The following is a 43,953-nucleotide window of genomic DNA, read 5'->3' on the forward strand; positions in this document are numbered from 1 at the left end:
GATGGAGTATTTGAGTTACTTGGTCATCTAAACTCGTTTTGACTTTCTCTAATAGGTTGGCGATTGCTCCTTCTGATATCTTGAGTCCAAAGACAGATGCAAATATCGACGATAGCCGTTCGTAACTGATGGCATGAGTGTAACGGAGATATGTGACTAAGCTTTGAATTGAACTGCCAAACGGTGAGCCTGGTTCCATTCCCAATGGTACAGGTGCAACATATTCGGTGTGACAGCAGGCACACTGACCACCATAACGTTCGATTCGGGTGATGATGGGACGAATTGGTGGTAAGCTGCTACGCAGCTAAATCGGATAAAATAGCATTGCCTTTATTTTTGACTTTTCTATCCCATTTAATAACCATTTCTCCTTCATTTAATAATCTCTGTAGCAATTCCGACAATTCTTCTACTGACTTAAATAGTCGATGTGCTATATATTCTTTCGCTGAATGGCAGACCAATTCAACCAAATTATAATCGGGGCTGTAAGCTGGCAAAAATTCTAAAATAATCTGTGGCATTTCGGCTGATATTTTGCTCAGAATATCTTTCTTTTTGTGAAAACTAGCATTGTCGAGAATAATTACAATCTTAATTCCAGATTTGGCAAAATTTTCTGCTTGATTACCCTGTTGTATCCATTCTTGAACTATCGCATCATTTAAGGCTTTAATTTGCTCATAAAACGTATTCTACTCTCCTCTTTCTATCACAAAACTTAACCTTTTTTTGTCATGATATCTCAACCCACCCATGAGATTTACTCTGCCTCTTCTCCTTTGACCTGTAATTTTTTTCTGTGAACTTTTTTACCCCAAGTTTTTCTTCTTGTCACTCGTAAAATGAATCCGCTCTCATCCCAAAACCATACCTGTAAAAGCTCTGGTGTTTGTTTAGTTATTCTTAAATACTCTGATAGCTTCTGTTTAAATACTTCTCTTTTAATTGGGTTTTGTTTGTGTTCTAAACTATACTTAGCCCAAATGTAAACGTATTTTTTTTATTTAGAATCCGGGATATTTGGGAACTACTCAGTTTAATTCCTGTAACTTTTTCTAAATATGTTGCTAGTCGGGCTGCCGTCCATCTTCCAAATTCATATCCATATTCTTCGGGAGCTTTTTCGATTGTAGCTATCAATATTTGTTCATACTCTGGAGTGACTTTACGAAAATTTCCTGGACTTCTTTTATCTAAAAAACTATCCAAATTATCAGGGTCGCCATGAACTGACCAATAAGCTACTGTTGTGTAAGCAATCTCCATAAATTCACTAACTTCTCGATAATTTTTTCCATCATTTATTAGTAATAAAATTAGATTTTTTCCCTTACATAATTATCGTTAGACTCTTTTAGTAGTTTAATGAGTCTCTGTTTTAGATTTGGAGATAGATGGTTTTTGGCTGGCATATATTATAACTAATGAACACTTATTTGTTATTATATTATACAATCTAGCTGCGTATCAGCTTAGTTCGATTTTTTCGTAGACCGATTGCAATTTTTCGGCAGCAGTGGTGACTTTCTCTCCACACTGGGGACAATTTTTGAGTTGGGCGATGATTGTTTGGTCGGGTTCAGGATGTAGTTCTCTTCCCCGTCCTGCTCTTCCTACGCTCCCGGCTCTTTTTACCCCCTCAATTTTCGATGGCTTAATGTTTGCTTTGAATCCCTTCGACGGCGGAGTGCTAGAATTTTTGCTGGTTTTGGTGGGAACTTTATTTGGTTTTGTTTCCCCTGTAGTGGCTAAAGCGGCGGTGAGTTTTTGGATTTCTTGCCATAGCTCTACTATCAAGGCTTCTTTCGCCTCGTTCGATAGTTGCTTTAAGTCGGGGAGTTTTTCCATTCCTCGAGCTAATGTCTATCTCGTCTTCTTGTCAAGGGGGTTGAGCAATTACAAATTATTTAATATGGTGCCTCATTACACAATCATTCTGCCTATTCAGGACGGCGATGTCTGAGGGGTGAAACCCCTCATAGATTCGCCAACAGTCTCTTCAAATGCCAAACTCAAGCTTTGCTTTATCAGACTGATGCTTAAAAGACTAGCCACCGCGTAAAAAGATCTCAAATGGGTTCTATAAAAGGAAATTTAGTTTTTATGAACAATCTCTACCATAACGTCGCAGTTGCCTCTGTTTGCACGGCTTTAAGTTTTACATTGGGAGCAAGCAAAGAAGCTAAAGCAGCTACATTAACCTTGACTGGCACCACATTTGTCGTTGAAGGTAACTGGTCCAGGTTCAGTGCCGTGGGAGAAAGGATATTTGACAGCGAGGGTTATCCTAGCTCAAACGGTATTACTCTTTTGACAGACGGGAGTTTTTCTAGTCGTAACAGCCCCACAGAAAGAAGAGCTTTCTACGAATTCAATATTGGCAATTTGTCTCTTGCTCCTAATACAATTATTAGCCGTGCTTCTTTGGATGTCGCAGTTGGGGCTATTAAGTACATTACCCCCCGTTATTTTTATGTGCAGATATTCGGCTATGTAGGAAACGGAGAACCTAACCTATCAGATTTTGACGCAGGAATAAAGTTAGGTTTCGCAAATGCTTTAAACCCTTTCACCTTCCCGGAGCCTAGTTCTTTACCTCCTACCCGTTCTAGTATTGACTTTGACGTGACAGAGTTTTTTAAGGCACGAGTTAGCAACAGCGATGCTTTTGCTGGATTTGGTCTTCGTATCGAAGACTTTCCTTCGAACTATGGTACAGCCACCCTGGTTAACCCCCGCCTAACAATTGAAACCGCCGACGTTGCTGAGCCTGTACCTGAACCGACCACAATTTTTGGTTCAGCTATAGGTCTAGGCCTGGGAGGATGGCTGAAGCGAAAGAATTCAAGTCGGCAGAATAAAACAACGCCACAACATTAGGCTAAGTAGGTAGGTGCTGTAAAACGCAATTATGTAAAAAATTGTAAAGTCTCCAACTGCCCTAAGCGTGACTAAGTCAGCCCTGTTTACATACTGTTACATGGCTCTGTTTAATCGCGCCTACCTACTTAAGCCTCAAATCAATTGACAATTTCGCTGCGAGATACCTTACTATTTCTAGCAGGATTTGGCGTTAATTCGGGTGGCGAAACTTGAACACTTCCCCACTCATTCAAAAAGCTTTTCAGCAAAACCTCTTGCTGAGTGCGTAATGTCTCGACATTTTCCCCGCGATTCATAATCACAAACCACACTGTTTCTTGTTTTTGAGTTGGCAGCGCTCCGCCCAAAGCGCTAACATTATCCAATGTGCCAGATTTGATCACTGCTAATTTTGGAAGCGGCCGTTCTGACAGTATTCCTTTATCTTTCCCAACTACAGTTAAGACATCAGCAACTGTCATGTTGTAAGGTTGAAGATAGCGTTCTAAAGCTATAAATAACGCGCAAGCAGCCCGGGGAGAAATGAGATTCTCTTCGCTCAATCCCGAACCGTTGACGAGTTTAATTTCTGCGGGAGGAACTCCGGTTGCTGCTGCTGCTTTTTGCGCGACTGTTTTAGCACCGCCGACTGTATCAGCTAGCATATCTGCCATGAGATTGTTGCTGTACTGATTCATTTTTTTGATCAGTTCGGCGAGGGGTAAAGAATAATGTTTTACTAAAGGCTGGACGCCGTTGGGAGGTGCTGGTAAAACTTTTACAGTACCCTCAATTTCTATTTGGGGTTTCGGCGTATTTGGAGGTAGTGTTTGATACTGGGCGGCGGCTTCGCTGGGCCAGATTTGACTGTTCAATCCTTGTTTGAGCAATTCTCCCGATTTGAGGGAATCAAGTTCAAAATTCATGTAAAACTTATCGACAATTATCAAACTGCCAGTGACTCGCTTGATGCCTTTTTGATTTAAGGCGTTACCGAGGGCGATCGCCTCTTCCCAAACAAACAACGGATCGGCGCTTCCCTGAACAATTAAATCGCCTTTTAATACGCCGTTTTCAATTTTTCCTGTTGTACCAATTAAGGTAATAAATTGATGTTCCGGCCCGAATTCTTGCAGCGCTACCAGAGATGTTGCTACTTTGGTAATAGAAGCGGCTGACAGAGGAACTGTACCTTGATGATTGGCTAACAAAGTATTGCCAGATTGCATCCAGATACCTTGGTCTTCTTTGGCAAAACCTTGTGCTGTCAACCCGTTGAGATATTGCTTGATTTTGCTATTTGTGGGGGTTTCGGGATTGTTAACAGAGATTATTAAGGGCTGAGGCTGACTTGGTTTAACCGGCGGCGGGGAAGATTCAGCTACAGGAGAGGGAGATGCAAGTTGGGGCGATTCAGTAGCTGCGCAGCCGGCAATAATTGTGAGAAGGGCGATCGAACTCGCAGCAGTCAAGTAGCGGTTTTTCAGCATTACTTTAATTTTTTTCATCAAATGTACGATCGTCTGTTCGGCACGCCCGATGGAAAGTTTAGCATTAGCCCGCGCGTTTTGGAGCATCCGCATCTGCGTTACCAGAATTGCGAACCGCTGACAGTAGCTATCTTCTTCTCCATCTTTCTTCGCGCTCTACCCTACGGGAACGGCTGCGCCGAACGCGTCTTCGTGGTTGGTTAAATAGAAATTGTTTAAATACTGCGGGATTTTATAACAATACTCCGGACTGTTTTTAGTTCGTAGTCTTAAACCCAGGATTTGCCGTTGGTAGCGAACTTGCCGAATCGCCTTGAAACCCTTATTCTACCGTTGGCAATCACAAACTGTCCGAAGTATTTTTATACCATTTCCCAAAAACAATGCAACTCTAGGCAAGCTCCCAACCCTTATCTTATAAGCCATTCCCAATCTAAAATCTAAAATCTAAAATCGTACGATCTTCAGCGCCTGGGGTGAAGGCCCCAGGCCGATCGCTCTGACAAATTTTCGATAAACTGGTTTATCCAGCCATACTCCCTATACTCAGCGGCACCATTTCCCCGTGCATCGTCAGGCCTAATAACATCGGCCCGCCCGGTCGGATCAACTCTCCTGTAAGCGCGCAGCGTTCCTCCTGCTGCGCTGTGGCATTAATGCTGGCTCGAATATCCGATCGAGAAAACATCTGGCGATACTCTCCAGACTTCTGCTGCACGTAATTCCAGAGCAAATCTCGAATCAAAGCTTGATAGCCTTGATTACCCGCGAGCTCTTTGAGTCTCTCCTTGAGCTCTCTTTCTAGTCGAATGCTGGTGACTTCCATTTCGGTGGTTGAGGTTCTAGGTAGGGTATGCATAATTTTTTCTCCGTGACGGGTGGACATATGTGTAATATCAGTGTAGTATGTTTACAGCTAGATTGAAAGCCTCTTAACCACCTTCTGCCGACTTTGAAATTTCTCCCCACCTACTCCACCTATCAACTGAAGTGCGATCGCCCTTGGGGTCGCTCCGAGTCGTTACAGCACGTCTTTAGGACGGGTTTTGCGATCGTCGCAGCGACCTCGTGGGCGGGCTGGGGCCCAATTAAACCCGGTTATAGTGGATTAGGACAAATTGCAGAAATTAATTACAACGAGGTAGACCGGGACGGTCTGCGAGTGGCACAGCCACATCGAGATACGCGAAGCGGGAGGTACAGCTAAACGACTGTACCAACACAGGATGAAAATTTGCCTTTAGCAGTTTTTCTAGCCCCCGCTTCTAAGTAAGAGAAGCGGGGGCATTTGATTTGATATTTGAAAAATTCGATCGGCTTGGGGAACTGGCAAAAAACCAGATGTAGCCAATGCTGATGAAGCACCCAAAATTCAAAATCTAAAATCCCAAATCTAAAATCCCAAATCCAAAATTGATGAGGAGGAGCAAGCCGTGACCGTAGTAACTGATGTATTGAGGCAATCTGTGGTGGTATTTTCTCAGAATTACCTACCGATGAGCCGTGTCAACATCAAACGGGCGATCGTACTTTTGGTAACAGGCAAGGCTGAACCTCTGGATTTTAGCATTGGCAACGGCTGGCTGGTACGATCGCCCAGCAGCAGCATCCACGTACCCGAACAAATCCGCTTGACTTTTGGCAACAGGGAACGCCTGTGGAAAGTGCCCCCGGTCAATCGCCGGGAAGTTCTGCGCCGCGACGCTCATTCTTGCCAATACTGCGGTAGCAACCGGCATTTGACGCTGGATCACGTGATGCCTCGATCGAAGGGCGGCCCGCATACTTGGGACAACGTGGTGACTGCTTGCGAACGGTGCAACTCCCGTAAGGGCGATCGAACTCCCGTAGAAGCTGGAATGTCTCTGCGAACTAAGCCGAAAGCCCCCATACACCCCACTGTTGCTTTTGCCGAACTGTTTTGGCACGAATACCAAATTGGGGAATAGGGAATGGGAAGAATTTTAGATTTTAGATTTTAGATTTTAGATTTTAAATTGATGCGTAATTCTCATCTAAAATCTGCCCTAACTCCCAATTCCAAATTCCCGATTACCAATTTTCAATTACCAATTTTCAACTTTCAATTTCAAATTTAGGGCTGTCAATATGCTGAAGTTGACTTACACTGAAACGGGCTTTAACCTCGAGCGTTTGGCTCAATCTCCCGAACAGTTAGTGGCGCTGCGAGTTGTGCTGGCTATGCGAGTTGGTCAAAACATCAGCGTCGAACCGAGCACTGCGGCATTTTTGCTGCCGGCGAATTTGCCGGTGCTGTCTCTGTTGGAATCTGAGGCCCGCCGAGACGACAACGATGCGATCGCCCTTTGTGTTGCTGATGCTGACTTTGTAGAAGTGACTCTGCGCGGTACGTGGATTTCTGACGCGTCTGAGGGGGCTGACGGCGTGTTTGCGACTGTGTTGGGCGATCGGGCGGAGTTCTTGCTGCTCAAACTCTGGCTCGAAACTCAGGCTGCTGCGGAGGTTGTCGGGGAAGTCGGTGATTAATATCGGATGTGGAAGGAAGAGGGAACAAGCAAGAGGGAAGAAGCAAGAAGGAAATATTTTCGGGGTTGCATAATGGTGCTATAAATGGAGGTCAAACCTGATGCAATGTCCTGAATGCTGTTCCCAAGACTTCCGTAATAACGGTAAGATCCGAGGTAAACACTCATCACATTTGTGTAGATTGCGGTCCCCAGTTTATTGATGTTGAAACAACATCTTAAGTTTAATAGTGTTCCCGTTCCCTATTCAATTAATCATTACGATCGAGTGAGATGAAGCTCTATCGCGCTTATCATACCTTAATCCAGCAACGCCAAAAAACGTTGTATGTGACGGTGGCGACTATTTTGTAAGATGGTTAATGGCAGGGTTGCAGCTAATCATTCTCTTTTAACTTGTTGCTGTGATTGTAACAACTTGTGCGAGCATCTGAAGCGTAAATAGCTGTTGTGGGTAGAGATATTTTTCGAGGATGTTGTGATAGAATGAGGGTAACATATTATCACTTGGGGTCTTGTGGTATTAACGAGACCTTTCGTTTTTATCACATTTTTATCACAACTAAGCGCTTTTTACTCTATTGAGATTGTTTAGTCGGTCAGCCCAACTTTATGAAGTGATCCCAAGCGCGTAAACATTAGCCTGTAATGGTTTGGCGCGATTGTCGCCCCCTGAACAGGATTTTACGCCCGACGATGCTACCGGATTTGATATGAGCTGGTTTTCACTTCCTACTCCAGCAATTTTTCCTTTTTTGATACTTGTACTGCCCGATTTAGAGTGAGCGATAGCTTCTGCCAAAGTCTTGATACTTCCGTCGGACTAATTCATAAAGGAATCTCGATCGCAAATTCCGTACCTTCTCCTAGGGCGGAACGGCAGCTAAGGGCTCCGGCGTGTTTTTCCACGACAATTCGGTAACTGATGGCTAACCCCAAACCAGTGCCTTTTCCCATCGGTTTTGTCGTGAAAAACGGGTCAAACAATCGGCTCCGCACGTCTTCTGTCATGCCTATGGCATTATCGGCAATGCGGATGCAAATACTATTTTCGTTCAGGGCTTCTGTGCGAATGCTAATAGTTGGTTCCCAATCGTCGCCGACAGCCACTCGCCTTTTTTGGTGGCAAGCATCTTCCAAGGCGTCAATACTGTTGCTAAGCAGATTCATAAATACCTGATTTAGCTGACCTGCATAACATTCTATTAATGGCAGTTTACCGTAATCTTTGATTACTTTTATTTCGGGAGAGTCGCCTCTGGCTCGCAGTTTGTTGTGCAAAATTATGAGCGTATTGTCTATGCCTTCGTGAAGGTTAATAGGCTTTTTTACCGAGCCGTCTAAACGCGAAAAGTTTCGCAAGCTCAGAACTATTTCGCGAATGCGATCGGCTCCCATTTTCATCGAAGATAATATTTTTAGCAAATCTTCTCTCAGAAATCCCAAATCGATATTATCAATACATTGTTGAATTTCTACCGCTGGCTGAGGATAGTGTTTTTGGTAAAGTTCTACAAGCTGCAACAAGTCTCTGATATATTGGCTGGCATAGGAAATATTGCCGTAGATAAAACTGACAGGGTTATTAATTTCGTGAGCTACTCCAGCTACCATTTGACCGAGACTTGACATTTTTTCGGTATGAATTAGGTGAGCTTGAGTTTCTCGGAGTTCTTTAAGAGCGATTTCTAGCTGCTGGGCTCTGTTGTTGGCGATCGCCTCGGAGAGCCGCAAAGCATCCTCCGCTGCTTTGCGCTCTGTCATGTCAAAAATGGCACCGTTGAGGGATAAGACTTGACCTGCTGCGGTGAAAATGGCTTGACCTTTCTCTGCAACCCACCGCACATTTCCGTCGCAGTGAATCAGGCGATATTCGAGCGTGTAAGGTTGTTTTGTTTTAATAGCGCGATCGATAGTTGTCTCGATATGCTGCACGTCATTGGGATGAACTATACTCGGAAAAGCCTGCACCGGTTGAAGCATAAAGTTAGCTGCGGGATAGCCAGAAATAACTTCTATGCCGCTGCTGATAAAAGTTAAGCTCGATCGCCCAGCAGCACTGCACCGGTAAACCGCACCGGGAATGCTAGAAACTAATGACCTAAATTCTTCTTCCCTTTCTCGCAAAGCTGCCTCAATCCGCTTGCGCTCGCTAATGTCGCGAGCAAACGCACACTGATATTCTTTGCCGTTAAATTCCAAATGGTCGATCGTAATTTCTACTGGAAAAATACGACCGTACTTAGTGAGGTGGTGAACTTCAATATTAACCGAACCGCAGCGTTTTAAGACTTTCCAGTGCAAACTCCAAGCAGTTTGGGGAAAATCTGGATTGATGTCGTGCACGGTCATCGAGAGCAATTCTGCGGCAGAATATGCCAATGAAGAGCAAGCAGCGTCGTTGACATACAAAAATTTACCGTCCGGCCCGATCCAGAATACCGCATCTGCAGATCGGTCGATCGCACATTGAGTCAGTTGCAACTGTTCCTCAACCCGCTGGCGGTCGGCAATTTCTTTTTCTAACTGTTCGTTAAGCGAATTGAGAGCTAAAGCGCGATCGACAATAGTATCTGAAGAATAAAAATTGAGCGATTGTTGTGACAATTCTCCTTTCTCAATATCATGCTGGTGCTGATTTTCTTCTACCTGTTTGAACGGCTGTTGTTGAAACTTTTCTTTTTGATTTAAACCATACTCGGCAAGTGCTTTCGGCATGACGGCGAGGGCGACTGCGGCTAAAAGCAAAGAAATCAAAGCACTTGCAGCTTTGAGAGTTACCGACAGCCAATATATGGAATGCCAAAGCGTCCAAACTTCCGTCAATTTAGCAGCGCCGCAGGCAAAAAAACCAACGGTAAACATCCTGAAAATCTTGCTGTGAGAACCTTGGCGGGTAAAATAAACTAAAGATAGGGCGATCGAGCAATAAACCAGTGCCGTCAGCGAGTCAAAAACAGCGTACAGTCGCAACTCCGGCAGCGCGTCGCAGCCGAGTGGGGAAGATACAGCAAGTGTTGAAAAAAAAATTGTTAATTGTTCTTGCATAAAGTTCAAGAAAAAAGTTATCTGTACCAATGCAAACCCGATCAAATATAATTATTTGATTTCTGCTAGTGAAATGTTTACATAATTATATACTTTTTTCATTTTTTATGAAACAGCTATTTTTTCAGGGAATGTCAAAACAGTCTAGGTTGGGCCCGGGGAGCAAAGCTTTCGGCAAGTATGAGAGATTGCGATCGTCGCGGCTCGCAAAGCTTACGTTCCTCGCAGTGACGGAATACATAAATTTGCCTACTTATGGCTTCTGAAACATTTAAATTTTTAATGACCGTTATTAAGTTTACTTTTAGATGACTTAAGCTGTAAGCCAGGGGTCTTAAACCCCTGGCTCACTCATGGACTAACGGGCTTTTAAGGCAGACAACATCTCAATGTTTGTGCTGGAAATCCACAATTAAGCGCCGCCCAGCACCCAATGCACCAAAGTCCGAACTCCAAAACCGGTAGCCCCAGGGCCATTGTAGCCATTTTCTTTGTCACTCCAAACCGTGCCGGCAATATCTAAATGCGCCCAAGCAGTATCCTTCACAAACTGCTTCAAAAATAGCGCCGCCGTAATGGAACCGCCGGGACGTGGACCCGTGTTTTTCATGTCGGCGTGCAATGCTTTCAATCCATCAAAATATTTCTCTTCCATCGGCATTCGCCAAAATTTTTCGCCTGCCAATTCTGAGGCGGCGACTATTTCGGCTGCGACGCTATCTTGAGGACTCCACAAACCTGCGATATCTTCGCCTAAAGCAATTACGCAGGCCCCGGTTAGAGTTGCTAAATCGACAATTGCGTCAACTCCCAATTTATCAGCAAATACCAAAGCATCAGCCAGGGTTAAACGGCCTTCTGCGTCGGTATTGTTGACTTCAATTGTTTTGCCGTTGGAAGCTGTAAGGATGTCTCCAGGGCGCATGGCGCGGCCGCTGATCATGTTTTCAGTGACGGCGCTGATAAAGTGAACTTCCACATCGGGTTTGATGTGCCCGATCGCCTTTGCCGCTCCCAAAGTAGCCGCAGCGCCCCCCATATCTACTTTCATCATTTCAATGCCGCTGCCGGCTCCTTTGATGTTCAAACCGCCGGAATCAAAGGTCAATCCTTTGCCCACAATTGCTATTTTGCGGCGCGGTGTGCCTTCTGGTTTGTAAGTGAGGTGGATGAATTTGGGCGGTAAATCAGATGCTAGGGCAACGCCGAGAAAAGCTCCCATGCCTAGTTTTTCGCAGTCTTCCCGCTCCAATATTTCTAATTCTAAACCGCATTCGGCAGCTAGACTTTGAGCGGTTTCGGCCATTGTAATCGGGGTGACAAAGTTTGCCGGCGCTGCGACTAATTCCCGTGCTAAAATGACTCCGGCAGTGATTTGGCGGGCGCGGGCGATCGCACTTTCGGTACCGGCAAAACCGAGCAAATGAATTTGTTCGATTTGCGGGCTTTTGTCGTCAGGTTCCGATTTGAAACGGTTGTCTTGATTTAGGGAGAGTTCTACACCTTCGGCGATCGCGCTTGCTGTAGAATCCGGCGCATTTTTCCATACAGGAAAGCTAATTCCGAGGGTTTTGCATTTTTCCTTTTTGGCCAACTTGGCGCAAATACCCGCAGCTTGCCGCACCGTGTCTAATTTTAAGTCCTCTGTTTTGCCCAAACCGACGATCGCAATTTTGCGAATGGGATTATTGCCACCGACGCGGGTGATGGCGCTCGTGCCAGCTTTGGCCTTAAAATCTACTTCCAGTAGCAGCTCTTTCAATGTGCCTGCAAGCTTTTCATCTAATTGTGCCAGCTCGCCGGTGAGTTCCAGGGCGTCCTCAAACAAACCAATTGCCAGGGCGTCTCCCGTCCAAACAGAGCCGGGTTTATCGGTGACTAGAAATTCCATGTTTTGATTTACAGTTTAGATTTTAGATTTTAGATTGTACTTTGTAGTTGGTGCTTTGTCGTTTTTCCTTTGTGCGGGTAAATAGATCGATCGTACAAATTCTCCGCTCCGCATCGAAATAAATTCTGCTACTATATCAGCCAAGTCCGCCTGCGATCGGATCTGGCACCAATCTCAATAATCTGTTTTGGGGTCTGCTGAAAGGGCCCGCCCCACTCTTAACATTTATTTCTCGTTAAACAGGTATCCGGCCTGTGATGGCGTTGAACACCCATCCGGTCTGTGATGCCTTTTGACAAACGATCGGTTCTTTATTCTTATTCTCTTAAATTTTCCCATGCTAAAACGACGCCGGGCCCGATTTTCTGTTTTAATCAGCGTTTCAGTTTGCGTTATTGCGATCGGCTCTTTGGTTGCTGCGATGAAATGGATGGGCTTTGGCTCGGTCCAGAAGGCTCAGCAGCCCCTGAATGCCGCGAATTCCGAATCGCAAGTCAAGATGCTGGTATCGCTGTCACCGAGCGAGCGATCGGCGAAATTAGTTGAACTCGCAACCAGTCAGCCTGCAAGTACGAACCCGCAGCAGGAAATCTCCCCTCAAAGCCGCGCCCGCTACCTGCTTGCCAGCGATTTAATCCAGCAAGGAAATGCCGCCAAAGCATTAAAATTATTGGACAAATTAGAGCAAGAATATCCGGTTTTAGCTGCTCACATTGCCCTTAAAAGGGCGGAAGCTTACCAATTGAGCGGCGACAAAGGCAAAGCCCAAAAAGCTTGGCAGGAACTGCTCAAAAACTATCCGAGCGACCCGGTAGCAGCGGAAGCTTTATATGTTTTAGGCAAGTCAAAACCGGAATATTGGCAACAGGCAATTACTGAATTTCCCGCTCATCCCCGCAGCGTAGAAATTGCCCTCGCTAAGTTAAAAGAAAATCCCAATCAGCCGGAGTTGATGCTGCTAGTAGCAAAATACGGTCATTATGTCAACGATTACGGTACAATTTTGGAACAACTTGTGCAGCGAAACAGCGCCGCTTTGAAACCGGAAGATTGGGAAGAAATTGCCTTCGGCTATTGGGAAAAACAGGATTACGGCAAAGGAGCTATTGCTTACGGGAAAGCTCCCCGCAATCCCAAAAATCTTTACCGAAAAGCTCGCGGTTTGTGGCTCGAAGGAAAAATTCCGGAATCGAGAATTGCCTATCAAGAATTAGTGCGCGAGTTTCCCGATGCCGAAGATACTGGTTTGGGTTTAATTCGGCTGTCGCGGCTGAGCGAACCGAAAGAAGCGATCGTTTGGCTCGATCGAGTTATTAGCAAATTCCCCAATTATGCCCCCGAAGCTTTGTTAGATAAATCCCAACTTCTCGACAAAGCACGCAGCGGTCAATCCGCCTCAGATACCCGCAAGTTGCTATTGACAAAATACAACAATTCTGATAAAGCAGGCGAATTGCGGTGGACGATCGCCCAGCAGTATGCCAAAGGCGGAGATTTAAAATCAGCTTGGCAGTGGGCGAGAGAATTAACCACGCACAATCCCGACAGCGAACAAGCTCCAGAAGCAGCATTTTGGGTCGGAAAATGGGCACAGCAACTCGGTCGCGAACAAGACGCCAAGACTGCATTTGAGTATACTCTCTTACGCTATCCAGAATCATATTTTGCGTGGCGATCGGCTGTACTTCTCGGTTGGCCCGTAGGCGACTTTACCACAGTCCGAGATTTGTCTCCGAATGTAGTGCGGCCCCCTCAGCGCCCCGAACCAACCGCCGGTTCTCCTGCGTTGAAAGAACTCTATCAATTAGGTCAAGATAGAGATGCCTGGAATCTGTGGCAAATAGAATTTATCAACCGCGTAGAACCAAGTATTGCGGAACAGTTTACCGACGGTTTAATGCGAGTAGCAGTTGGAGACAATTTAGACGGTTTGTGGATGGTTGGGAGTTTGCGGCAGCGCGAAAAACCAGATGATAGAACCGAATACCTCGCTCTGAGACAGCAACCGATTTATTGGCAAGCACTTTATCCTTTTCCTTACTTAGAAACCATTGTCAAGTGGTCAAAAGAACGCACAATAAATCCAGTATTAGTAACCGCATTAATCCGGCAAGAATCGCGGTTTATGCCCGCTATCAAATCATCAGTTGGTGCTACCGGGTTAATGCAAGTAATGCCGGAAACAGCAGCTTGGGTTGCTGAGAAAATCAGCCTCAAAAAGTATTCATTGGAGAATGTGGACGACAACGTTAAACTCGGTACGTGGTATTTGGATCACACTCACGACGAGTACAAGAATAACTCGATGTTAGCTGTGGCGAGTTACAATGCCGGGCCGAATGCAGTATCAGATTGGTTGAAGAGGTTTAATTTTAGTGACCCGGATGCTTTTGCGGAAAAGATTCCGTTTCCAGAAACGAAAGGATACGTAAAATCGGTGTTTGAGAATTACTGGAATTATCTGCGGATTTACAATCCAGAAGTTAATCAGTTAATGAGTGAGAATTATGAGGCTTCTCTCAAAAAAGCAAAGCCTCAGTAATTATGGTTTAGGCTGTCAGAAGCAGGAGAACCCGTTCCACAAACAAGTTTATTTGGTGTATTTATTGATTTAGGAGTGGGCTTCGGCGCCGCCCATACCAATATTCCATAAATTGAAATTATGGGATTATAAAATAAATCAGCGGCATCCCAAAGAATCGCGAGTAGAAATCCCTGTTTGGGAATTAATACCGCTTGCCTTTATGCACAATTCTTTAACTTGTGCGCCATCCATAATTGCGTCGGTAAAGTCAGCCCCGGTGATATCAGCTTCCTCAAAAGTAGAACGCAGCAAAATTGTTTCCACTAAAATTGCATCGCTTAAATCGGCCTTAGTAAATTTAACTTGATCTATCATTGCATTAGTTAAATTTGCTCCGTGCAAATTCGCCTCAGTCATCACCGAAGCGCTCATAATTGCTCCCCGCAAATCGGCATTAGAAAAATTAGTCAAGTCCATATTAGCGTTAGAAAATTCAGCAGTCCGCAGCATTTGACCCGAAAAATCGCGTCTTGTCAGTTCGGCATTGCTAAAGGACAGCGGAGGTGGGTAATATTTAGATTGAGCTTGGGCTGACCGCGGCAGGATGAAGATAGTTAGGGCTAAGAGGAATGCTGCTAGTTGCCGGAGTTTCATAAGTCTGATATTCTCGCAAGGTGGGTATTTCGTAGTGTATCCCGAACTTTGGTCGATCGACTAAACAGGTACAATCTTAATTAATAGTGATGGAGATGAAAAAAAACATATGCTAAGTTTTTTCTTGACTTGGATAGTCGCAGCGGTTTCGCTGGTCATTACCGCTAACATTGTACCAGGTATTGCGGTGGTGAGCTTTCCGGCGGCGATGCTGGCTGCTGTTGTTATCGGATTGGTCAACGCGGTTGTCAGACCGATTATTACTTTGCTGACGCTGCCTTTGACTATTATTACTTTAGGTTTGTTTTTATTCGTTGTGAATGCAATTTCGCTTTCCCTGGCTTCATGGTTGGCGGGTGCGTTCAATATCGGCTTTGCGGTTAACGGTTTTTGGCCGGCTTTGTTGGGTTCAATTGTGTTGTCATTCGTTTCTGGGTTGATTGGTCGATTTGTGAATGCCAATACTTTGTCTCAGTAATACATTACCCCACATACTCGATCGGGCAAACTGCAACTGCTACTGTTACAGATCCTGTTTTTTTGCCCGAGCGAAATATTTTTTTAGGGACTAAAAGCCTTTCACGGGCGGGCAGGATGCCCACCTCACAAGCAGATTCACTCTTCGCTTCACAGGCATCTTGCCTGTTCTTGAGAATGGTACAAGATATCAGTTCGATCGCACAAAGTGCCGCAGCTTCTGCTACGCTGGGCGTCCCGACTTGTTTTGCTGCAATATTTGAAGGATTGGGGACTTCTACGGAACTTAAAATGTCAGCAGCAAAGGTTTTTAACGGCCAGTTTCGCGCTTGACAAAGTTCCAGCAAGCCGACTTCACCTGCTTTAGTGTCTATTGTCGCAATACCTGCGATCGCACTTTCCGCTAAATGATAACCGCGACATACATTTTGGATCGCAGTTTCGATTAATTCTCGCGCTGTGTAGCGTTCGCAACCTATCCCTAGCCACAACACTCTCGGATGCCACTGAACTTTGGGAAAAGCAGAGTCCGGCGAAAATCTTCTCTGGGTGAAACTAATCCAAATTCGGGCTTTGATAGTGGATAGATTTTCCCCCTCCCAATACAAACAATGTTTTTCGGGCAGACTGTTTTGCCACAACGTAGAACCAACTTCTTGAATTACTTCGATAGTTTCCCCTCTAGCAAAAGCCGCCGCTACTCCAGTCCAGTCCCCTTCGCCGCGCCTCCAACCGCAGGGAATGTCTAGCATATCTAAAGTTAATTCATCGCTCATCATTCAGTTATCTATTCTGTAGTTTCACTGCGACCGCCATCTGTCAAAAAATTAACACTCTGCTTATTGAAACTTATGGTATAATTGTAGCACAAACTACAACAACTCAAACATTTAAGATGGTAGAACTAAATCAGTTACTGTTAGAGCTTGAAAGCAACCTCAAATCGGAAGGAGTAAAAAAAGAATGGAAAGAGCGCCGGGACAGTTGGGTTAGCGATGTGGCCTCATCAGTTAACCTGACATATCTAGCAAAATTGCTAGTTGAATTGGAATCTAATTTGCAGGGAAAATCGGTTGATGTTCAGTGGCAAGAGCGCCGGGACAGTTGGGTAGCAAAATGTCTGGGAGCATCGATTGTTCAAGAAGTATCAAGTTTATTGCTGGAACTAGAAACCAATATAAATTCGGAAGCTGTGACCGATGAATGGCAGCAGAATCGCGAGACTTGGGTACAGCAAATGCACAAGTTTAAGGAGTAGTTTCGACGAGTCAGAGCCTGTAGATATGCGTTCCCAGGCTCTAAAATTTCCTAATGACTAATGACTAATGACTAATGACTAATTATTCATCTTCCTGCAAAACCCAATTCCGAAAAATATCAGCGAGTCCTTCAGCCATTTCCTGCATTTGCTGCCGAGAAGCATTCGGCTCCATAATCGTATTTTGACTGAAGGGCGCGACTGCAAACATTCCCAAAAATACCTGAGGGACAATCTTCGGATTCATCTTTGGATAAACTTGTTTTTCCATCGCCGTTTCCAAAAAGGCCTCAGCCACATCGCTCATTATAAAAAACCAACAGTCTAAATCAATAAAAATTGTATAATTTTAGCACAAACTCCCAACAATACCAAATTTAATATGGTAGAGCTAAACCAATTACTGTTAGAGTTTCAAGCCCACCTAAACGGGGATGCAGTGACGGAAGAATGGAATGAACGTCGCAACTGTTGGATGAGCGAGGTGTCAGCAGCAATTGACGAAAAACACCTAGCCAAATTGCTAGTTGAATTAGAATCTAATTTTCAGCGGGAAGCGGTACAAAGTCTCTGGAAAATAATCAGGGAAAGTTGGGTACAAGAATGTCATATAGCATCGACGCTGGAAGAAGTATCAAGTCTATTACTGGAACTTGAAAGCAATACAACTTGGGAAGTCGTGACGGATGAATGGCAGGAAAATCGGGAGAATTGGGTACAGGAAATGTACGAATTTATAGAGTAATCATTCACTTAATCCAAATCAACTTTCATCGTGAATGATGTCCCTCCTGTGCGGTTGATTGTCTCGCTTCCCTCAATTACTTTAAATCCCGATCGCTCGTACAAACTCAGGGCTCGATTCGAGCTTCTGACACTCAGGGATACCGATCGATAAGATGCTTTTGCTGCTGAGAGCAAACGAGCCAGCAACTGGGTTCCTACACCCTGATTTGTATATTCTGGAAGAACGGCGATCGCCAATTCCGGGGTAGTATCGTCAACCCACCCAAACCCCTTGTCATCCTCTGCAAACAAACGCAGCCAGGCGGCTCCTACTGGCTGGCTGCCGTTCAATTCGATTGCTGCGAAGCCCAAATCGCTTGCACGTCCCCAATTCTTGACATATTTCGCAATTAAAGGATGATTGACAACCGCTTGCACCGTTGATTCGCCTTCTTCTGCCATGTGCGCGGCTTCATACAGCATTTGCCACAGAAAAGGCTCGTCTTCCTGGGTTAGCGGCCGAATAGAATAGTCCCAAACTTTGCCCATAACAACTTTTCCCTGTTGCCCTAATTATTCATCTTTAATTAAAACCCCATTCAGAAAAATATCGGCTAATCCTTCCGCCATTTCCTGCATTTGCAGCGGAGAAGCATTCGGCTCCATAATCGTATTTTGACTGAAACCCGCGACTGCAAACATACCCAAAAATACCTGAGCGACAATCTTCGGATTCATCTTCCGATAAACTCCTTTTTCCATCGCCGTTTCAAAAAAAGCCTCAGCCACAGCGCTCATTTTTCCGATGACTTCCAACTGAATTCGATCGCGCAAATCCGGGTGAAATTGCGCCTCCAAAAAACACACCCGCATCATGTCGCTATTCTCGCGGATATTCAGCATCCGCCGCCGCATCACCTGAGCCACTGCTTTGTAACTGCCCATCTCGCTTAATTCAGTCAGCAAATCCGTCAGCAACTCCACCCATCCTTCCGTCGCCACCTCAATCAAAATCGCTTTTTTATTATCAAAATGCCTAAATAGGGTACCCTCCGCCACCCCCGCCGCCGCTGCTAAATCGCGAGTTGTAGTGCCGTCGTATCCGCTGCGGGCAAACAACCGCTGAGCGGCTTGTAAAATCCGCTTCTTGGTTTCTGTTTCAGAAGGAGGAGACTGATTAAAAATTCGCATGGCTTTGCAATCGGTAATTGGCGACTTGGAACTACTGGTTCGGGACTGAAGGGCTAAATAATGTTAAGTTTTAAGTTGTGCGCGGCTTTAATCCCCAACTTAAAACTCCTCGCCGGGCCCCAGACCTTTTATGAGATTTGCTGTATCAGCCTAACATCTGCGACGCAACAGATCGCTTATGCTTCAAAAAATCTTTATCCTTAAAAAAGAATCTCTGGCCGCCGAACACAAACATTTTTTGTTTGACAATCCAAAATCCAAAATCTAAAATCTAAAATCGAATGACCCCGCAGTTTCAAAAACCCCGCGAAGCGAAGCTATCCCGTAGGGAATCGCCCGATCGCCAAACTCGATTCATCGCCTCCCTGCTGGCCGCTGTACTGCTGTGGTGGGGCATTTCTCCCGAAATCGCCCTCGCCCGCCCCAACCCCGCTAGCGGCTCCCAAGCAGTCTCTGTTCAACCGTCGCTCGATCGAGTAATCAAGCAAGTCACCGAATTTAAGCTCGACAACGGGATGACATTCATCGTGCTCGAAAGGCCCAGATCGCCCGTAGCATCGTTTCTAATTCACGCTGACGTAGGAGGCGCAAACGAACCCGACGGCCAAACCGGAGTCGCGCACTATCTCGAACATTTAGCCTTCAAAGGCACGCCAAAAATCGGCACTACCGATTACAAAGCCGAAAAGCCGCTGCTAGAAAAACAAGACGAACTCTTCGAGCAAATGCAAGCAGCAAAAGCCAGCGGCAAAACTGAAGAAGTCGCCAAATTCCAAGCAGAATTTGACAAAGTTGAAGCCGAAGCTTCGCAATTTGTCAAGCGCAACGAACTAGGCAAAATAGTCGAACAAGCAGGCGGAGTCGGACTAAATGCCGCTACTTCCACCGACGCCACAATGTATTTTTACAGCCTCCCAGCTAACAAGTTAGAACTGTGGATGTCGCTGGAATCCGAGCGATTTCTAGAACCGGTATTTCGGGAATTTTACAAAGAAAAACAAGTAATTTTAGAAGAGCGCAGGCTGCGAACCGAGAATTCTCCGATCGGACAAATGGTTGAAGTTTTTGCCAACAAAGCTTTCTCTGTTCATCCCTACCGCCGCCCCGTAATTGGCTACACTGAAGACATTAAAAACCTCAGCCGCAGCGACGTGCAGAAGTTTTTCGAGACTCACTACGTCCCCAGCAAGCTGACTGTGGCGGTGGTAGGAGACGTGAAAGCTGCGGAAGTGAAACGACTCGCTCAAATTTATTTCGGCCGCTACAAGGCGAAACCTGCGCCTTCTGAATTGCAAATTGTGGAGCCTCCCCAAACGCAAACTCAGGAAGTAACGCTGAAATTAAAAACTCAACCTTGGTATTTGGAAGGATACCACAGACCGGCGATGAACCATCCCGACAATGCGATTTATGAAATGATTGGTTCTTTGCTCAGCGATGGCCGCACTTCTCGGCTTTATAAATCTTTGGTAGAACAGCAGCAATTGGCGCTGGCGGCTCAAGGTTTCAGCGGTTATCCGGGGGAAAAGTATCCGAATTTGATGTTGTTTTACGCTCAAACTGCTCCGGGCCGCACGGTTGATGAAGTAGCAGTAGCTTTGAGCAAGGAAATCGATCGCCTGAAAACTGAGCCGGTTTCTGATTTGGAATTGGATCGAGTGAAAACTCAGGCGAGAGCCGATTTGTTGCGATCGCTCAATTCTAATATGGGCATGGCATTTTCGCTGCTGGACTATCAAGTAAACACCGGTTCGTGGCGAAATTTGTTCAAGGAATTGGATGCGATCGCGGCTGTTACTCCGGGTGACATTCAGCGTGTCGCTCAGGCAACTTTCCGGCCGGAAAATCGCACGATTGGCAAGCTTTTGCCGCTGTAAGAAGGAAGAAGGAAGAAGGAAGAGGGAAGAAGGAAGAAGGAAGAAAGACTCGTTCTCAGGCTCTGCCTGGGAACGCAGATCCAGAGGCTCTGCCTCGATTTAGAATCGGCGGTTGAAACCGATCCTACACAAACAAAGTCTGCCTTCGCAGACTAAGAGATAGTCTTGCATCTAGGGCGGGCGCGGGGCACGATCCCGACGCTATGTCACAATAGGAAACTTAGGAGAAAGAATGAAAAGGACTAAATTGAGACTAAAAAACGTAAAGTTATTTCTGCTATCGCTTTGCATTTTTACTGTTTCACTGGGCACGTTTAATTTGTTACCTTCGTTAGCGGCTGCACCGAAACACTACGACGAATTAACATTCCCGGCGGTGCCCGAAATTAAACTGCCTAAATATACTCGCTTCGAGCTGACAAATGGCATCCGGGTGTATCTGATGGAAGACCGGGAACTCCCGCTAATTGGGGGAACGGCGCTATTTCGCACGGGCGAGCGTTTTGAACCTGCCGAGAAAATTGGATTGGGAGGTTTGACGGGAGAAGTGATGCGAACTGGCGGCACGAGCAGGCATACGGCTGATGAACTAAATCAGTTGCTAGAACAGCGAGCAGCTTCGGTAGAAACAGGGATTGATGTTACTTCTGGCACTGCTAATTTTAGTGCTTTAGCTGAAGATGTGGAACCCGTGTTTGACTTATTTGCGGAAGTGATTCGGGAGCCAATATTTGCTAAAGAAAAGTTGGATTTAGCCAAGAATCAAACTCAAGGTTCGATCGCCCGCCGCAATGACGATCCTAACGATATTACCGGCCGCGAGTTTGAAAAGTTAATTTACGGCGATCGCAGTCCTTACGCGCGCACGGTAGAATACAAAACCATCGCCAATATTTCCCGCGACGATGTGGTGAGTTTCTACCAGAAATATTTCCACCCCAAAAACATGATTTTGGGTATTTCTGGCGATTTTGATACAGCAAAAATGCGATCGCTCGTCGAGCAAAAATTTGGCAACTGGCAACCGAATCCAATTGCAGAAGTGCCTGCGGTACCAACCGTATCGCCAGCAAAAGGCGGCGGGGTATTTTTTGTAAATCAGCCGCAATTAAGTCAGAGTTACGTGCAGATGGGACATTTGGGCGGAATGCTCAGCAGTCCAGATTACGGTGCTTTGGACGTAATGAATGGGGTTCTCAACGGTTTCGGCGGCCGTTTGTTTAATAATGTGCGATCGCGCCAAGGTTTAGCTTATTCAGTATACGCAGCTTGGAGTCCGAGATATGACTATCCGGGGGTGTTTGTCGCTGGAGGCCAAACGCGATCGGACGCAACAGTACCGTTTATCCAGGCAATTCGGGCAGAGATCGATCGTATCCGCACCGAACCAATTACCCCGGCAGAATTAGCTTTTGCTAAAGATTCCACCCTAAATTCTTTCATCTTCAAATTTGAAAATCCCAGTCAAACTTTGTCGCGATTAATTCGCTACGAATACTACGGTTATCCCGAAGATTTCATTTTTCGCTACCGCCGCAGCATCGAAGCAGCAACAATTGCCGACGTGCAGCGCGTAGCCAAGACTTACTTGAAACCAGAGAATCTGGTAACATTAGTAGTGGGAAATACGGAGGCAATTCAACCGCCGTTATCGAGTTTGGGAACTTCGGTCAAAGTGCAATCTGTTGATATCACAATTCCCTCGGCGACTTAATTTATTTGTGATTGTGAATCGCTGATCCGGGTAAGGACACGGCATTGCCGTGTCCCTACGTTTTCCCGCACAATCCTCAACTAAAAATCAATACTTAAAGGCGCTCTCGGAAATGGAATCACATCCCGAATATTCCCCATTCCCGTCATAAACTGCACCAGCCGTTCAAATCCCAAACCAAACCCAGCGTGAGGCACAGTACCGTAGCGGCGCAAATCCAAATACCACCACAATTCCTCCTTATTCATACCCTGCGCTTCCATGCGCTGCTCCAGCACATCCAGCCTTTCTTCCCGCTGCGAACCGCCGATTATTTCCCCAATATTAGGAGCCAAAACATCCATTGCTCGCACCGTTTTCTCGTCCTCATTTAAACGCATATAAAATGCTTTAATGCCGACCGGATAATCGCTGACAATTGTCGGCTTTTTAAACAAGTCCTCAGCCAAATAACGCTCGTGTTCCGACTGCAAATCCAAGCCCCAACTTACTGGAAAATCAAACTTTTTGTCGGCTTTTTCCAAAAGTGCGATCGCCTCCGTATAAGTAATCCGCTCGAACTGATTATTAATGATATTTTCAGCAGTAGCCAAAACCGTTTTGTCAATGCGCTCGTTAAAAAACTCCATATCTTCCGGGCAATGCTCCAAAACGTATTTAAAAATGTACTTTAAAAACGCCTCAGCCAAATCCATATCTCCCTGCAAATCGCAGAAAGCCATCTCCGGTTCAATCATCCAAAACTCCGCCAAATGGCGCGAAGTATTAGAATTTTCCGCTCTAAAAGTCGGGCCAAAAGTGTAAACATTGCCGAAAGCCATCGCCATAACTTCCGCTTCCAACTGACCGCTAACTGTTAAATACGCACGCTTTCCAAAAAAGTCTTTAGCATAATCAACTTCTTGCGAATCAGTGCGCGGCACGTTCTTTAAATCAAAGTTGGTAACGCCGAACATTTCCCCCGCACCTTCGCAGTCGCTAGCCGCAATAATTGGAGTGTGAACCCACAAAAAACCGCGTTCTTGAAAAAATTGGTGTACCGCCGCCGAACAAGCATTGCGGACTCGAAAGACAGCACCGTGGGTGTTTGTGCGCGGCCGCAAATGGGCGATTGTCCGCAAAAATTCAAAGGAATGCCGCTTTTTTTGCAGCGGATAAGTGTGCGGGTCTGCATCCCCGTAAACTTGTACTTGTGAGGCTTTCAACTCAATTCGCTGTCCTTTTGCGGGAGACGCTACCAGCACTCCCGACACTTCTAAAGATGCACCTGTATTCAGTTGTTTGAGTACATTTTCAAAGTCGGGCAAATCGGAATTTATGACTACTTGCAAGTTAGCCATCGCCGAACCGTCGTTGACTTCGACAAAGGCAAATTCTTTCAATTCGCGCTTAGTGCGAACCCAGCCTTGAACAGTTACAGTTTCGTCGGGTTCACCTGCGCGCAAAATTGCTGCAATTCGTTGATTTGTCATAATATCCACTCCTGTTTATTTAATATTTTGCACCATATTTCTCTCTTTTCTCTTCCTCAGCGCCCTCTGTGGAACAGGCGTCCCGCCTGTGAATTTCTGCGGTTCTTTAAAAAAATCATAAATCTCAACATAATTCAACCTGCGTAGGATTTCAAAATCCAACCGAGCAAAATGCCGAGTCCCCCAAAGCGAACTGCTTGCCAAAAAGGTTGTTTTATGCTTCCCCAAGAAAACAGGCTGCTTTCTAAATTCAACTCGATAGTTTCCAATTCTTGCTCAATTTCCCGCAATTCTTTTTTGAGTTGCGGCAATGGATTTTGGCGTCTAGACTGGCGGATTTCTTCGCGCCGATGGCCGAGTTCGACTTGGCGCTGTCGATCGACCTGAATTTGAGTGTACCGTTCTTTGACTGCCGCGAGCGATCGCTCCACTGCTGCGATCGCTTGAACAAACTCACTTTCATCATCTCCCGGTGTCTCTCGATTTAAATCTGACGGCTGTTGAGGCATTTTGATCTGCAAACCTGACAATAATTTAAAAAAACCAATTGGCTATTAAGTTGTTATTATGTCCAGTATATTATTTGTTAAATTTAGAAACGGCAGCCAAATCGCTATAATTGCCACCTATGCTTGAAACTGCACAAACAACCCAAACTGTCAACCTCAACGAGCTTAGCACGGTAGAACTAGCCCAGGCTCTAGCCGCGCGCCTCGCCATCCACGAAAAAGATTGGCACCGCCTCAAAGCCAACCGTTCCGCGCGAGCCTGCGAGCAAGCGGCGGCCGCTCTGGTCTTTTTGCTCAAAAAACAGCCAGAAGAAGCTCTCCCGCGCTTAAACCAAGCAGCAGGATGGCTGGATCGATCGATATCTGCTCCTCCCTGTCCCACCCACGGCAAATAATTGTGAGTCTTGAGTTTGGACTTGATTAGTAGCTCAAAATTTAGACAATCGCGCCGCTCGATCGAGCAGCGCGATTGTGAGTTCAAAAAATTTATACTTTTTTAACTCAAAACTCACATTTTGCATTACGATCAGCTATCTATACCCAGATCCTCCTAATTTTCATTCCAAGGTTAAGCCCGGGAACGAAAAAATTTCCAGGTCTAGCTGAGGTGAAAACTTCTGCAAAATAGGGGTGCTAGCGCAAGCCCGGCAGACTGTAGCCACCGGTAAGTCCTTTGCACAGCCGTAACTCTGTACCTTGAGAATTCCACTCTACGCGATCGAATATTTGGTAAAGAATAAACAACCCCCTACCACATTCCTGTTCCACATGGGGCAGTGCAGATTCATCTACAACATCCTGTGCTAGGAGACTCTCGCAATCATCGGTATAAAGGTTGCAACTGCAAGGAGCATTAAAGCCAGAACCTTCATCCGATATTACCCACCAATATTGGTTTTGGACGACCGAAAAACGGACTCCAACAGTTTTACCGGGGTCTAACTTGTTTCCATGCTTAGCAGCATTTACCAAAGCTTCTTGAAGCCCCAACCGCAATTCCGCTTGCCAGTAATCTGGCACCTCTGCTAGGAGCAGATCCAAAATAGGACAAAGGTATAGAGTAGAAGCGAAGCTAATCGTAATCCAATTGCGTCCGACCGGACGGGGTGAAATAGCAATCACTCAGAAAACTCCCTAACTTTCAGGTGGATAAAGTTCACACCCTGCATAGTTGGCTCCCTAGTATTCAAAATGCTAATTAATTGAGCGCCGCAGCTCTACTTCTATCTTAGAGTATCAAAGCAGTTAAGAACAGCAACCAACGTCACAAAATATTCAGCGATTCTGAGAAACTTCTGCAGAGAAACATCAGTAATTTTACTTATAACTTCTCCCCGCAGCCAGATTCTCGATCTCGGCTTTTGCCACCTAGCAAAGCTTAGGCTCGCTGCATCCCCCAAGCCGTCAACAGCTCATACCAAACGATCCCCACCTTGAAAAGCTCGGAAATAACTATAAAAAAGTCGATCCCTTCACCATCGCGAATCGGGATCGACCCTCGCGGCCGCTGGGCAAGGGCCGATCGCCAACAACTTGCTAGGCTACCACACAGCAAAATCATCATACCTAGGTGTGTTGCAGCCCGAACCGGATATATTTCCCAAATGCGATCGGGCAAAATATCTCCCATTGTTGCGACCCTCACAAAATCAATATTCGTTACAAAACTTATTCATCCTGAGAGCGGGCGATCGCGAGCTCCCAACTTGCCCAAATTGAATAATTCTTTGCTGGCATAAGCCCGGCGCGTTCGCAAAACTTTATAAATCTGAGCGTCGCGATACAATATTTAAAGTAAATAATTATTTCTTTACATGATGCAAGCAACCCCAGCCATGAATTCCGCCCCCATAGCCGGCACTTACTGGCAGTGGCGCGGGCATTCAGTGTACTACGTTCGATCCAGCGATCGGCATCCAGAACGCCCTCCCCTGCTGTTAATTCACGGTTTTGGAGCCTCCACAGACCACTGGCGCAAAAATATCAGCGGCCTGAGCAAAGACTTTGAAGTGTGGGCGATCGACCTGATCGGATTCGGGCGATCGGCAAAACCCGAATTGCAGTACAGCGGCGACCTCTGGCGCGACCAACTCCACGACTTTATCACCAACATCATCGGCCGGCCCGCCGTACTAGCCGGCAACTCCCTCGGAGGCTACGCCGCCTTGTGTGTAGCCGCCCAGCGCCCCGAATCAGCCGCCGGACTCATATTAATCAACAGCGCCGGCCCCTTCAGCGAACCGCAGCCCGCACCCGAAGCCCCGCCCTTGCAAAAAGCCATATCTGCGGTAGCTAAAACCTTATTTCAGCAAGATTGGGCAAGTTTTCTGCTGTTCCAGTACGTGCGCCAGCGATCGACAATTCGGAAAACCCTAGAAAAAGTTTATCTCGACCAAAGCGCCGTCACAGACCAATTAGTAGAAGAAATTTACCTTCCCTCCTGCGATCCCGGTGCCCCCAAAGTATTCGCTTCCGTATTCCGAACACCCCAAGGCGAAAAAATTGACGTATTGCTGAGTCAATTAAACTGCCGGTTGCTAATGCTGTGGGGAGAAGGCGATCCGTGGATGAATTCCACAGAAAGAAGCGCCAAATTTCGCAACCACTATCCAGAGTTGACAGAACACTTTATCAAAGCCGGTCACTGTCCCCACGACGAAGTACCAGAACAGATCAACGAACTGATTCGGAGATGGATAATTGACGAATAATCGATCGGCACATAAATAATTTTCCCCCAGCTATCTCCTCCGTCGGATAGGGGGAAAATTATCCAATTTGCGGTAAAAATCTATGTATTGTGTTCTCACAAACGCGGTTAATTTCTACTCACATATTCTGAGGAGACCGAAACCATGACCCGCAAAAAGACTCGCCGCAATTTTATATTGAGCAGTATAGCTGTTGCCAGCGGCATTGCAGGCGCTAAGGCGATCGAACAGCAGGATCGGGAAATCGCAGCCGCACCCAATAACCAGGGGGCCGCCACAGTAAAAATGCCAGAACGACTGTTAGGCAACACCGGCGTGAAAGTGCCGATTTTCGGTTTGGGGGGGGCAGGACAAACACCCCTGTCGCAGCCGGGAAGAGAAGCAGAAGCGGTGGCGCAAATTGAACGCGCGATCGAACTAGGCATTCGCTATTTTGACACGGCGGCCGAGTACGGGCCAAGCGAAGAAAACTTAGGCAAAGTTTTGCCAAAATATCGATCGCGCCTATTCCTAGCCACAAAAACTTCCGCCAGAGACAGAGACGGCGCGTGGAAAGACTTAGAGCGATCGCTCAAAAGATTGAAAACCGATCGGCTAGACTTGTGGCAACTCCACCACGTCTCATTCCAAACAGAATTAGACCAAATTTTCAGTACCAAAGGAGCAATAAAGGCGATCGAAGAAGCCAAACAGCAAAAAATAATTCGTTTTTCCGGCATCACCGGACACCACGAACCAGCCATCATTGCCGCAGGCTTGCAGCGCTATCCTTTCGACACAACATTAATTTCCCTCAACGCAGCCGAAAAACATCATCCGCGATCGTTTGTTACCAGCGCTTTACCAGTCGCCCAAGCCAAAAACATCGGTGTCATAGCCATGAAAATACCAGCTTACGGCAAATTATTTCAGAACGGTGTTTTAGATGGAATGCACCAAGCAATGGGCTACACGCTTTCACTTCCCGGCGTGCACTGCTGCGTCATCGCCGCCGACTCAGTAAAGCAATTAGAAGAAAACTTCAAAGTCGCCCAAGCATTCAAACCCCTGAACAAAACAGAAATGGCAGCACTTGAAAAGCGCACCGCCGCCGCTTGGCAAGAAAATACCTTTTTCCGACAGTGGACTTAAGAGATCGACTCCAAAATTCCCTTTTTCATCTGTATTTATTGTAGTGTGTTGATTGTGGCGCGGGCTGAAAGCCTGTGAATCACAGTTTTGTATTATGACTCAAGTCCTCACTACAAACCTATAATGGTTGTGTTACCAAACTTGATATCATCTGCCGTGAAAATACATCTAATCAAAAAACAAGGCGACCAACCATGTCGCCTTGTTTTTTATCATAAAATATGCACTTTGTCAACAGCAAAGAGCTACTCTTTTTTCCGTTTAGCCTTATCTAACCGCCTGCGATCGCGCCACTCAGCCGCGGTCAAATAAGCGACCCCGCCAGTCACCGTCAGCAGCAGTACAAAGGCTACTAAAACGAGAATATTAGCAATCGAAAATTCCACAACCCCTCTTCCTCTGATTTTACATTTTCTACTTTCGATTTTAGATGAAAAATGTTAACAATGAACAGTTGAATGTTGAGGGCTAACTGTTAACTGTTAACACTCCATTTAAACTGCTGGCAACTCTTCCAAAATTGTAAACCTCACATGATTAATTGCCAGACTCCCCACGGAAACATCCTCCTTGTTTAAAGGAAGACCGCCGCTCGTGAGACTTTGAAACCGAATTCCCTTGCCAATCTCTACGTGATACCAAGCCAAACCCATAAAAAATCGCAAAGGATAAGGGCCTCTGTCTTGAATGTCATCAGGATTAGATTCCATGGGCACCCAGCCAAAACCCGGAATGTAAAACTCCAGCCAAACGTGATTGAAATCCGGCTCCAGCGACACCCCTTTTCTGTCAGCAAAAGCCGGGCACTTGTAGCGGCCTATGGTGCGACAAGCAATCCGGTTCAACCTTGCCAAAGCCAACAATACCCCCACGTACTCGCCGCAAGAACCGATGCCGCGGCGCAGTACAAGATCGGGAGTGTCAATGTGAGGCCTAATCCCGTAAGAAAGTTGGTCGTAAACAAAATTGCGGATGCTCAGTAACTGCCTCAAAATATTAGTTTCCGAGCCAATGGCAGCCACAGCAGCCGATCGCACAATCTCTGTATCCATCGCCAAATTGTCATTGTCTACCAAATACTTAGCTGCAAACTCCGGCGACAGCTTCGGAATCTTTTCGACATCCCGAGGCGACAACTGATACTTAATCGATCGAACTTCTAACAAAGCCTTCCAGCCAAAAATTCGGCGTTCCCCAGGGTGCAGCCGATCGAATTTAAACACCGCCACCCGTTCCCCTTCCTGAATTTCCTCAGTAAAAGGCATTCCGATCGGCGTAATTTTCCTGACCTTTTGCCGGTGAGTTTCCGAAGGCAAAGCAATCCGCCACTCCAAATTTTCGATTTCTACCTCATCGAGAGGAGAGAGTTCCTCCACATAAGACATTTCCATCAAAAAACCGTTTGACAGAGCGTAGCGGTCGGCTTCATTGTAGTGAAAATACAAAGGGTGAATAAAAGTGCGATCGCGCTTCGTCAACTGAAAAGGATCTTCCGAATTCGGGTCATCCCGGATGTAAAGTTCATCCCCGGCATAAGCCACGTACAGAACCTCCTCTCCGGTTTCGGAATCCTTGTAAAAAGCCAAACCAGAAGGCGACTCAAAAGGAGTTAAAACGCTAAATTTAATCTCCCCAGTTCCCCGTTCCAAACAGTAAACAGTTTGCTCAGTCTTGTCGCAAACCCAAAGTTCCTCATCCCGGACAGTGATATTTTCTACCCCAATACCGGGAGCGTAAAACCGAGTAATTTCCCGACCGCTTTTCAGGTCAAAAACCAGAATATATCCCAATCTATGGCACGTAACATAAAGCGTAGATTTCCAAACAGCAATCCCGTCAGCAGGATAAGAAAGCGACACAAAATGTTCAGGTTTGAGTTCAGTTATCGCCCCGTCCCGAATTGCGCCCCGACAGCAACAAATATCCTCATCCCGCGCAAACCAGAGAGTATCTTCCGAAATAGCCAGCCCCGTTGCGCCGGCAAACTTAGCCGTTTGATAAGGATTCAAAACAGTAGTGTTGTCACTTTCTCGATCGATCTCCAATAGCAGCCCTTCGGCGCGATCGATAGCGAACAACCTATTTCCTAAAAAAGCAATGCCGTGCAGTGCCAAGACTCCTATGGGTCTTACCATCCGCAGCCCCGAAGGCTGTTTGTCCGAGAGAACAGGTGAATCGAGATTCATGCTAAATTTCTTGCCGGTATTGTACAGAAAACCTGATTTGTAACTTGTAGCCGAGCGCTTGAGGTTCACCAGCAAAATTGCCGAGTTTCCTGATATCCAGGACTGACGCATCAACCGGGTGTTTTTACGAAAAGAGGCGTTGTAGCCTCTTGTCAGAGTTAAAAGAGCCCGAATATTAGTCTTTGTCAAAGTTGGGTTTAACAAGCTCAACCCAACCTGCTGCCGTGAATAAAAGTAAGTATAACTACTAAGCTACCACTGACAAACGCGACCCAGAATTCTATGTTGATCGGAGCGACCCAAATAATCGTATCTGCCTGAAGATATAAATTAAGTACAACAGATTACTATATCCGTCAAAACCTTGGATACAATAAAACCGTGCGATAAAGTTCCTAGGTTCATCAGAAGGCAGGTTCGTCATGGCTTGGAAGTCTGCTCTAAATATCGGTGCTTTTTCCTTAATTCTGTCTTTAGAGGCAGTTGCCGCCGGTAGTTTTTTAATACCAGCAGAGGCTCTCAACAGCCCCGCAAACAGCGTCGAACGCCACTCACAACCGCAGCTACCCCTCAACTGGCAAACAGTTCAACCCCCTGAACCCAGGGGAAGCAGACCGAACATTCAGCCAACGGGAGCCGCGTGGAATAGCTTTCAACCGCCGGAGGGCGGAGTACCCGGAAGGCGGGAAGGGGGAGGAACCCGCGGCTTAGAATGCCCGACCGTCACAACAGCCTTAACTGCCTTGATTCCCCAATCAACTATGGGGCAAACCATATCAGCAAAGCCAACATTTTTCTACTACCTTCCCGTAGCCCTAGACAAAACAGTTGAGTTTGAGTTAGCAGACGAAAGGGACAAAACAGTATACAAAAAAAGTTTTCGCATGGTAACTAGCCGTGCAGGTATCGTTAGCGTCAGCCTCGGCTCCGACGACAACTCGCCAGCCCTGGAAGTTGGCAAAAACTATCAATGGTACTTTACTATCAAATGCAACCCAAAAAATACAACAGATGATGTTCTCGTTTCCGGGTGGATCAACCGCACCGCACTCGCCCCAAACGTGAAAACACAGTTGGATCGATCGCCCGATCGCGCCAAGCTCAGCATCTTCGCCCAACAAAGTCTCTGGTACGAGTACCTGGCAACTCTAGCTCAATTGCGCATCGCGTTTCCCAGCGATGCCAGTTTAGCGATCAAGTGGTCAGCAGTGTTGAACTCAGTCCAACTCGGCAAAATCGCCCAAGAACCCTTAGTCGCAAGTGAGTTAACACCTATCACAAGACAATAATTCGATACCTGTTTCCAAAAAAAATGCAACGGTAGGCAAGCCCCAAACCGTGATAGCTGCCATAAGTCATTGCCAAATCTAAAATCTAAAACCTAAAATAGTATGACTTGTGCAGCAAGTACGAAAAACTCGGTTTCGAGCGCGGTATTTGGCAGCGCCACAGATGATTTTTGCCTGTTCCGGGTTTTTTGGTCTATCGTCCTAAATAAATTAAAATTTTTGTACCGATCGGCAGTTCGGACTTCTGGCATCTTGAAAGCCGGACTGTGGAGATTTTGATGGTCAAATTTCGCCTAATACTAAATGATAAACTGGCATAGTCAAGCAGCCGACAAACTTATTTTAGAGAAATTATTAATTATGCGCCCGAATGCAAATATTGCACTATTTCGGTTGGGAATTTCACTTCTAACTGCGCTCCCGATGGCTTGCTTTTATGCCAATAAAGCTATATCCCAAACAAAGGATATTTCTCAGTTGCCCGTCGCCGCTGACAACTCAGCAGATACGGGCAATCAAGTATTAGCACTGCAAAAACTGGAAATCAAGCAGGATGAAACAGCAACAAACTTAAATCAGCTTCCCGATTCGATCGAGACCAACCCTGAACCAGAAACACAATCGAACCCCGCCGAGAACAGCCAAGATGCCTGTTCCACAATCGATGAAACTGCTTGTGGTGCGGGCATCTTGCCCGAACCAAAAAATCTGGTTGACAGCGATCCCCAATGTCAGAACCAGCTAGATTGCAATCCAGTTTTAGCCCAGAACCCGCAGACGCCACCGGGAAACCTCCCGCCCGATTTAAACCGCGATCGAGTACCCAATCCGCTGTTACCGTCGCCGCCGACTCAGCCAGATCCAAATCGCGATCGCTTTCTGCAACCGGCCCCGCAGCCTTCGCCAGAACCTCCCCAAGTACCGCCAACAGTAGCGCCTAGCCCCCCGTCGCCAGTACCCCCAACCCTGCCGAATACAGCAATTGAGGTGCAGAAAATTCAAGTAGTTGGCAGCACAATTTTAAGCCAAGACGAAATTAATGCCTTAGTCAACCCGTTAGAAGGCCGTTCTACCACCCTAGAACAGCTCAAACAAATCGCCGACAAAATTACCGAAATTTACCTCAATCGTGGCTACATCACTTCGAGAGCAGTCTTGCCGCCCCAAACTATCACCGCAGGGGTAGTCCAAATTCAAGTTATCGAAGGCAAGCTAGCCCGAATTGAGGTAGAAGGAACTAAAAGATTGCATCCGAGTTACATCCGCAGCCGGATTCGACTCGGTGCCGGAATGCCTTTAAGCACAGCTTCATTAGAAGACCAACTCCGGCTGTTGCGGGTCGATCCTTTATTTGACAATGTAGAAGCCAGTCTGCGGGCTGGGGAGAATGAAGGCGAGAGCATTCTGATCGTCCGAGTCTTGGAAGCTAATCCGTTTCAACCTAGTTTCAGCATTGACAATTACTCGCCTCCGAGTGTTGGCTCCGAAAGATTGGGAGTTAGTTTGCGGCACCGCAATATAACGGGAAATGGTGACGAACTGGCAGGGGCTTATTACCGATCGCTCGGCGATTCTGACGTGTTTGATTTCAGCTATCGCGTGCCGCTAAATGCGATGAACGGCACTTTGCAATTGAGGGCGGCGCCGAATCGCAACAGTATCGTACAAGCACCTTATAACAGTTTGGACATTTCGGGAAAATCGCATTTATTTGAAGTTAGTTACCGCCAGCCGCTGCGGAGAACGCCCATCGAAGAATTTGCCTTGTCTGTCGGTTTTACTTATCAGACAGGCAGAACTTTTGTCGCCGGCGAACCGGTTTCTATTGGCATCCGCGAGGAGTCCAATGGTGTCACCACTACGAGCGCAATTAAGCTGGGACAGGACTACATTCGGCGCGACCCGCAGGGTGCTTGGGCGGTTCGATCGCAATTTACGATCGGCACTAGCTTGTTTGATGCTACTCAGTACGAAGGTTCTGATCCCGACGGACAATTTTTTAGTTGGCTGGGTCAAGTGCAGCGAGTACAGCGATTGAACGACAAACATCTATTAATTTTGCAGGCAGACTTGCAGTTGTCAGCTAATAGTTTGTTGCCTTCCCAGCAATTTGTAATTGGCGGCGGGCAATCTTTGCGCGGCTACCGCCAAAATGTCCGTTCTGGCGATAACGGCTTCAGAGTTTCGATCGAAGATCGGATTACTTTGCAGCGCGATGCTTCGGGAAATCCCAAACTTCAATTGGCTCCCTTTTTGGATGCGGGTATGGTATTGAACGTTGCGAACAATCCTAATAAATTAACCAATGAGACATTTTTAGCAGGTGTGGGTTTGGGGATAATCTGGGAACCGATAGAGCGGGTGAACCTGCGCGTAGATTACGCTTTTCCTTTGGTGAGGATTAGCGATCGGGGCGACAATCTGCAAGATAAGGGCATTTACTTCAACATAATTTATACGCCCTAAAATGAGCGATCGCCAGCTCTGCTACGCATATAATAAATTTTCTCTTATGGCCGAGGGGAAATGGGAAAAGTGGGCAAGTGGTAGAGGGAGAGAGAGTGGGGGAGTGAGAGATAAAGAAAATATGGCGTTGCTCAATGGCGCTATGAATCATTGAGGAATGGAGACATCCCAGAATTTGAAAGTTTGACCTCAATTCATCGCACCATTATGCAACGCCTTTTTTCAAACTCTATTACTGCCGACTTATCTTTTTTGATACTACTACGATCGCTATAGAATGTAAAAATGTAAATCTTTCTCGAATGGATATCTTTTACTGCCTCAAAGGAAATGAACCGCTGTTGCTGGACGATCTATAAAATATCTGGATTATCAAGACTGGTAGTATAGCATTGTTTGCTACTAAAGTCAAGGATATTTTGGTTAGTGGCGATCGCCAATATTTGTTCGATGTGGGTGCGGGCGAAGCTTTATTTGGTGCAGCGCTGGGGGAAGAATGGGGACTTTTGGCGGTGGCGATCGAACCCACAGAAATACAGCACTTCCCGATGTTATGAGGTACAGTAGCAGCAATTAGTAAACCAGTTTTTAAGAGGTTTGGGATTAATTAAGTCAAGAGCCACAGCAATTATGGTGTCAACCATTTTAGTGGTGGTTGGTGAAAACTGTCGCAATAAAGATTTGAGTTGCGACCACCATAATTCAATTGGATTAAAATCAGGAGAGTAGGGAGACAAACACAAGATAAAAGCACCCACCGCTTCAATCTACGGGCTTAATTGAATCTACTTTATGCGCTGGTAAGTTATCCATCACTACTACTGCTCCCGACCATAATTGTGGCACTAAACATTGAGCGATAAACACCTCAAATGCTTGGCCCCGCCATCGAGTTTTCTATGGTCATTAATGCCACTACTCGCTGTCAACTAATTGCACCAATTACTGTGACTTTCTTGCCTCGATAAAAAGGTTTGACTGCATAGGCTCTCGTTCCTCGTTGGAAGCATGAGTTCTGGTTAAACAAGCGTAATACTCCAGTCTCATCTAAAAAGACGCTCATTTTTTGGGTCGATATGCTTGACTTTTTCCCAATACTCTAACCTTAATTTCATGACTCTTTCAGTGCCGGCTTGGCTACCGATCACTGTTTTTTTTTACGATTTAATCCCAACTTTTGTAAGGCGTTACACATCGCTGTTCTACCACCCAATTTCCCGGATTCTGGGCAAATAACTCACACAATTCTAGTAAGGTTGCATCGGGATGTGCTGCCACTATTTCTCTCAACTCTGCTGTGGAATTATTCAAATGACTGTATCTCGGTTTCCCACTCTCGTTTCGGCTGTAAATTCCCCTCTATTTTTTGTTGCTTGACCAGTTTCTGAACTCAGCTTTTACTGACGGAAAATATCGCTGCTGTTTTTCTGATCGACAGCTTCTGATCTTGATGGGCTGCTACTATTTTTGGAAAGCAAATCAACTGAATATGCTTTCATTGGTGTATTTTTTTTATCTATTCTTATTGTACCTCATAACACCCGGAAGTGCTGTATACCAAATTAACACAGCAGATTTGGTTGTGCAGGTAACAGTATTAACACAGCAGATTTGGTTGTGCAGGTAACAATTGGTGAATAAAATGCAATTGGGTTAGTGAATGGTTGGGTAAACCGTTTAAAGAAGACATTCAGCCAGGAATACACAGCGGTGTTCGCTTCGCAGGAATTATCCTTCATAAATTCCGGGAGTGCTGCTTCACTGCCAAACATTTTAGCCTGTTTACATACCGATTTATTCAATTATTTGAACGGGCAGGAGTTGCAGAAAACAGAGGGAACTTTTGGGCAACTTCAAGAAAGAGAAAAACTCAATCTAATGAGAGTCAATTCTGCCCTTTCTAAGTTAGCTGGTGTGGTAAAACCGCAGCAAGAAACGGTATCTTTCCAGCAAGGAATTACTTTGTTAATTGCGGCGGGTGCAGTGGGAAAAGCGATGGGAATAACGATTAGTCCTCCGACGCAGTTGGATGAACTAAAATCTCTAAAAGATTCGGTGGAGGCTATAGCGCGTTCCTCCCAATTTCGGATTCGGATGGTGGTGTTGGAGGATGGCTGGTGGCGAAGAGAATACGGCCCGACTTTAGCTTACACCATTGCAGGGCATCCGGTGGCTTTGTTAGTTGTTGGTAACGGTTACGTGTTGTTCGATGGAGTAACTCAAACTCGGACGAAGGTGAATGAGACGGTGGCGGCGACTTTGGCACCGGAAGCTTAGCAGTTTTACCGACCGTTACCTAGTGTTATTAATAATCTTTTGTCCTTGTTACAGTTTGGCTTCAAGGGGTATGAAAAAGACATCGCCAGCATTATGGTGGTGGGAATTATTGGTACCCTGCTGGGGATGGTGGTGCCGCAGGCGACGGGAATTTTAGTGGATAGTGCGATTCCAGATGGCGATCGCAATTTATTATGGCAATTAGCGCTGGCATTGTTGGCGCTGGGTTTGGGAAGGTCAGCGTTTGGGATGTCTCAAGGGATTATGCGCTGCGAGTGGAGAACAGCGTTGATAGTTCGTTGCAAATGGCGATATGGAATAAACTCCTGGGATTGAGTCCGGCTTTTTTTCGGGAATATGCTTCCGGCGATTTGCTCAACTGCACCTTGTCGGTGAACCGAATTCGTAAGATACTGTCGGGGGGAACGCTACGCAATTTGATGAGTGGAGTGTTCGGTTTGCTGAATTTGGTGCTGATGTTTGTTTGCAGTTGGCAACTCGCTTTTGTCGGGGTGGGGATAGCTTTGCTGACAACCGCAGTCACGTCTGTGGTTGAATGGGCTTAAATCATTTTTTCCTTAATTTGCTATCAGGGGTAAATCCAACTCACATACGAACCATCATCTAATTGTATTTCGTTTAAGAATTTAACGTTGCATGGAATTCGCCTCAAATACTCACAACCTTTACTGACTCTAGCTTCTAGCATCGCATAAGAATGTAAGCTTCTATCGCACATCAATAGCATTCCCGGCGTTACTGAGATCCATAACTTTAACGCACTTACTCTTTATCCCATTTTATATGGACAAATTCAGGGATCAAATATTAAATGTGTTCCTGCCTCTAATAGAATAACTAATCTAGATGTAAGGAAACGCTGCTCTTGTACCTGGACGACTGCTCGGACGACCAAAAACCCGGGAGTTTTCATCACCCAGAGGGGATATCTAAGCAGGTTCCGTCTATCACTACGACTCTGAGTTCGTTGATAAAAGCTCCTAGTATTTCAACTGTCGCCATTGGTCGCACTTGCAGAATGAAACAACTGTCTCATCACGCCTCCTCCTAATCTTTGTCTGGCTTGAGTAATTGCCGAAATACACATGGAAATAGCCAATATTTACCAATTTTTATTCATCCTTCATTAATACCATCAATCAAATTTTTTAGTACATCCCGCATTGAATTTTTCGACCACAGACTCATGGCAATTACCAGAGACACTACCAGTTGTGCTGGCGCAGACGCGATGACGTTTCTCTTCAACCTTCGTGTTAGTAATCGCCTGGAAAGATTGCAGTGACCCGAATCGCCATTTCTATTGCTTTGAATATCTCCGTACTTGGGATTTTGGGAAATACTAATGAGAATTTTTTGAGATGCACGCTAACTTGCTATCCCTTTGTGGATACAATACCTAGTTTACAACGGTTTGAGCATTAACTGAACCGTATTGAATTATCACCTCCCCGGGAGTAGAAAAACACCGCGCTAACGATCGACATAGAAGTGAAATTGTAAATTCTGTACCGCAACCTAAAGTCGATCTCACTTCTAGCACACCGCCGTGTTTCTCAACCACAATCTGCCGTGCGATCGCCAAACCGAATCCCGTGCCTTTACCCAAACCTTTAGTTGTAAATAAACGATCGCATATCTTTTGTTTTACCTCTCAACGGGCGTAGCAGTAAGATGCTTCTTTAGGCTCTAATATAGCTGATGGGAATCTCGATCGCTAACTCTGTACCATCTCCAACTCTAGAATTACAGGTTAATTTACCGCCATGTTTTTTGACAATACCATAGCTAACAGATAAACCCAAACCTGTACCGCTACCCACTGGTTTAGTTGTAAAAAATGGATCGAATATTCGGGATTGAATATTCGCCGGGATACCGGCACCATTATCAGTGATTTTAATTCTAACCCTGTCTTTTTCAATGAATTGAGTCTGAATCCTGATTGCAGGGTTTTTCTCTGTTTTATTAATTGATTGAATAGCATCAATAGCGTTACTGATAATACTCAGAAATACTTGATTTATCTCACTAGCATAACAAATTACATTGGGCAAATTTCCATACTCTTTAATAACTTGTATTTCTGATTTGCCATCGCTCAGTCTTAAGCGAGTTTGTAAAATTAGCAAAGTGCTTTCAATTCCGGTATGTAAATCTACTGCTTTCATGTCCGCTTCATCTAAGCGGGAAAAGTTACGCAAACTCAGGATAATTTGGCTAATGCGATCGCTCCCTACTTTCATAGATTCCAGAATTTTAATTAAATCTTCCCAGATAAATTCTAAATCCATTTCTTCTATTTTCGCTTGAATTACTTTACTGGGTTCAGGATACTCTTGTTGATAAATATTAAGTAAAATAAGCAAATCTTTGACATAATCCTCTATATGTGCAACATTACTACGAATAAATGTTACTGGATTGTTGATTTCGTGAGCAATTCCAGCTACCAGTTGACCCAGAGATGACATTTTTTCGCTCTGAATTAATTGTGCTTGGGTTTGTTGTAAGTTTTTAAATGCTTGCTCTAAATCAAAAGCTTTTTGGCTTAAATCTTCCATTTTTTGCGCTACTTCTGCTTCTAAGCTTTGGGAATAGTTTTCTATTTGTTTATATAAACGAGCATTATCAATAGAGATCGCCGCTTGAGCTGCGAGTATCTGGATAATTTCTACTCGATCATTAGTAAATGCTCCGAATGTTAAGTTATTTTCTAAGTACACAATACCGACGACTTTTCCTTGCCGAATAATTGGAGTACATAAAACTGATTTAGGTTGATGAGCGATAATATAGCGATCGCCTGCAAATTGGTCGGCTGTACTTAAGTTGTCAAAAACAGCCGTCGCTTGAGTTCGTGCCACCGCATAAATCAAACTCTGAGGAATTTCCTGATATTGTTCCAGAGGAATTTCTAATATTTTTGTCTGCTTTTGTGTGGCTTGAGCGACGACTAACCATTGTCGGTCTTGGCGCAGCACTAAACAACCGATTTGTGCTCCCCCATTCGCAAGCGTAATCTGCATCAAATTGGCTAACAGTTTCTCTAATTCTATTTCTTGTGAAATGGCTTGTGCTGCCATCATTACTGCTGGAAAATCCCACCATAAATTCTCGCTACTACTGACGCTAGTTAGGCTTCCCATCCAGGTCGGGTTGATGGTTGTCCCAGATGTGATGACAAAGTTAGCAGGTTGGAGAATAGCTTTCAGTAGTTGTGGATAGTGTTGTTCTAAATAAGCTACTTTAGCCTTTGCATCCCAACGGGAATAACAGTAATAAGCCTCAATCATGTAAGATTGTGCAACTTTTTCTTTCCCCCAATCTAAGTAGAATTTTGCAGCTAGTTCGTTGGCTAAACCTTCTTCTTGGATATAACCATTTTCTTTTGCTTCTGAAATGGCGCGATCGTACCAATCTCCAGCTTCATAATTCTTGCCTAAAACCCGGCATTTTTCTGCTTCTACTAAGTCAACTTTATGTTGGTGATTCATCGGGGCCTGGTTTGCCCATTCAGCCAGAGTGGTTTGATGGGTTTCTGCCAAAGCGAGAGTGTTCGCTTGCTCAATTTCTGACTGCGTAGAGCAGAGTGCTAAGTAGGTTAACCCGGCATAGAAATGGAAAACCGGAGTATGAATCATTGCTGCCGCTACCCTCAAATAGAGGCTTGCTTGGGAAATGTAGTCTAGGGCGTTGGTGTAGTTGCCAAAGAGATAGGCAAGCATTAGTTTATAGTTATAGGCAAGAGCGAGTGCAGTAAGCTCACTATTCTGATTATGTTCAGGAAACATCACGGTTTCATCATAAGCCTGACCGATTAACAAATCCGGTTGATTGACAATTTCCCTCAAGTTCCGCACCGTCTGTTGTGTCATCTTTACGTAAAACATAGGAGAATATTGCTTCACAGTGGTTAAGACAACACAGTAATTTTCTATTTCTGCGTGCCAATCATCAAGCTCTACTCCCGAAAAAAAATTATTATATAAATAACTACTGACGCAGTATCCAGCATTGAGAAAATCACCTGTTTCCATTCCGACTAAATAGCCTTCTTTCGCCGTTGGGATTGCTGCCCTCAGTGGTTCTTGACGATGCTGAATAAAACAGCCAAACCAAAGTAAAGTGATACATTTAAATTCTGGCCAATTCAACTGATTGAGTAAGCTCAGTGCTACTCGCCCAAAGCTATAACCTTTTTCTACTTCTCCGAAAAAACCAGACAGCACAATGCCATAACCCACATACCCGATTGTTGATGCTGGTGCATTGCCAAATTGAAGTGATATACTGACCATTGTGGCACAAAGCAGAGGCTGTAAGGCAGGATTTCCCATAAAAATAGCCGGAAACAAGATGCCTAACAATTGCATCGCCGCGATTGTCCGAGGATCGCTCATCACGGGAAGGTTAACCAGTTCCTCAATCTGTTTGCCCTCCAGTTGGTTGGCAAGGTTCTGTAATGCAATGCGTGTCAAGGCTTCGTCAGTTTCATAGGGGAGTTCAATCCCCAATTGTGCTAGGGCATTGGTGCCGATCGCGATCGCTTCTAACATCTGACTCTGAGTTGTCAGTGCGTTGATTTGAATCTCAAATATTTTGACTTTATCTAGTATTGTTTTGGCCGATCGCAAAACCTGCGCTGCCATTTCTTCCATTCCATTAAAATCGGCATTTAAGTAGGCCGTTTCAGCCGCAGCCACATAAAGATTCAGGGTTAATTCATACTGAGTTTGCCAACAGTTTTCTGTGAGTAACTCCAGCCCTATTTTCACAAAACTTCTGGCGCCTGCATAAGCTGTAGAATTCCTGGCTTTCTGTCCGGCTGCTAAGTTCAATCTGGCTAACGCTTCCCGTTCCTCTGCTTGAGCCATGAACTCAATTCCTAAATTCAAATGCCCGACAATATCAAACAGCTTTTCCTCTTTTTCTATTTCTGATAAGTTTTGTTGTAGTAGTTGCCCAATATGGTAATGGGTCTGCTGTTTTTCCTCGTCAGGAATCAATGAATAAGCCGCTTGTTGGACGCGATCGTGTAAAAATCGATAAGTCGGATTAGCGGAATCATTGAAAACTTCCTCACTATCAGATTGGGTATAGAACTTATAGATTTTGGTAGTAGGAATTACCAAACCTTCCTGCAAGGCTTTCCATAAAGCTGTTGCACTACTGTCTGGTGATTTCTCACTGACAATTGCTAAGGTATTCAAATCAAACTGCGCCCCAATACAAGCCGCTAGTGTGAGACTCTCCTGAGTTTCTCTGGGCAATTTCTGTAATTGCAATGCCATGAATTCAACGACATCATCAGTAATTGCTAAGGCCTTCACTTGGGCAATATCGCATTGCCAATATTGAATCTCGCAATCAAAGCTAATTAACTTGTCATCATGTAATGCTTTGAGAAACTGGGTTGCAAAAAAAGGATTACCTTGAGTTTTTTGATAGACCAATTTTGTTAAAGGCTGGGCTAGAGATGATTCACAATTCAGTGTATCTGCCACTAACTGATTCATATCAGGTTCCCTTAACGGCGGTAAAGTAATTGTATTCACCGTTGCCCCTGTTTTGACAATTTCATCCACTGTTAAAATGAATGGATGTACGGGGGAGACTTCACGATCTCGATACGCACCTAATATTAATAGATACCCCACATCTTGCATCAATAAGTTAAGCAAGTTCAGTGATGCCGAGTCGGCCCATTGCAAGTCATCTAAAAACATGACTAACGGATGTTCTTTACTGGTAAAGACTTGCACAAATTTTTGAAACAGGAGATTAAAGCGATTTTGGGCGGCTGTTCCTGATAATTCAAGGGTGGGTGGCTGTTTACCGATAATATTTTCTAACTCAGGAATTACGTCAATTAAGACTTGTCCGTTGTCTGCTACTGCGGTCAATATCTGGCTTTTCCATGTTTCTAATTGCCTATCTGATTCTGCTAGCAATTGCCCCATTAAATCGCGGAATGCTTGCACAAATGCCGAAAAGGGAATGTTGCGCTGAAATTGGTCATATTTCCCTTTAATAAAATAACCCCGTTGCCGCACAATAGGTTTATGAACTTCGTTGACCACTGCGGTTTTTCCAATCCCTGAAGAACCCGCAACGAGCATCATTTCTGTGGCACCTTCGCTGACTCTTGCAAAGGCTTGTATGAGCGTTTCTACTTCGGTTTCTCGTCCGTAGAGTTTGTCGGGGATGAGGAAGCGATCGCATACATCCCGCGTTCCTAACTCAAAAGTTTCAATGTTTCCAGTTTCTTGGCACTGCTGCAAACACCTTTCTAAGTCATGTTTCAATCCCAAGGCACTTTGATAGCGCTTTTCGGCATTTTTTGCCATCAGCTTCATCACCATATCCGAAACCACCTGCGGAATTTCTTTGCTATTTATTGAAGGAGGTTGTTTGGCAATATGGCAGTGAATCAACTCCATCGGGTCGTCACATTCAAATGGCAGTTTTCCTGTCAGCAGTTCGTAAAAGGTGGCCCCCAGAGAATAAAAGTCGGTGCGGTAGTCGATGCCTCGGTTCATTCTTCCGGTTTGTTCGGGAGAAATATAGGCTAGGGTTCCTTCTAAAACGTTGGGATTGTGAATTTCTTGAGTTTCTCTCGGCAGTAGGGAGGCGATGCTAAAGTCAATCAGTTTGACTTGTTTAGTTTCTGGATGTATTAGGACGTTCGCTGGCTTAATATCTTTGTGGATGACTCGATGCCTATACAGTCCGTCAAGGATGTCAGTTATTTGAATGGCGATCGCCAATATTTCTGCTAAAGACCGCGTAGGTGCTTCACCGAGCCGTTTTCGGCATAGATCTTGGGCGTATTGCCGTAGAGAAATGCCACCAAAATCCTCCATCACTAGGGTATAGCTGTTGCGGTAGGATTCCAGACTGTAAGGTTCAACGACTCCCGGCAGACGTAGATTTTTGGCGATGGTATACTGGTTGCGGAATTGCAGCAGTTCGCTGAAACTGGGATAGTCTCTATTTAATAATTTAATGACAACTGGAAGCCGATCGATTTCTCGAATGGCTCGATAAACCAGGGTTTTAGAACCACTGTACAGTTGCTCGATTAGACGGTATCCGGCAATCGATCTGGTTAAATCTATACCTGCATTCATTTTGGCTCTCCTAATCTCAAATATTGACTGCTAACAATTAATGTGCGCCTCTATTTGTAAGGGTTAAAGGCGGCGATCGCATAATTAACTTCATCCGTTTGTAGGCAATGAGATCGTAAACTCCGTCCCTTCTCCTAATACAGAATTTACATCGATTGTACCGCCGTGTTTCTCAACAACAATCTGCCGTGCGATCGCCAAACCCAATCCCGTTCCTTTCCCCACACCTTTAGTTGTAAATAAGTGGTCAAAAATATGACCTTTGATCTCATCTGATATCCCTGGCCCGTTGTCAGCAATGCGAATCGTCACCCACTCAGAAGACTGTCTTTCTGTGCGAATCGTAATGCAATGGGCTAGGGTTCTAATCTTCTCTAAACTCGCTTCCCGATTTGATTCTTCCAGTGCATCAATGGCATTGGCAAAGATATTCATAAACACTTGATTTAATTGTCCGGGGAAGCAATCAACTGGTGGCAGGTTCCCGTACTCTTTGACTATTTCAATAGCGGGACGCTGTTCGTTCGCTTTCA

The 43,953-nt window shown here is 45.4% G+C and carries 39 protein-coding genes and 3 pseudogenes; 19 read left to right on the forward strand and 23 right to left on the reverse strand.

Annotated elements, in window-relative coordinates; translation table 11 throughout:
- The 3 genes and pseudogenes from E5S67_RS16755 to E5S67_RS16765 form a co-directional block, all read right to left on the reverse strand.
- Positions 1-199, reverse strand: a 199-nt coding sequence (locus E5S67_RS16755; protein WP_172189159.1) for an IS66 family transposase, incomplete at its 3' end; no start/stop codon positions are given.
- A gap of 100 nt (positions 200-299) precedes the next feature.
- Positions 300-1,418: pseudogene (locus E5S67_RS16760) on the reverse strand (IS630 family transposase).
- A gap of 55 nt (positions 1,419-1,473) precedes the next feature.
- Positions 1,474-1,854 carry a hypothetical protein gene (locus E5S67_RS16765; RefSeq protein WP_172189161.1) on the reverse strand — a complete coding sequence of 127 codons (381 nt, stop codon included), beginning with the start codon at positions 1,852-1,854 and terminating at the stop codon, positions 1,474-1,476.
- Between the two features lie 225 nt (positions 1,855-2,079).
- Here E5S67_RS16765 and E5S67_RS16770 point away from each other — a divergent pair, with 225 nt between their 5' ends.
- A complete protein-coding gene (locus E5S67_RS16770) occupies positions 2,080-2,886 on the forward strand; it encodes a PEP-CTERM sorting domain-containing protein (protein WP_172189163.1) in 807 nt (268 codons plus the stop codon).
- A 140-nt stretch (positions 2,887-3,026) separates the two neighbouring features.
- Here E5S67_RS16770 and E5S67_RS16775 read toward each other — a convergent pair whose 3' ends face one another.
- On the reverse strand, positions 3,027-4,445 hold the full coding sequence (locus E5S67_RS16775) for a D-alanyl-D-alanine carboxypeptidase (protein WP_484502562.1): 1,419 nt from the start codon (positions 4,443-4,445) through the stop codon (positions 3,027-3,029).
- Between the two features lie 436 nt (positions 4,446-4,881).
- A complete protein-coding gene (locus tag E5S67_RS16780) occupies positions 4,882-5,217 on the reverse strand; it encodes a ribbon-helix-helix domain-containing protein (protein WP_039886507.1) in 336 nt (111 codons plus the stop codon).
- Positions 5,218-5,310: 93 nt separating this feature from the next.
- Between E5S67_RS16780 and E5S67_RS16785 the strand changes: the two genes are divergently transcribed.
- The 3 genes from E5S67_RS16785 (at position 5,311) to E5S67_RS16795 (ending at position 6,866) form a co-directional block, all read left to right on the forward strand.
- Positions 5,311-5,565: a hypothetical protein gene (locus E5S67_RS16785; RefSeq protein WP_172189165.1), complete on the forward strand. Its 255-nt coding sequence runs from the start codon at positions 5,311-5,313 to the stop codon at positions 5,563-5,565.
- Positions 5,566-5,791: 226 nt separating this feature from the next.
- On the forward strand, positions 5,792-6,307 hold the full coding sequence (locus E5S67_RS16790; protein ID WP_172189167.1) for an HNH endonuclease: 516 nt from the start codon (positions 5,792-5,794) through the stop codon (positions 6,305-6,307).
- A gap of 160 nt (positions 6,308-6,467) precedes the next feature.
- Positions 6,468-6,866 (forward strand): alr0857 family protein, encoded by a 399-nt coding sequence (locus E5S67_RS16795; protein WP_172189169.1) that lies wholly within the window; start codon positions 6,468-6,470, stop codon positions 6,864-6,866.
- A gap of 827 nt (positions 6,867-7,693) precedes the next feature.
- Here the strand turns inward: E5S67_RS16795 and E5S67_RS16805 are convergent.
- Together E5S67_RS16805 and E5S67_RS16810 are read right to left on the reverse strand one after the other, a co-directional pair.
- The gene (locus E5S67_RS16805) at positions 7,694-9,913 is read right to left on the reverse strand and encodes a PAS domain-containing sensor histidine kinase (protein ID WP_246276825.1); all 2,220 of its coding nucleotides are present in this window, start codon (positions 9,911-9,913) and stop codon (positions 7,694-7,696) included.
- 412 nt (positions 9,914-10,325) lie between these two features.
- Complete coding sequence (locus E5S67_RS16810; protein WP_172189175.1) at positions 10,326-11,804, reverse strand: leucyl aminopeptidase; 1,479 nt, start codon at positions 11,802-11,804, stop codon at positions 10,326-10,328.
- Between the two features lie 337 nt (positions 11,805-12,141).
- Here E5S67_RS16810 and E5S67_RS16815 point away from each other — a divergent pair, with 337 nt between their 5' ends.
- Positions 12,142-14,346 carry a transglycosylase SLT domain-containing protein gene (locus E5S67_RS16815; RefSeq protein WP_172189177.1) on the forward strand — a complete coding sequence of 735 codons (2,205 nt, stop codon included), beginning with the start codon at positions 12,142-12,144 and terminating at the stop codon, positions 14,344-14,346.
- A 138-nt stretch (positions 14,347-14,484) separates the two neighbouring features.
- Here E5S67_RS16815 and E5S67_RS16820 read toward each other — a convergent pair whose 3' ends face one another.
- Positions 14,485-14,982 carry a pentapeptide repeat-containing protein gene (locus tag E5S67_RS16820; protein WP_172189179.1) on the reverse strand — a complete coding sequence of 166 codons (498 nt, stop codon included), beginning with the start codon at positions 14,980-14,982 and terminating at the stop codon, positions 14,485-14,487.
- 109 nt (positions 14,983-15,091) lie between these two features.
- Between E5S67_RS16820 and E5S67_RS16825 the strand changes: the two genes are divergently transcribed.
- Positions 15,092-15,460 carry a phage holin family protein gene (locus E5S67_RS16825; protein WP_172189181.1) on the forward strand — a complete coding sequence of 123 codons (369 nt, stop codon included), beginning with the start codon at positions 15,092-15,094 and terminating at the stop codon, positions 15,458-15,460.
- Positions 15,461-15,464: 4 nt separating this feature from the next.
- Here E5S67_RS16825 and E5S67_RS16830 read toward each other — a convergent pair whose 3' ends face one another.
- Positions 15,465-16,238 carry a cobalamin biosynthesis protein gene (locus tag E5S67_RS16830; protein ID WP_246276826.1) on the reverse strand — a complete coding sequence of 258 codons (774 nt, stop codon included), beginning with the start codon at positions 16,236-16,238 and terminating at the stop codon, positions 15,465-15,467.
- A 116-nt stretch (positions 16,239-16,354) separates the two neighbouring features.
- Here E5S67_RS16830 and E5S67_RS16835 point away from each other — a divergent pair, with 116 nt between their 5' ends.
- Positions 16,355-16,717 (forward strand): hypothetical protein, encoded by a 363-nt coding sequence (locus tag E5S67_RS16835; RefSeq protein ID WP_172189183.1) that lies wholly within the window; start codon positions 16,355-16,357, stop codon positions 16,715-16,717.
- A gap of 82 nt (positions 16,718-16,799) precedes the next feature.
- On the opposite strand, the pseudogene E5S67_RS16840 reads toward E5S67_RS16835, so the two are convergent.
- Positions 16,800-17,024 (reverse strand): annotated as a pseudogene (locus tag E5S67_RS16840) (TetR/AcrR family transcriptional regulator); the annotation flags it as partial.
- Positions 17,025-17,099: 75 nt separating this feature from the next.
- On the opposite strand from E5S67_RS16840, the gene E5S67_RS16845 reads away from it, so the two are divergent.
- Complete coding sequence (locus tag E5S67_RS16845) at positions 17,100-17,462, forward strand: hypothetical protein (protein WP_172189185.1); 363 nt, start codon at positions 17,100-17,102, stop codon at positions 17,460-17,462.
- An 8-nt stretch (positions 17,463-17,470) separates the two neighbouring features.
- Here E5S67_RS16845 and E5S67_RS16850 read toward each other — a convergent pair whose 3' ends face one another.
- The gene (locus E5S67_RS16850; RefSeq protein WP_172189187.1) at positions 17,471-17,992 is read right to left on the reverse strand and encodes a GNAT family N-acetyltransferase; all 522 of its coding nucleotides are present in this window, start codon (positions 17,990-17,992) and stop codon (positions 17,471-17,473) included.
- A 24-nt stretch (positions 17,993-18,016) separates the two neighbouring features.
- Entirely contained in the window at positions 18,017-18,634 is a 618-nt protein-coding gene (locus E5S67_RS16855) for a TetR/AcrR family transcriptional regulator (protein WP_172189189.1), read from the reverse strand.
- 281 nt (positions 18,635-18,915) lie between these two features.
- On the opposite strand from E5S67_RS16855, the gene E5S67_RS16860 reads away from it, so the two are divergent.
- Both E5S67_RS16860 and E5S67_RS16865 read left to right on the forward strand, forming a co-directional pair.
- Positions 18,916-20,511, forward strand: a complete 1,596-nt coding sequence (locus E5S67_RS16860; protein WP_172189191.1) for a M16 family metallopeptidase — start codon at positions 18,916-18,918, stop codon at positions 20,509-20,511.
- 232 nt (positions 20,512-20,743) lie between these two features.
- Positions 20,744-22,225: a M16 family metallopeptidase gene (locus tag E5S67_RS16865; protein WP_172189193.1), complete on the forward strand. Its 1,482-nt coding sequence runs from the start codon at positions 20,744-20,746 to the stop codon at positions 22,223-22,225.
- Positions 22,226-22,305: 80 nt separating this feature from the next.
- Here the strand turns inward: E5S67_RS16865 and asnS are convergent, their stop codons facing one another.
- A complete protein-coding gene (gene asnS / locus E5S67_RS16870) occupies positions 22,306-23,697 on the reverse strand; it encodes an asparagine--tRNA ligase (protein ID WP_172189195.1) in 1,392 nt (463 codons plus the stop codon).
- A gap of 134 nt (positions 23,698-23,831) precedes the next feature.
- Positions 23,832-24,206 carry a sll0565 family protein gene (locus E5S67_RS16875; RefSeq protein WP_172189197.1) on the reverse strand — a complete coding sequence of 125 codons (375 nt, stop codon included), beginning with the start codon at positions 24,204-24,206 and terminating at the stop codon, positions 23,832-23,834.
- A gap of 119 nt (positions 24,207-24,325) precedes the next feature.
- On the opposite strand from E5S67_RS16875, the gene E5S67_RS16880 reads away from it, so the two are divergent.
- Positions 24,326-24,601, forward strand: coding sequence for a DUF6439 family protein (locus tag E5S67_RS16880; protein WP_172189200.1), 276 nt, complete (start codon positions 24,326-24,328; stop codon positions 24,599-24,601).
- A 238-nt stretch (positions 24,602-24,839) separates the two neighbouring features.
- Here E5S67_RS16880 and E5S67_RS16885 read toward each other — a convergent pair whose 3' ends face one another.
- The gene (locus tag E5S67_RS16885) at positions 24,840-25,328 is read right to left on the reverse strand and encodes an ATP-binding protein (protein ID WP_172189202.1); all 489 of its coding nucleotides are present in this window, start codon (positions 25,326-25,328) and stop codon (positions 24,840-24,842) included.
- 256 nt (positions 25,329-25,584) lie between these two features.
- Positions 25,585-25,836 (reverse strand): hypothetical protein, encoded by a 252-nt coding sequence (locus E5S67_RS16890; RefSeq protein ID WP_216670517.1) that lies wholly within the window; start codon positions 25,834-25,836, stop codon positions 25,585-25,587.
- A gap of 187 nt (positions 25,837-26,023) precedes the next feature.
- Between E5S67_RS16890 and E5S67_RS16895 the strand changes: the two genes are divergently transcribed.
- A complete protein-coding gene (locus E5S67_RS16895; protein ID WP_172189232.1) occupies positions 26,024-26,917 on the forward strand; it encodes an alpha/beta fold hydrolase in 894 nt (297 codons plus the stop codon).
- A 144-nt stretch (positions 26,918-27,061) separates the two neighbouring features.
- On the forward strand, positions 27,062-28,048 hold the full coding sequence (locus E5S67_RS16900) for an aldo/keto reductase (protein ID WP_172189206.1): 987 nt from the start codon (positions 27,062-27,064) through the stop codon (positions 28,046-28,048).
- Between the two features lie 245 nt (positions 28,049-28,293).
- On the opposite strand, the gene E5S67_RS16905 is transcribed toward E5S67_RS16900, so the two are convergent.
- Positions 28,294-28,434, reverse strand: a complete 141-nt coding sequence (locus E5S67_RS16905; protein ID WP_172189208.1) for a hypothetical protein — start codon at positions 28,432-28,434, stop codon at positions 28,294-28,296.
- A 108-nt stretch (positions 28,435-28,542) separates the two neighbouring features.
- Positions 28,543-30,234 (reverse strand): transglutaminase-like domain-containing protein, encoded by a 1,692-nt coding sequence (locus E5S67_RS16910; RefSeq protein ID WP_172189234.1) that lies wholly within the window; start codon positions 30,232-30,234, stop codon positions 28,543-28,545.
- A 422-nt stretch (positions 30,235-30,656) separates the two neighbouring features.
- Here E5S67_RS16910 and E5S67_RS16915 point away from each other — a divergent pair, with 422 nt between their 5' ends.
- The 4 genes from E5S67_RS16915 (at position 30,657) to E5S67_RS16925 (ending at position 34,546) form a co-directional block, all read left to right on the forward strand.
- The gene (locus tag E5S67_RS16915; RefSeq protein ID WP_172189210.1) at positions 30,657-31,523 is read left to right on the forward strand and encodes a DUF928 domain-containing protein; all 867 of its coding nucleotides are present in this window, start codon (positions 30,657-30,659) and stop codon (positions 31,521-31,523) included.
- 102 nt (positions 31,524-31,625) lie between these two features.
- On the forward strand, positions 31,626-31,802 hold the full coding sequence (locus E5S67_RS32495) for a hypothetical protein (protein WP_216670518.1): 177 nt from the start codon (positions 31,626-31,628) through the stop codon (positions 31,800-31,802).
- Positions 31,803-31,826: 24 nt separating this feature from the next.
- Positions 31,827-33,989: a ShlB/FhaC/HecB family hemolysin secretion/activation protein gene (locus tag E5S67_RS16920; RefSeq protein WP_172189212.1), complete on the forward strand. Its 2,163-nt coding sequence runs from the start codon at positions 31,827-31,829 to the stop codon at positions 33,987-33,989.
- A 392-nt stretch (positions 33,990-34,381) separates the two neighbouring features.
- The gene (locus tag E5S67_RS16925; RefSeq protein ID WP_172189214.1) at positions 34,382-34,546 is read left to right on the forward strand and encodes a hypothetical protein; all 165 of its coding nucleotides are present in this window, start codon (positions 34,382-34,384) and stop codon (positions 34,544-34,546) included.
- A gap of 607 nt (positions 34,547-35,153) precedes the next feature.
- On the opposite strand, the gene E5S67_RS16935 is transcribed toward E5S67_RS16925, so the two are convergent.
- Positions 35,154-35,300: a hypothetical protein gene (locus tag E5S67_RS16935; RefSeq protein WP_172189218.1), complete on the reverse strand. Its 147-nt coding sequence runs from the start codon at positions 35,298-35,300 to the stop codon at positions 35,154-35,156.
- A 399-nt stretch (positions 35,301-35,699) separates the two neighbouring features.
- On the opposite strand from E5S67_RS16935, the gene E5S67_RS16940 reads away from it, so the two are divergent.
- Positions 35,700-36,266, forward strand: coding sequence for a hypothetical protein (locus E5S67_RS16940; protein ID WP_216670519.1), 567 nt, complete (start codon positions 35,700-35,702; stop codon positions 36,264-36,266).
- Positions 36,267-36,460: 194 nt separating this feature from the next.
- Positions 36,461-36,832, forward strand: coding sequence for an ABC transporter transmembrane domain-containing protein (locus tag E5S67_RS16945; protein WP_172189222.1), 372 nt, complete (start codon positions 36,461-36,463; stop codon positions 36,830-36,832).
- Between the two features lie 4 nt (positions 36,833-36,836).
- Here the strand turns inward: E5S67_RS16945 and E5S67_RS16950 are convergent.
- The 4 genes and pseudogenes from E5S67_RS16950 to E5S67_RS16965 all read right to left on the reverse strand — a co-directional run.
- Positions 36,837-37,535, reverse strand: a pseudogene (locus E5S67_RS16950) (transposase domain-containing protein); the annotation flags it as partial.
- A gap of 151 nt (positions 37,536-37,686) precedes the next feature.
- Complete coding sequence (locus E5S67_RS16955) at positions 37,687-37,926, reverse strand: ATP-binding protein (protein WP_172189236.1); 240 nt, start codon at positions 37,924-37,926, stop codon at positions 37,687-37,689.
- A 43-nt stretch (positions 37,927-37,969) separates the two neighbouring features.
- Entirely contained in the window at positions 37,970-43,420 is a 5,451-nt protein-coding gene (locus E5S67_RS16960) for a trifunctional serine/threonine-protein kinase/ATP-binding protein/sensor histidine kinase (RefSeq protein ID WP_172189224.1), read from the reverse strand.
- Between the two features lie 90 nt (positions 43,421-43,510).
- On the reverse strand, positions 43,511-43,953 hold a 443-nt coding region (locus E5S67_RS16965), incomplete at its 5' end, for a sensor histidine kinase (RefSeq protein WP_172189226.1).

The organism is Microcoleus asticus IPMA8, assembly GCF_013179805.1.
Lineage (GTDB): Bacteria > Cyanobacteriota > Cyanobacteriia > Cyanobacteriales > Microcoleaceae > Microcoleus > Microcoleus asticus.

Bases quoted from the DNA above. Each gene is read 5' to 3' on its own strand.
- E5S67_RS16765 (WP_172189161.1), bottom strand. From the start codon at position 1,854: ATGGAAAAACTCCCCGACTTAAAGCAACTATCGAACGAGGCGAAAGAA.
- E5S67_RS16770 (WP_172189163.1), top strand. From the start codon at position 2,080: ATGGGTTCTATAAAAGGAAATTTAGTTTTTATGAACAATCTCTACCAT.
- E5S67_RS16775 (WP_484502562.1), bottom strand. From the start codon at position 4,445: ATGCTCCAAAACGCGCGGGCTAATGCTAAACTTTCCATCGGGCGTGCC.
- E5S67_RS16780 (WP_039886507.1), bottom strand. From the start codon at position 5,217: ATGCATACCCTACCTAGAACCTCAACCACCGAAATGGAAGTCACCAGC.
- E5S67_RS16795 (WP_172189169.1), top strand. From the start codon at position 6,468: ATGCTGAAGTTGACTTACACTGAAACGGGCTTTAACCTCGAGCGTTTG.
- E5S67_RS16805 (WP_246276825.1), bottom strand. From the start codon at position 9,913: ATGCAAGAACAATTAACAATTTTTTTTTCAACACTTGCTGTATCTTCC.
- E5S67_RS16810 (WP_172189175.1), bottom strand. From the start codon at position 11,804: ATGGAATTTCTAGTCACCGATAAACCCGGCTCTGTTTGGACGGGAGAC.
- E5S67_RS16815 (WP_172189177.1), top strand. From the start codon at position 12,142: ATGCTAAAACGACGCCGGGCCCGATTTTCTGTTTTAATCAGCGTTTCA.
- E5S67_RS16820 (WP_172189179.1), bottom strand. From the start codon at position 14,982: ATGAAACTCCGGCAACTAGCAGCATTCCTCTTAGCCCTAACTATCTTC.
- E5S67_RS16825 (WP_172189181.1), top strand. From the start codon at position 15,092: ATGCTAAGTTTTTTCTTGACTTGGATAGTCGCAGCGGTTTCGCTGGTC.
- E5S67_RS16830 (WP_246276826.1), bottom strand. From the start codon at position 16,238: ATGATGAGCGATGAATTAACTTTAGATATGCTAGACATTCCCTGCGGT.
- E5S67_RS16835 (WP_172189183.1), top strand. From the start codon at position 16,355: ATGGTAGAACTAAATCAGTTACTGTTAGAGCTTGAAAGCAACCTCAAA.
- E5S67_RS16845 (WP_172189185.1), top strand. From the start codon at position 17,100: ATGGTAGAGCTAAACCAATTACTGTTAGAGTTTCAAGCCCACCTAAAC.
- E5S67_RS16850 (WP_172189187.1), bottom strand. From the start codon at position 17,992: ATGGGCAAAGTTTGGGACTATTCTATTCGGCCGCTAACCCAGGAAGAC.
- E5S67_RS16855 (WP_172189189.1), bottom strand. From the start codon at position 18,634: ATGCGAATTTTTAATCAGTCTCCTCCTTCTGAAACAGAAACCAAGAAG.
- E5S67_RS16860 (WP_172189191.1), top strand. From the start codon at position 18,916: ATGACCCCGCAGTTTCAAAAACCCCGCGAAGCGAAGCTATCCCGTAGG.
- E5S67_RS16865 (WP_172189193.1), top strand. From the start codon at position 20,744: ATGAAAAGGACTAAATTGAGACTAAAAAACGTAAAGTTATTTCTGCTA.
- asnS (WP_172189195.1), bottom strand. From the start codon at position 23,697: ATGACAAATCAACGAATTGCAGCAATTTTGCGCGCAGGTGAACCCGAC.
- E5S67_RS16875 (WP_172189197.1), bottom strand. From the start codon at position 24,206: ATGCCTCAACAGCCGTCAGATTTAAATCGAGAGACACCGGGAGATGAT.
- E5S67_RS16880 (WP_172189200.1), top strand. From the start codon at position 24,326: ATGCTTGAAACTGCACAAACAACCCAAACTGTCAACCTCAACGAGCTT.
- E5S67_RS16890 (WP_216670517.1), bottom strand. From the start codon at position 25,836: ATGGGAGATATTTTGCCCGATCGCATTTGGGAAATATATCCGGTTCGG.
- E5S67_RS16895 (WP_172189232.1), top strand. From the start codon at position 26,024: ATGCAAGCAACCCCAGCCATGAATTCCGCCCCCATAGCCGGCACTTAC.
- E5S67_RS16900 (WP_172189206.1), top strand. From the start codon at position 27,062: ATGACCCGCAAAAAGACTCGCCGCAATTTTATATTGAGCAGTATAGCT.
- E5S67_RS16910 (WP_172189234.1), bottom strand. From the start codon at position 30,234: ATGAATCTCGATTCACCTGTTCTCTCGGACAAACAGCCTTCGGGGCTG.
- E5S67_RS16915 (WP_172189210.1), top strand. From the start codon at position 30,657: ATGGCTTGGAAGTCTGCTCTAAATATCGGTGCTTTTTCCTTAATTCTG.
- E5S67_RS32495 (WP_216670518.1), top strand. From the start codon at position 31,626: ATGACTTGTGCAGCAAGTACGAAAAACTCGGTTTCGAGCGCGGTATTT.
- E5S67_RS16920 (WP_172189212.1), top strand. From the start codon at position 31,827: ATGATAAACTGGCATAGTCAAGCAGCCGACAAACTTATTTTAGAGAAA.
- E5S67_RS16945 (WP_172189222.1), top strand. From the start codon at position 36,461: ATGGCAATTAGCGCTGGCATTGTTGGCGCTGGGTTTGGGAAGGTCAGC.
- E5S67_RS16960 (WP_172189224.1), bottom strand. From the start codon at position 43,420: ATGAATGCAGGTATAGATTTAACCAGATCGATTGCCGGATACCGTCTA.